At 62.1% G+C, this 55221-nt stretch carries 56 protein-coding genes and 1 riboswitch (2 of these 57 running past the window's edge); of the genes, 37 read left to right on the top strand and 19 right to left on the bottom strand.

The genetic code is table 11. The features are described from left to right. Nucleotides 1-507, bottom strand: partial view of a YVTN family beta-propeller repeat protein gene (locus RYZ20_RS02360; RefSeq protein WP_317670266.1) — the 5' portion only. It extends 453 nt beyond the left edge of the window; the window shows 507 of its 960 coding nt (coding positions 1-507); it begins with the start codon at nucleotides 505-507; its stop codon lies beyond the left edge, outside the window. A 1-nt stretch (nucleotide 508) separates the two neighbouring features. Beyond that, nucleotides 509-1678 (bottom strand): ABC transporter substrate-binding protein, encoded by a 1170-nt coding sequence (locus tag RYZ20_RS02355; protein ID WP_317670265.1) that lies wholly within the window; start codon nucleotides 1676-1678, stop codon nucleotides 509-511. A 120-nt stretch (nucleotides 1679-1798) separates the two neighbouring features. On the opposite strand from RYZ20_RS02355, the gene RYZ20_RS02350 reads away from it, so the two are divergent. From RYZ20_RS02350 to RYZ20_RS02315, 8 genes are all read left to right on the top strand, one after another. Beyond that, on the top strand, nucleotides 1799-2338 hold the full coding sequence (locus RYZ20_RS02350; protein ID WP_317670264.1) for a tetratricopeptide repeat protein: 540 nt from the start codon (nucleotides 1799-1801) through the stop codon (nucleotides 2336-2338). Nucleotides 2339-2446: 108 nt separating this feature from the next. After that, nucleotides 2447-2830 (top strand): c-type cytochrome, encoded by a 384-nt coding sequence (locus tag RYZ20_RS02345; protein ID WP_317670263.1) that lies wholly within the window; start codon nucleotides 2447-2449, stop codon nucleotides 2828-2830. 160 nt (nucleotides 2831-2990) lie between these two features. After that, nucleotides 2991-4754 (top strand): PQQ-dependent methanol/ethanol family dehydrogenase, encoded by a 1764-nt coding sequence (locus RYZ20_RS02340; RefSeq protein WP_317670262.1) that lies wholly within the window; start codon nucleotides 2991-2993, stop codon nucleotides 4752-4754. 173 nt (nucleotides 4755-4927) lie between these two features. Continuing rightward, complete coding sequence (locus RYZ20_RS02335; protein WP_317670261.1) at nucleotides 4928-5638, top strand: response regulator; 711 nt, start codon at nucleotides 4928-4930, stop codon at nucleotides 5636-5638. Nucleotides 5639-5662: 24 nt separating this feature from the next. Continuing rightward, nucleotides 5663-6835, top strand: coding sequence for an FIST signal transduction protein (locus RYZ20_RS02330; protein ID WP_317670260.1), 1173 nt, complete (start codon nucleotides 5663-5665; stop codon nucleotides 6833-6835). Continuing rightward, nucleotides 6835-9078, top strand: a complete 2244-nt coding sequence (locus tag RYZ20_RS02325; RefSeq protein ID WP_317670259.1) for a PAS-domain containing protein — start codon at nucleotides 6835-6837, stop codon at nucleotides 9076-9078. Before RYZ20_RS02330 ends, RYZ20_RS02325 begins: the two co-directional genes overlap by 1 nt. Nucleotides 9079-9165: 87 nt before the next feature. Continuing rightward, complete coding sequence (gene cobO, locus RYZ20_RS02320) at nucleotides 9166-9774, top strand: cob(I)yrinic acid a,c-diamide adenosyltransferase (RefSeq protein ID WP_317670258.1); 609 nt, start codon at nucleotides 9166-9168, stop codon at nucleotides 9772-9774. Then, a complete protein-coding gene (locus RYZ20_RS02315) occupies nucleotides 9774-11219 on the top strand; it encodes a cobyric acid synthase (protein WP_317670257.1) in 1446 nt (481 codons plus the stop codon). Before cobO ends, RYZ20_RS02315 begins: the two co-directional genes overlap by 1 nt. Here the strand turns inward: RYZ20_RS02315 and cobD are convergent. From cobD to RYZ20_RS02295, 4 genes are read right to left on the bottom strand one after another with little or no spacing between them, the layout of a single operon-like run. Further along, entirely contained in the window at nucleotides 11208-12197 is a 990-nt protein-coding gene (gene cobD, locus RYZ20_RS02310) for a threonine-phosphate decarboxylase CobD (protein ID WP_317670256.1), read from the bottom strand. The genes RYZ20_RS02315 and cobD overlap by 12 nt on opposite strands. A gap of 8 nt (nucleotides 12198-12205) precedes the next feature. Continuing rightward, nucleotides 12206-13144 carry an adenosylcobinamide-phosphate synthase CbiB gene (cbiB, locus tag RYZ20_RS02305; RefSeq protein WP_317670255.1) on the bottom strand — a complete coding sequence of 313 codons (939 nt, stop codon included), beginning with the start codon at nucleotides 13142-13144 and terminating at the stop codon, nucleotides 12206-12208. Further along, complete coding sequence (locus RYZ20_RS02300; RefSeq protein WP_317670254.1) at nucleotides 13141-13905, bottom strand: propanediol utilization protein; 765 nt, start codon at nucleotides 13903-13905, stop codon at nucleotides 13141-13143. The genes cbiB and RYZ20_RS02300 overlap by 4 nt, the downstream gene beginning before the upstream one ends. Continuing rightward, nucleotides 13902-14492 (bottom strand): histidine phosphatase family protein, encoded by a 591-nt coding sequence (locus RYZ20_RS02295; RefSeq protein ID WP_317670253.1) that lies wholly within the window; start codon nucleotides 14490-14492, stop codon nucleotides 13902-13904. Before RYZ20_RS02295 ends, RYZ20_RS02300 begins: the two co-directional genes overlap by 4 nt. Before the next feature lie 60 nt (nucleotides 14493-14552). On the opposite strand from RYZ20_RS02295, the gene cobU reads away from it, so the two are divergent. The 8 genes from cobU (at nucleotide 14553) to RYZ20_RS02255 (ending at nucleotide 22248) form a co-directional block, all read left to right on the top strand. Further along, the gene (gene cobU, locus RYZ20_RS02290; protein WP_317670252.1) at nucleotides 14553-15065 is read left to right on the top strand and encodes a bifunctional adenosylcobinamide kinase/adenosylcobinamide-phosphate guanylyltransferase; all 513 of its coding nucleotides are present in this window, start codon (nucleotides 14553-14555) and stop codon (nucleotides 15063-15065) included. Next, nucleotides 15062-16078 (top strand): nicotinate-nucleotide--dimethylbenzimidazole phosphoribosyltransferase, encoded by a 1017-nt coding sequence (gene cobT, locus RYZ20_RS02285; protein ID WP_317670251.1) that lies wholly within the window; start codon nucleotides 15062-15064, stop codon nucleotides 16076-16078. Before cobU ends, cobT begins: the two co-directional genes overlap by 4 nt. Then, nucleotides 16075-16818, top strand: a complete 744-nt coding sequence (cobS, locus tag RYZ20_RS02280; RefSeq protein ID WP_317670250.1) for an adenosylcobinamide-GDP ribazoletransferase — start codon at nucleotides 16075-16077, stop codon at nucleotides 16816-16818. The genes cobT and cobS overlap by 4 nt, the downstream gene beginning before the upstream one ends. Before the next feature lie 57 nt (nucleotides 16819-16875). After that, a riboswitch (cobalamin riboswitch) is annotated at nucleotides 16876-17074 on the top strand. 124 nt (nucleotides 17075-17198) lie between these two features. Next, a complete protein-coding gene (locus RYZ20_RS02275) occupies nucleotides 17199-19013 on the top strand; it encodes a TonB-dependent receptor plug domain-containing protein (protein ID WP_317670249.1) in 1815 nt (604 codons plus the stop codon). Beyond that, nucleotides 19000-19842 carry an ABC transporter substrate-binding protein gene (locus tag RYZ20_RS02270; RefSeq protein WP_317670248.1) on the top strand — a complete coding sequence of 281 codons (843 nt, stop codon included), beginning with the start codon at nucleotides 19000-19002 and terminating at the stop codon, nucleotides 19840-19842. The genes RYZ20_RS02275 and RYZ20_RS02270 overlap by 14 nt, the downstream gene beginning before the upstream one ends. 5 nt (nucleotides 19843-19847) lie before the next feature. Next, on the top strand, nucleotides 19848-20837 hold the full coding sequence (locus tag RYZ20_RS02265; RefSeq protein ID WP_317670247.1) for a FecCD family ABC transporter permease: 990 nt from the start codon (nucleotides 19848-19850) through the stop codon (nucleotides 20835-20837). Beyond that, on the top strand, nucleotides 20834-21589 hold the full coding sequence (locus RYZ20_RS02260) for an ABC transporter ATP-binding protein (RefSeq protein WP_317670246.1): 756 nt from the start codon (nucleotides 20834-20836) through the stop codon (nucleotides 21587-21589). The genes RYZ20_RS02265 and RYZ20_RS02260 overlap by 4 nt, the downstream gene beginning before the upstream one ends. Beyond that, nucleotides 21586-22248, top strand: a complete 663-nt coding sequence (locus RYZ20_RS02255) for an adenosylcobinamide amidohydrolase (RefSeq protein ID WP_317670245.1) — start codon at nucleotides 21586-21588, stop codon at nucleotides 22246-22248. The genes RYZ20_RS02260 and RYZ20_RS02255 overlap by 4 nt, the downstream gene beginning before the upstream one ends. 180 nt (nucleotides 22249-22428) lie before the next feature. On the opposite strand, the gene RYZ20_RS02250 is transcribed toward RYZ20_RS02255, so the two are convergent. Together RYZ20_RS02250 and RYZ20_RS02245 are read right to left on the bottom strand one after the other, a co-directional pair. Beyond that, a complete protein-coding gene (locus RYZ20_RS02250) occupies nucleotides 22429-23400 on the bottom strand; it encodes a quinone oxidoreductase family protein (protein ID WP_317670244.1) in 972 nt (323 codons plus the stop codon). 4 nt (nucleotides 23401-23404) lie between these two features. Further along, nucleotides 23405-23812, bottom strand: coding sequence for a carboxymuconolactone decarboxylase family protein (locus RYZ20_RS02245; RefSeq protein WP_317670243.1), 408 nt, complete (start codon nucleotides 23810-23812; stop codon nucleotides 23405-23407). Between the two features lie 126 nt (nucleotides 23813-23938). Between RYZ20_RS02245 and rpe the strand changes: the two genes are divergently transcribed. The 8 genes from rpe (at nucleotide 23939) to RYZ20_RS02205 (ending at nucleotide 31027) form a co-directional block, all read left to right on the top strand. Continuing rightward, the gene (gene rpe / locus RYZ20_RS02240; RefSeq protein WP_317670242.1) at nucleotides 23939-24634 is read left to right on the top strand and encodes a ribulose-phosphate 3-epimerase; all 696 of its coding nucleotides are present in this window, start codon (nucleotides 23939-23941) and stop codon (nucleotides 24632-24634) included. Nucleotides 24635-24723: 89 nt separating this feature from the next. Further along, entirely contained in the window at nucleotides 24724-25632 is a 909-nt protein-coding gene (locus RYZ20_RS02235) for an MBL fold metallo-hydrolase (RefSeq protein WP_317670241.1), read from the top strand. Nucleotides 25633-25765: 133 nt separating this feature from the next. Further along, on the top strand, nucleotides 25766-26320 hold the full coding sequence (locus tag RYZ20_RS02230) for a thioredoxin family protein (protein WP_317670240.1): 555 nt from the start codon (nucleotides 25766-25768) through the stop codon (nucleotides 26318-26320). Continuing rightward, nucleotides 26317-26982 carry a phosphoglycolate phosphatase gene (gene gph, locus RYZ20_RS02225; protein ID WP_317670239.1) on the top strand — a complete coding sequence of 222 codons (666 nt, stop codon included), beginning with the start codon at nucleotides 26317-26319 and terminating at the stop codon, nucleotides 26980-26982. The genes RYZ20_RS02230 and gph overlap by 4 nt, the downstream gene beginning before the upstream one ends. Before the next feature lie 17 nt (nucleotides 26983-26999). Next, the gene (locus RYZ20_RS02220) at nucleotides 27000-27866 is read left to right on the top strand and encodes an MBL fold metallo-hydrolase (protein ID WP_317670238.1); all 867 of its coding nucleotides are present in this window, start codon (nucleotides 27000-27002) and stop codon (nucleotides 27864-27866) included. A 110-nt stretch (nucleotides 27867-27976) separates the two neighbouring features. Next, on the top strand, nucleotides 27977-28402 hold the full coding sequence (locus RYZ20_RS02215) for a TIGR01244 family sulfur transferase (protein ID WP_317670237.1): 426 nt from the start codon (nucleotides 27977-27979) through the stop codon (nucleotides 28400-28402). A 22-nt stretch (nucleotides 28403-28424) separates the two neighbouring features. After that, the gene (locus RYZ20_RS02210; protein WP_317670236.1) at nucleotides 28425-30173 is read left to right on the top strand and encodes a SulP family inorganic anion transporter; all 1749 of its coding nucleotides are present in this window, start codon (nucleotides 28425-28427) and stop codon (nucleotides 30171-30173) included. 122 nt (nucleotides 30174-30295) lie between these two features. Then, nucleotides 30296-31027: a helix-turn-helix transcriptional regulator gene (locus tag RYZ20_RS02205; RefSeq protein WP_317671310.1), complete on the top strand. Its 732-nt coding sequence runs from the start codon at nucleotides 30296-30298 to the stop codon at nucleotides 31025-31027. A 61-nt stretch (nucleotides 31028-31088) separates the two neighbouring features. Here RYZ20_RS02205 and tsf read toward each other — a convergent pair whose 3' ends face one another. Both tsf and rpsB read right to left on the bottom strand, forming a co-directional pair. Next, nucleotides 31089-31967, bottom strand: a complete 879-nt coding sequence (gene tsf / locus RYZ20_RS02200) for a translation elongation factor Ts (RefSeq protein WP_317670235.1) — start codon at nucleotides 31965-31967, stop codon at nucleotides 31089-31091. 86 nt (nucleotides 31968-32053) lie between these two features. After that, nucleotides 32054-32809, bottom strand: coding sequence for a 30S ribosomal protein S2 (rpsB, locus tag RYZ20_RS02195; RefSeq protein ID WP_317670234.1), 756 nt, complete (start codon nucleotides 32807-32809; stop codon nucleotides 32054-32056). Between the two features lie 253 nt (nucleotides 32810-33062). Here rpsB and RYZ20_RS02190 point away from each other — a divergent pair, with 253 nt between their 5' ends. From RYZ20_RS02190 to RYZ20_RS02180, 3 genes are read left to right on the top strand one after another with little or no spacing between them, the layout of a single operon-like run. Beyond that, entirely contained in the window at nucleotides 33063-33962 is a 900-nt protein-coding gene (locus tag RYZ20_RS02190) for a PfkB family carbohydrate kinase (protein ID WP_317670233.1), read from the top strand. After that, nucleotides 33959-34888 carry a pseudouridine-5'-phosphate glycosidase gene (locus RYZ20_RS02185; RefSeq protein ID WP_317670232.1) on the top strand — a complete coding sequence of 310 codons (930 nt, stop codon included), beginning with the start codon at nucleotides 33959-33961 and terminating at the stop codon, nucleotides 34886-34888. The genes RYZ20_RS02190 and RYZ20_RS02185 overlap by 4 nt, the downstream gene beginning before the upstream one ends. A 29-nt stretch (nucleotides 34889-34917) precedes the next feature. Continuing rightward, nucleotides 34918-35610 carry a DUF502 domain-containing protein gene (locus RYZ20_RS02180; protein WP_317670231.1) on the top strand — a complete coding sequence of 231 codons (693 nt, stop codon included), beginning with the start codon at nucleotides 34918-34920 and terminating at the stop codon, nucleotides 35608-35610. A 21-nt stretch (nucleotides 35611-35631) separates the two neighbouring features. On the opposite strand, the gene RYZ20_RS02175 is transcribed toward RYZ20_RS02180, so the two are convergent. Then, the gene (locus tag RYZ20_RS02175; RefSeq protein WP_317670230.1) at nucleotides 35632-36405 is read right to left on the bottom strand and encodes a 3-hydroxybutyrate dehydrogenase; all 774 of its coding nucleotides are present in this window, start codon (nucleotides 36403-36405) and stop codon (nucleotides 35632-35634) included. Nucleotides 36406-36688: 283 nt separating this feature from the next. Here RYZ20_RS02175 and RYZ20_RS02170 point away from each other — a divergent pair, with 283 nt between their 5' ends. From RYZ20_RS02170 to RYZ20_RS02145, 6 genes are all read left to right on the top strand, one after another. Further along, complete coding sequence (locus RYZ20_RS02170; RefSeq protein WP_411572306.1) at nucleotides 36689-38509, top strand: extracellular solute-binding protein; 1821 nt, start codon at nucleotides 36689-36691, stop codon at nucleotides 38507-38509. Nucleotide 38510: 1 nt separating this feature from the next. Further along, nucleotides 38511-38627 (top strand): entericidin EcnA/B family protein, encoded by a 117-nt coding sequence (locus RYZ20_RS02165; RefSeq protein ID WP_317670229.1) that lies wholly within the window; start codon nucleotides 38511-38513, stop codon nucleotides 38625-38627. A gap of 103 nt (nucleotides 38628-38730) precedes the next feature. Continuing rightward, a complete protein-coding gene (locus RYZ20_RS02160; protein WP_317670228.1) occupies nucleotides 38731-39048 on the top strand; it encodes a hypothetical protein in 318 nt (105 codons plus the stop codon). A 36-nt stretch (nucleotides 39049-39084) separates the two neighbouring features. Continuing rightward, nucleotides 39085-40602 carry a class I adenylate-forming enzyme family protein gene (locus RYZ20_RS02155; protein ID WP_317670227.1) on the top strand — a complete coding sequence of 506 codons (1518 nt, stop codon included), beginning with the start codon at nucleotides 39085-39087 and terminating at the stop codon, nucleotides 40600-40602. Between the two features lie 3 nt (nucleotides 40603-40605). Next, nucleotides 40606-41253, top strand: a complete 648-nt coding sequence (locus RYZ20_RS02150) for a DsbA family oxidoreductase (protein ID WP_317670226.1) — start codon at nucleotides 40606-40608, stop codon at nucleotides 41251-41253. Between the two features lie 85 nt (nucleotides 41254-41338). After that, on the top strand, nucleotides 41339-42568 hold the full coding sequence (locus tag RYZ20_RS02145; RefSeq protein ID WP_317670225.1) for a multidrug effflux MFS transporter: 1230 nt from the start codon (nucleotides 41339-41341) through the stop codon (nucleotides 42566-42568). On the opposite strand, the gene mfd is transcribed toward RYZ20_RS02145, so the two are convergent. Together mfd and RYZ20_RS02135 are read right to left on the bottom strand one after the other, a co-directional pair. Next, on the bottom strand, nucleotides 42565-45996 hold the full coding sequence (gene mfd / locus RYZ20_RS02140; RefSeq protein WP_317670224.1) for a transcription-repair coupling factor: 3432 nt from the start codon (nucleotides 45994-45996) through the stop codon (nucleotides 42565-42567). The two genes, RYZ20_RS02145 and mfd, sit on opposite strands and share 4 nt — an antisense overlap. 38 nt (nucleotides 45997-46034) lie before the next feature. Then, nucleotides 46035-46589 carry a component of SufBCD complex gene (locus tag RYZ20_RS02135; protein ID WP_317670223.1) on the bottom strand — a complete coding sequence of 185 codons (555 nt, stop codon included), beginning with the start codon at nucleotides 46587-46589 and terminating at the stop codon, nucleotides 46035-46037. Between the two features lie 109 nt (nucleotides 46590-46698). Between RYZ20_RS02135 and hemB the strand changes: the two genes are divergently transcribed. Further along, a complete protein-coding gene (gene hemB, locus RYZ20_RS02130; RefSeq protein WP_317670222.1) occupies nucleotides 46699-47706 on the top strand; it encodes a porphobilinogen synthase in 1008 nt (335 codons plus the stop codon). Nucleotides 47707-47830: 124 nt separating this feature from the next. Then, complete coding sequence (locus tag RYZ20_RS02125; protein WP_317670221.1) at nucleotides 47831-48388, top strand: lipid-binding SYLF domain-containing protein; 558 nt, start codon at nucleotides 47831-47833, stop codon at nucleotides 48386-48388. Nucleotides 48389-48435: 47 nt separating this feature from the next. On the opposite strand, the gene RYZ20_RS02120 is transcribed toward RYZ20_RS02125, so the two are convergent. Beyond that, nucleotides 48436-49053 (bottom strand): lytic transglycosylase domain-containing protein, encoded by a 618-nt coding sequence (locus tag RYZ20_RS02120; RefSeq protein WP_317670220.1) that lies wholly within the window; start codon nucleotides 49051-49053, stop codon nucleotides 48436-48438. 202 nt (nucleotides 49054-49255) lie between these two features. On the opposite strand from RYZ20_RS02120, the gene ssb reads away from it, so the two are divergent. Then, the gene (ssb, locus tag RYZ20_RS02115; RefSeq protein ID WP_317670219.1) at nucleotides 49256-49768 is read left to right on the top strand and encodes a single-stranded DNA-binding protein; all 513 of its coding nucleotides are present in this window, start codon (nucleotides 49256-49258) and stop codon (nucleotides 49766-49768) included. A gap of 33 nt (nucleotides 49769-49801) precedes the next feature. On the opposite strand, the gene RYZ20_RS02110 is transcribed toward ssb, so the two are convergent. Further along, on the bottom strand, nucleotides 49802-50845 hold the full coding sequence (locus tag RYZ20_RS02110; RefSeq protein WP_317670218.1) for a putative sugar O-methyltransferase: 1044 nt from the start codon (nucleotides 50843-50845) through the stop codon (nucleotides 49802-49804). A gap of 129 nt (nucleotides 50846-50974) precedes the next feature. Between RYZ20_RS02110 and rsmA the strand changes: the two genes are divergently transcribed. Then, the gene (rsmA, locus tag RYZ20_RS02105) at nucleotides 50975-51826 is read left to right on the top strand and encodes a 16S rRNA (adenine(1518)-N(6)/adenine(1519)-N(6))-dimethyltransferase RsmA (protein ID WP_317670217.1); all 852 of its coding nucleotides are present in this window, start codon (nucleotides 50975-50977) and stop codon (nucleotides 51824-51826) included. A 43-nt stretch (nucleotides 51827-51869) separates the two neighbouring features. Here the strand turns inward: rsmA and RYZ20_RS02100 are convergent, their stop codons facing one another. The 4 genes from RYZ20_RS02100 to RYZ20_RS02085 all read right to left on the bottom strand — a co-directional run. Next, a complete protein-coding gene (locus RYZ20_RS02100) occupies nucleotides 51870-52466 on the bottom strand; it encodes a DUF4167 domain-containing protein (RefSeq protein WP_317670216.1) in 597 nt (198 codons plus the stop codon). A gap of 249 nt (nucleotides 52467-52715) precedes the next feature. Then, the gene (gene prmC, locus RYZ20_RS02095) at nucleotides 52716-53573 is read right to left on the bottom strand and encodes a peptide chain release factor N(5)-glutamine methyltransferase (protein WP_317670215.1); all 858 of its coding nucleotides are present in this window, start codon (nucleotides 53571-53573) and stop codon (nucleotides 52716-52718) included. Then, nucleotides 53570-54625, bottom strand: coding sequence for a peptide chain release factor 1 (gene prfA / locus RYZ20_RS02090; RefSeq protein WP_317670214.1), 1056 nt, complete (start codon nucleotides 54623-54625; stop codon nucleotides 53570-53572). The genes prmC and prfA overlap by 4 nt, the downstream gene beginning before the upstream one ends. 63 nt (nucleotides 54626-54688) lie before the next feature. Then, a protein-coding gene (locus RYZ20_RS02085) for an NAD(P)-dependent oxidoreductase (RefSeq protein WP_317670213.1) crosses the window boundary here: on the bottom strand, nucleotides 54689-55221 show its 3' portion. It continues 340 nt past the right edge of the window; 533 of the gene's 873 nt are visible here — the last part of the coding sequence; its start codon lies beyond the right edge, outside the window; it ends in the stop codon at nucleotides 54689-54691.

Here is a 55221-nt window from a genome sequence, read left to right as displayed (position 1 = left end):
ATTTGCCACAACCTGATGGGTCGAGGTGTCGATCCAATGCGCCATATTCGTGGTTTCCGAGGTCGTGACCTGAAGCGTGCCATCGGGCGAAATGCCCATCCCTTCAGGCTCGACGCCGACGTCGATCTGGGCGACCACCTTCCGGGTTTGCGTATCGACGACAGTGGTGATCGCGTCATCCTCGTTCGCGATGTAAAGGTGGCGGTCATCGGGGGCGAGGACGAATTGCTCGGGGTCTTCGCCAGACGGCAGGTCATGCAGGATTGTGCCTGTGTCGGGGTCGATCACCTGCACCGCGTCGCTATCCGAGGCGCAGACATACAAGCGGCTGAAATCACGCGAGAAAATCACGCCGCGCGGACGTTCGCCGGTCGGGTAGGTCGCGATCACCTCAAGCGAGGCCACGTCGATCACGCTCACGGTGTCGTCCATCTCGTTGGAGACCCAAATCTCGTCCGCCTGCGCGGGCAGGGCAAGGGCAGTGGTCAGCAAAAGGGCGCGTATCATGTCAGTCTCCGAAGGCGGCGCAGGTGGTTTCGGGGGCGTCCTGACCAAGCGTGTCCAGCTCGGAGCGCGCGTGCAGGAAGCCTTCGATCGGGGCGAGCGCAACAACCGCGCGCTCTGTCACAAGGGGGATCGGTTGACGCAGCTGGCCGTTCCAGGGGCGAAACGACAAGGGCGTGCCCAGAAATCCGCCCAGACGGAATTCATCAGACAGAAGATAGCTGCGTAGCGAGGCCGGATCGGTCGAGGCAGTGCGGGTCGCGGCCTCGCCAAGGGCGGCAATCGCGACCCAGGCACTGAAATCCTCGGGGCGCATTTCGCGGCCAGTTGTGGCGCGGAACCGGTTCTGGAGCTGCGCGGCCCCATGCTGTTCGACAACGCCCGACCAGCCGCGCGGGCTTAGCCCCTCGCTGCCGGCAAGAGGGCGCGGCGCCCATGTATTATAGGCGATGTAGCGGGCGAAATCGCCGCGCTCGTCCGCCACAAGCAACAGGTCATGCGCGGGCAGATCCTGCGTGAACAGAGGCACCTCGGCAGCGGCCGCGCGACGCATATTCGCGTCAAACGCCCATGTTTTTTCGGCACTGAGCGTCAGCCCGAACTTCGCCAGCGACGCCCTGAGCGCAGTGGCAAAGGCCGTATCTTCCGGCGTGCTGCCCGCAATCAGCGCCAGATCGTCCCAGCGTTTTTTCAAGATGAACTGCGCCAGCGCGTCGGTTCGCATCGCAAGGCTTGGCACGGTATGAAGCAGGTTCGCGCGGCAGTTCTCCCCGCGCAGATCCGTTTCGGCGGCAGAGATATTCACGATCAGCGCGCCTTGCGCCTCGGGCAGATCGGCCAGCGCCAGCAGATCGTCATGCGGCGCTTTGACCAGCACGACCTTGACGCCGCTTTTCAGCAGCGCCGAGGCCGCCGGCAGGAACTCCGCATCGGGCGGCACAATGGTTTCATGCAGATCATAGCTTTGGCCCGTGAACTTGCCGGTGGTTCGCACGTCGGCAAGCCCAAGCCCGGCCCCTGCGCGACCCAGATCATCGGGCAGCGCTTGCATGTTCGAGAGGATCGGCGGCGGCACGGTCTGGCGTTCCAGCCAGTCGATGCGCAGCCCTTCGGCACCGGCCGTTTGCGCAAGGCAGGCTATCCCCCAGATGATGCAGACTACCCGACCGAACATGCGTTTCTCCCCTGAGTCGGATGAGACCGGAGGAGGGTCTTAGTCGCAATACGACCAAGGTCTAGGGCAGGGAACCAATGCCCGGGTGTTACCTTTTGGGTGGTTGCAAAGGAGAGGGAGATGAAACGGTTCTGGTTGCTGGCTACCCTGATATTCGGCGCGCCTGCCTGGGCCGAGGATCTGTCGCGATATGGCGATACGAATCCCGAAGAGCTGTCGATCGGGCGGGTGATGCGCGATGTCGAGCGGGGAGCGACCTCGATGACAGTTTGCGCGACAGGCTATTTCATCACGAAATCGGGGCGCCACGTCGAGGCAAGGCGCCTGTTTGAGCGCTGCGCGGAAGATGGCTGGACCGGGGCGATGACATGGATGAGCCAGCTTGATGAAAACGGTCTGGGCACGCGTCGGGATTCGACCGCTGCCGCCAATTGGGACCGGATGGCCGCCGAGGCGGGCGATCCGGTCGGCAAGTTCAACCTTGGGCTTGACCTGCTGCGCGGGCATGGTGTGGGGTATGATCGTGATGCCGGACGCGCCCTGATCGACGAGGCCGCGCGTGACGGGTTAGAGGTTGCGCGGCGATTGCAAAGCGCGGGTTATGACCCCGCCGAAGTCACGCCGGACGCCGACGAATGGCGCTATCAGCCGATGTTCTGAGCCCCGTCTACGACCAATGTCCAATACCGCGTTTGATGCAGGTCAACACCTTCGCAAACCCGCTGCGGCATGGCTGGGGCAGATCGGATTGCGACAGGAGACCGAGCGATGAACAAGATGATTATGGCGATTGCACTGGGGTTTGTGCTGGCGGGGACGGCCTCGGCCAATGTGTTTGACCGTGTAAAGGTCGAGGCGGGGGAGACCCTGTTTCGCACAGAATGCCACCGCTGCCACGCAGTCGACGCGACCGACCCGAGCTATGGCCCGCTGCTGGACGGCATTCTCGGGCGCAAGGCGGGCACCTATGAGGGATACGAGTTCTCGGAGGCGCTGAAGGGTGCGGGCTTTGTCTGGACCGCGGGGGCGCTGCGCGCCTGGATGGAGGAAAACGACGCTTTCGTGCCGGGCACAAAAATGCGCCATGTCGGCATCACCGACCCGACGGTGCAGGACTTCATTATCGAATATCTCTCAACGCTGGCAAAGTAACTTATTGGGCGGGCGCGGTTTTTCGCGCCCGTTCTTTTTGCGGCAGGGTCGTAAGACCAATGGACAATATACGCCGCAACTTCCCCGTCGATACTTGTTCGTGACGCCCCGCAGGCCGATGCGCGATGCGAAGGGCGGCAGTTAAGGGGAGGACTAACTGATGAACCGATTCATCCTTGCCACCGTGGTGGCGCTGACTTGTCTGGGCTCGGCTCAGGCGGGTGTGACCGAGCAGGATCTGCTCAACGATCAGCAAAGCACCGACAATATTCTGACCAACGGCATGGGCCGCAATTTGCAGCGTTTCAGCCCGCTGGACATCCTGAACAAGGACAACGTCGAGAACCTCGTGCCGGCATGGGCCTTCTCGCTTGGGGGCGAAAAGCAGCGCGGGCAGGAAAGCCAGCCGCTCGTCTATGATGGCGTGATGTATATCACCGGTTCTTATTCGCGCCTGTTCGCGATCGACCTGAAAACCGGCAAAGAGCTGTGGCAGTACGACGCGCGTCTGCCCGAAGGCATCCTGCCGTGCTGTGACGTGATCAACCGCGGCGGCGCGATCTATGGCGACAACATCTATTTCGGCACGCTGGACGCGCGTATCGTCGCGCTCGACCTGAAGACTGGCGACGTAAAATGGAACAAGAAGATCGCCAATTACAAAGAGGGCTATTCCTACACGGCGGCGCCTTTGATCGTGAACGGGCTTGTCATCACCGGCAACTCGGGTGGTGAATTCGGCATCGTGGGCGAGGTTCAGGCGCGCAACGCGGAAACCGGCGATCTGGTCTGGACGCGTCCGGTGATCGAGGGCCACATGGGCACGCTCAACGGTCAGGAAAGCACAATGACCGGCACGCTGAACGCGACCTGGCCGGGGGATTTGTGGAAGACGGGCGGCGGGGCGACCTGGCTTGGTGGCTCCTATGACGCCGACACCGATACGCTGGTCTTTGGCGCGGGCAACCCGGCACCGTGGAACAGCCACCTGCGCAACGCAGGCACGCCGGTCGAAGGCAACAAAGGCGACAACCTTTATGCCGCCTCGCGCCTTGGCATCGACCCAGCCACCGGCGAGATCAAATGGCATTTCCAGACCACGCCCCGCGAAGGCTGGGACTTTGACGGCGTGAACGAGGTTGTGGCCTACGTCGACAAAGACGGCAACAAGCGTTTCGCCACCGCCGACCGCAACGGCTTCTTCTATGTTCTCAACCGCGAGGACGGCAAATTTGTCACCGCCCATCCTTTCGTGAAGAACATCAGCTGGGCCTCGGGCATCGACGAAAACGGCCGCCCGATCTATAACGAGGACAACCGTCCCGGCGCGCCCGACGCAGCGGCCGAAGGCGGCAAAGGCCAGCAGGTCTTTGCGGTGCCCTCGTTCCTTGGTGGCAAGAACTGGATGCCGATGGCGCATAGCCAGAAGACCGGCCTTTTCTATGTGCCTTCGAACGAATGGGGCATGGACATCTGGAACGAGCCGATCAGCTACAAGAAGGGCGCGGCCTACCTTGGCGCGGGCTTTACCATCAAGCCGCTGTTCGAAGATTACATTGGCTCTCTGAAGGCGATCGAACCCACCACCGGCGAGGTGAAATGGGAGTTCAAGAACGAAGCACCGCTCTGGGGCGGCGTGATGAGCACCGCGGGCGGTCTGGTCTTCACCGGCACCCCCGAGGGCGAATTCATCGCCTTTGACGACGAAACGGGCGAAAAGCTCTGGTCGTTCCAGACCGGCTCGGGGATCGTCGGCCAGCCCGTCACCTGGGAACAGGACGGCGAGCAATATGTCTCGGTGATTTCGGGCTGGGGCGGCGCGGTTCCGCTTTGGGGTGGCGAAGTGGCCAAAAAGGTCAACTACCTCAATCAGGGCGCGACCGTCTGGACCTTCCGCCTGCCGCGCAAGCTGGCCTCGAACTAAGCAATCGACACAACGCACAAAAGGCGCGGGGGGAAACCCTCGCGCCTTTCGCATTTCTTGATCGGCACGCGTTTTCGCGTCAGACTTGCCCGCAAGGGGATTAGACCTTTGGACAGTTACCCAACCCGCCCGCGCTTGATAGGTTTGGGATAAGGTCGAACAGGAGGGAAACCATGCAGGATCATTTCCCCGTCAAGGGCGCGAAAGCGGAATTCAACCGGGCGATGATCGTCGAGGATCACCCGCTGTTTTGTGACGCGTTGGCGATGACGCTTCAGGTGGTCGCAGGGATCGAGCAGGTGGATCATGCCGACCGTCTGGGCCGCGCGATCGAGCTGATCGAAGAGGGCGCAGCACCAGATGTGATTATTCTCGATCTGAACCTGCCCGATGTGAACGGGCTGGAGGGGCTGATCCGGCTGAAACAGACCGCGCCCGCGCTGCCGATCGTCGTGGTCTCCTCGATCGACGAGCCGCGCGTGATCCGCTCGGCCATTCTTGCGGGTGCCGCCGGTTTCGTGCCCAAACATTCGCGCCGCGAGCTGTTCCGCACCGCATTCGCCGCCATCGCGCGCGGCGAGATTTTCGTGCCTGAATCCAATGGCGATACGCTGGCCGAGGGCAACGGCATGACGCCGCAGGACGAGGCGATCCGGCGCCTGTCGCAACTGACCCGCCAGCAGGCAAAAATCCTTGAGCAGATCTGCGAAGGCAAGATGAACAAGCAGATCGCCTATGACCTGTCGATTGCCGAGACCACGGTCAAAGCCCATGTCACCGCGATCATGCGCAAGCTCGGCGTCTATTCGCGCACGCAGGCCGTTCTGATCGCGCGCGAGGCGCAGGCGATGGGGCCATTGCCAGAAAGCTGGCGGGACGGCTAACCTCTGGCAAAGGGGGAGGCGCGCATGACACAGACAGACCAAACAGGTATGGCAAGCAACGGGCGCACACAAGGGTGCCCTGTGTCAGCTTCGGTTTCGGCCCATGTGACCGCGCCCGCGGAAGCGCTGGCCAAGGCCTTGGGGCAGGGGCCGCACGCGCTGATCCTTGTATTTGCCAGCCTCGAGGCCGATCTGCCCGCGCTTGTCGCGACACTCGGGCAGGCCTTCCCGCGCACGCCGATCTGCGGCTGTTCGACCGCCGGAGAGATCACCGCGACCGGCTATGACATGGGAAAGGTCGTCGCTTTTGCTTTTCCAAACCGTGGCTTCGATGCCGAAGTTCTGGTCTTCGAACATATCGACCAGCTTGATACCCGCAGCGTGATTGGCGAGTTGCTGCGCGCGCGCCAGTCTCTGTCGCGGCGTGCCGAAGCGCGCATCAACGAACTTGCGGTGCTGATGGTCGACGGGCTGTCAGGGCAAGAGGACGCGCTGGTCGCGGCGCTTTCGGGCGGGCTTGGTGCCGTGCCGATAGTCGGGGGCTCGGCGGGCGTGGTGACGGGCGCCACCGAAACCGTTCTCTTTGCCGAAGGGCGCTTGCTGGAAAAGGCCGCCGTTTTATGCCTTTTACGCGGGGTATGCGAGTTTCGCACCTTCTCGCTTGATCACAGCCGCCCGACCGAGGCCCGCATGGTTGTCACGCGTGCCGACCCCGAACACCGGATGGTGCTTGAGATCAACGACGAACCGGCAGCCGTGGAATACGCGCGCCTTCTGGGGCTGACGCCCGATGACCTCTCGCCCTATGTCTTTGCCGCGCATCCTGTGCTGGTGCGGGTGGGCGGGCGCTATTATGTGCGCGCGATTCAGGGCGTCGGACCGGACAATTCGCTCGTGTTCTTTGGCGCGATCACCGAGGGGCTGGTGCTGACGCTTGGCGCGACCGAGGACATCGCGGGGCATCTGGAACAGGAACTGGCCGAGCTGGCTCGCCGCCGCAACCCGAGCGCCATTCTGGGGTTTGACTGCTTCTTCCGCCGGATCGAGGCCGAGGGTCGCCAGAAGGTATCTGAAGTCTCGCGCATCCTTGCCCGCCACAACGTTGCCGGTTTCTCGACCTTTGGCGAGCAGATCGGCGCGATGCATGTAAACCAGACGATGACCGGCGTCGCCTTCTTCCCGCCGGAGGGCAATTGATGGAGCCAGATCGCCCGAACACCCTGCCGCCAAGCCTGCAAGCGCTGATTGGTCGCGAGGACACGCTGGAGCGCCAGAACGCCAAGTTGTTGCGCATCGCCGAGGTGCTGATCCGCCACTCCGAGGAAACCACCGAGGATCGTGGCGCGGCCTATGCCCAATTCCAGCGCGCCGCGATGCTGGAAGATCAGGTCCGCGCCCGCACCCGCGATCTGGAACGCGCGCTGGACCTGCTGAACATCTCGAACGCGCGGCTGGCGGATGCCAACCGCGAGATCGAGACCGCACGGCAAAACCTCGCCTCCGCCATCGAGACCGTGCAAGAGGGGTTTGCGCTTTTTGACGCCAACGACGTGCTGGTGATGTGCAATTCGCGCTTCAACGCGCTGTTGCCCGACATTCGCAGCCACCTCCAGCCGGGCCTCGAATTCGTGGACTATCTGAAACTCGCCAGCCATTCGGCCTATCTGGGGATGGCGCAGGGGATGGCTCCGGCGGACTGGATGGAGATGCGTCTGCGCCGCCACAAAGAGCACCATTTCATCCTGACGCAACGCATGGGCGAGGATCGCTGGGTTCAGGTCTCTGAACACCGCACCCGCGACGGCGGCACGGTGATCTTGCAAACCGAGGTCACCGATCTGATCCGCGCCGAACGCGAGGAACGCGGGCGGATGTTGCACGATCAGGCGCAGATATTGCGCGCGACGCTGGAACATCTGCGCCTTGGGGTCTGCATCTTTGACGCGCGATTGCAGCTCTTGGGCTGGAACGAACGGTTGGGGGAGTTTCTGACGCTTCCACGCACGCGCCTGCGCCACGGGATGCATTTCGATCACCTGCTCGAACAGATCCGCGACCAGTTCGTCTTTCCCCACGGGCTGAGCGCCTATCGGCTGGCCGATTGGGTGCGCTCGGTCCGGCGTGTCGACAGCTTCACGATGGAGGTGACGCGCGAGGGCGGCGCACAGATCATCGAACTTTTTGCGCAGGAATTGCCCGACGGGGGCTTCGTGATGTCGCTTGATGATGTCTCGGCCGAGCGCCAGATGCTGGCGGAACTCAGCCGCACGAACGAAACGCTGGAAGCGCGGGTGATGGAGCGCACGCTGGAGCTTGAGGACGCGCTGACTCGGGCCGAACGTGCGAATGCGTCTCGCTCGCGCTTTGTCGCGGCGGCGAGCCACGACCTGCTGCAACCGCTGTCTGCGGCAAAGCTCTATCTCGCCTCGCTGTTTGACGAGAGCCAGAGCGATCTGGCACTGCGCACGCTTGACAAGGTGCAAAGCGCGCTTGGCTCGGTCGAGGGCATCCTTGGCGCGCTTCTGGATATTTCGCGCCTCGAATCCGGCAATGCGACGGTGAATATGGGGCCGGTTCCGCTTGGCCCGTTGTTCGAGCGGCTGCGCGACGAGTTCAGCCCAATGGCCAACCGCAAGGGGATCGAGCTGATTATCCGGCCCGTTTCGGCGGTGGTGTTTTCCGATAGTGCCTATCTGCGACGGATCTTGCAAAACCTGATCTCGAACGCGATCCGCTACACTGATACGGGCCGCGTTTTCGTGGGGTTACGGCGGCGCGGTGCGCTTTGGGTGGTCGAGGTGCGCGACTCGGGTCCGGGGATTGCCGAAGACGACCAGGAGGCAATCTTCCGCGAGTTTCACCGGCTGCACGCGAAGGCTTCGGCCTCGGAGGGGATGGGGCTGGGGCTGGCGATTGTGGAACGCGCGGCCTCGCTTCTGGGACATCCGCTTGAGCTGCGTTCCAAACCGGGGAGGGGCACGACCTTTGCCGTCGGGCTGCGACCTGCGATCGAGGCCACCAGCAGCGCCGAGGACATCCAAAGCGGCGAACGCCATTATATCGACACAGCGCGCGACCTGCTTGTGCTGCTGGTCGAAAACGACGCCGAACTGTCCCGAGCCATGACACAACTTCTTGAAAAATGGGGGGTGACGGTGCTCGATGTCGGCTCGGGCGAAGAAGCGATCGAGTTGCTGGAGGCGACCGGCGTCGAACCCGACATCTGCCTGATCGACTATCAACTGGGCGAAGGGATGGACGGGCTTGACCTGATTTATGCGCTGCGCGAGCGGCTTGGCGCCGATCTGCCGCTGCGTCTGGTCACGGCGGATCGCTCCGAGGAAACCGGCATCCGCGCCAAGGCCGCCAAGGTCGAGATCATGGCCAAACCGATCCCGCCCGCCGCCCTTGCCGCCTTTCTGTTCGGCCCGCGCCGCTGATTGTGCGCAATCTGTCGCGCCAAGCGTTTACAGCCCGCAGAACCCGTGCCAAATCTCTGCGGGAAACCGCAGAACAGGAATGTCCAGATGACCGACATCAACGAGCGCCACCGCGAAAAGATGAAGAAGATCAAAGCGGCGCGCGACAAGATCATGGCCACCAAGACCGAGGAAAAAGGCCTGATTATGGTCCATACCGGCAACGGTAAGGGCAAATCCTCGTCGGGCTTTGGCATGGTGATGCGCTGCATCGGGCACGGGATGCCCTGCGCGGTTGTGCAGTTCATCAAGGGCAACTGGATCACCGGCGAGGCGCGCTTTTTGAAAGAGCGGTTTGCCGAGGAGTGCCGCTTTGTGATTTCGGGCGAAGGCTTCACCTGGGAGACGCAGGACCGCGAGCGCGACATCGCTGCCGCCCGCGCCGGATGGGAGCAGGCGAAAGTGATCATCCGTGATCCGAAATACCAGTTTGTGCTGCTGGACGAGATCAATATCGCGCTGCGCTACGACTATCTGGATATTGACGAGGTGGTCGGCTTCCTGCTGGCCGAGAAACCCTACATGACCCATGTCTGCCTGACCGGGCGCAACGCCAAGCCGGAACTGCTTGAGGCGGCCGATCTGGTCACCGAGATGACGCTGGTCAAGCATCCGTTCAGCGATGGCGTCAAGGCGCAGCGCGGGGTCGAATTCTGATGCCAGCGATCATGCTGCAAGGGACGGGCTCGAATGTCGGCAAGTCGATGCTGGTGGCGGGCCTGTGCCGTGCAGCACTCCGGCGCGGGTTAAAGGTCGCGCCGTTCAAGCCGCAGAATATGTCGAATAACGCAGCCGTCACCGAAGACGGGGGCGAGATTGGCCGCGCGCAGGCCTTGCAGGCTTGGGCCTGTGGCCTGCGCCCGCACACGGATATGAACCCCGTTCTTCTAAAGCCCGAAACAGACATCGGCGCGCAGGTCGTGGTGCAGGGGCGGCGGCTGACCTCGACCGCGGCGGCAGATTATGCCGCGCTGAAGCCGCGTCTGATGGAGGCGGTTCTGGAAAGCTATCACCGGCTGGCTTCGACCTATGATCTGGTGATTGTCGAGGGCGCCGGAAGCCCCGCCGAGGTCAACCTGCGCAAGAACGATATTGCCAATATGGGCTTTGCCCGTGCGGTTGATTGCCCCGTTATTCTGGTGGGCGATATTGATCGGGGTGGCGTGATTGCGCAGATTGTCGGCTCGCAGGCAGTGCTCGACCATGACGACACCGAAATGATAAAAGGGTTCTTGGTCAATAAGTTCCGAGGCGATGTTCGTCTGTTCGAAGACGGTTATCAGATGATCGCGGATCACACGGGCTGGCAGGGTTTCGGGATTGCGCCTTGGTTTCGCGATGCATGGAAACTGCCCGCCGAGGATGCCGTCGATCTGGGCACGCCGCGCAAGGAGGCGGGGTTCCATATCGTGTGCCTGTGCCTGTCGCGGATTGCGAATTTCGACGATCTGGACCCGCTTGGCCAAGAGCCGGACGTGCGCGTGACCATGCTCGGGCCGGGGCGAGCGATCCCGGCGGATGCTGACCTTGTGGTAATCCCTGGCACCAAATCCACGCGTGGCGATCTGGCGTTCCTGCGCGAACAGGGCTGGGACATCGACCTTTTGTCACATCATCGGCGCGGCGGGCGGATCTTGGGGATTTGCGGTGGTTATCAAATGCTTGGCACCCGTATTTCCGACCCGGACGGGATTGAAGGGCCGGCCGGAACGACCGAGGGCCTAGGGCTTTTGCAGGTTGAAACCGTGATGACCGGCGACAAGCGCCTGACCGAGGTGCGCGCGACCCATGCCGCCACAGGCGCGGGGTTTTCGGGCTATGAGATTCACATCGGACGTTCGGAAGGGGCTGACCGCGCGCGCCCCTTTGCCTTTATCAAGGGCGAGGCCGAAGGTGCGATCTCGGGTGACGGGCGCGTCGCGGGCAGCTATCTGCACGGGATGTTCGCGGATGACAGCTTCCGCCGCGCCTGGCTGAATGGGCTTGGTGTTGAAAGTTCCGGCACCAGCTATGAGGCGGGCGTTGACGAGACGCTGGATGCGCTCGCCGCACATCTTGAGACGCATTGCGACGTCGCGGGGATGCTGGGGCTAGCGCGCTAGCGCGGCCTCCAGCCGCGCCCAAGCCTCAGACGTGCCGGGCAGACCAAGCCGTATCCACTTGGCCGAATAGGGAAAAATCCGCGTCCAGATATGCGCGCGGGCGAGTTGGTTTTGCGCCTCCGTCGCGTCCGGCGCGGCATAGGTGCGAAACAGAACCGTGCCGCCAACCAACTGCCACCCCGCGCGGGCAGCAAGAGCATCAAGTCGCGCGGCCTCGGCGCTCAGTCGGGCTATCGTTTCCGTCTGCCAATCCTGATCATTTAACGCGGCAATCGCGATCTCGATCGCGGGGCCACAGACGGGCCACGGTCCCGCCATCGCCGCAATCCGCGCGGCCAGTGCAGGATGAGCAAGCGCAAAGCCAAGGCGTAGCCCCGCCAGCCCGTAGAACTTGCCAAAGGAGCGCAGCAAAAGGACATTCTCGGGCAGGCGGTCCAATCGCGGCGCAAGCGAAAGCTCGGGCGTCGGGTCGCCAAAGCTCTCATCCACGACCAATAGACCAACGTCTTGCGCCAGATCCGCCAGGAAATCAGGCGGATAGCTGGCGCCGTCGGGGTTGTTCGGGTTCACCACAATCGCGACATCCGCGCCGCGCAGGGCATCGGGATGCGAGACCTCGGTCACGCGCCAGCCAGCCGCGCGCAGTGCGCCTGCGTGCTCGTTATAGGTCGGGGTCAGAACGCGCGCCTCACCAAGCGGGCGCAGGTAGGGGACGATCTGGATTGCGCCTTGCGCTCCCGCAAGCGCAACTACCGGTGCATTCGTGCGATAAGCCACCTGCGCCGCCTGACACAGCGCCGCCATATCCGATTTTCGAGGCAGGGCGTTCCAGCGGTCGGCGGGAATGTCCGGCACGGGGTAGGGCTGCGCATTGATCCCCGTGGACAGGTCCACCCAATCTTCGGGCGCACCGCCAAAGCGAAGGATTGCGGCATCCAGATTGCCGCCGTGGTCACGAGGGGAAGACGCGTTTGTCATGGGATGGGTTAAACCAGTGCAAGCCCCGCCAAGGCAAGGGCAGTTATCGCCAGTGCACGCAAATACAGGCGCAGCGCGGCGGTCAGGGTTTCGGGCGTGGGATCGGGTGCGCCTTCGTTCAGCCAAGGTTCGGGCGAAATGCCGGTGTCGTAGATGCGCGGGCCGGAAAGACGGATATTCAGCGCCCCCGCCATCGCGCCTTCGGGCCATCCCGCATTGGGCGAGCGATGCGCGCGCGCGTCGCGCAAAATCGTGCGAACCGCGCGGCGCAGGCCCACGCCAGAAGCCAGCGCGAAAAGCAGCCCGCTTGCCCGCGCGGGCAGCAGGTTTACCAGATCGTCCAGTCGCGCAGCCGCTTTGCCGAATGCCTCGTATCGGTCGTTCCGGTGGCCGATCATCGAATCCATCGTGTTGATCGCCTTATAGGCCGCGATTCCCGGAAGCCCCGCGACGCCCCCCCAGAACAGGGGTGCAATAATCCCGTCCGAAGTGTTCTCGGCAAGGCTCTCGATCGCGGCGCGCGCTACGCCCGGCTCTTGTAAATGCTGCGGATCGCGCCCGACGATCATCGAGACCGCAAGCCGCGCGCTCTCCAGATCGCCCTGCGAGAGCGGGCGGGCGACGGCGGCGACATGGGTATACATCGCGCGCGCGGCAATCAGTGGCCACGCCAGAATAGAGGCCAGCACAAGGCCCGCCCAACCGTCAGGCAAAAGCGACTGGATCGCCCACGCGGGTAAGGCGGCGGCCAGAACGACAATGGCAACCGTCGCAGCGCCAGAGATCAGGCGACGCGCGCGGGTGCCTTTGTTCAGCCTGCGCTCGCACGCCGAAATCAGTCGGCCAAGCCATGTCACCGGATGCCCGATCCGCGCGAAAACCGCGTCCGGCCAGCCGATTGCGGCGTCGATCAGCAACCCGCCCAACATGATCGCGGCGAAACTCATGGGGAAACTCCGGTCTTAAATTGCAGGACGCCGGTCAGCCCCGCGTCGGTCAGCGCGGCGATGGCGCGCGGGGGCGCGGCGCCTTTGGCAAAGACAAGCCCGCGCGCCGATCCGGTATGGGCGCGCACGATGCCAAGGGCACCAAGATCAGCGCAGAGTGCCGCCATCGGATCAGGCGCGTGATCGCGGCGCGCCGCGCGAGATGCGGATTCGGTGGCGACCCGCGCGCAACTCACCAGATCATGCGCCGCAACGGCAGTTTTCCACGCGGCCGCGAGATCGGAAATGTCGTCGAAATCGGTATTGCGCGGGTCAGTCGGGACAGGCGACCCCCAATAGCCACCGACGATTTCGCAGGCAGGCGGCGGCAAGAGGTGGTCCAGAATACGCCCCTCGCGCGAGGCCCACAAAAGGCTATCGGGCGCGTCGAACATCAGCGGGTCGCTCGCCCCTTCAGTCGCCAGACATGCGCGCGCCAATCGCTCGGGCGGGCCAGCGTATCCGGCCAGACGCGCCAGCGCGACCAGCGTCGCGGTCGAGGCTCCGGCACCTGCGCCAAGCGGCATATCAAGGGTGATGCACGCGGTGACAGGAGCGACCCCTAATGCGGCAAAGAACGGGTCAAGATCCGGCGACTCGTCCCCGGCCGTCGCGTGCGCGCAAAGGGCAGGGCAGGCGAGCGTGACAAGCGCTACCGGCCCCGATGGCCCCATACGCCCCTGAAGCCACTCGCCGAAATGGCCTGCCACGCGGACCGTCACGCGAAGCCCCTGTTCGTGCAGATGATGCTGAACCCGCCCGTGGGCAAAACGCGCAGGCGGGTCATGGAAAACGGCGCGACCTCGAAGGCGAGGCCCGCCGCGACATCGCCCAAAGCCAGCGCGAGGGCCGCGCGGATGACGCCTGCGTGCACGACCAGACAAACGGGGCTATTCTCGGCCAGAGAGCGGGCTGCGTAATCAGCCAAAGCAGGGTGGGTTCGGGCGCAAAGATCGGCGAAACTTTCGCCTTCGGGCGGGCGAACCGATGCCAGTTCGGCATTGGTCAAAAGCCCCAAATCGGGGAGATCGCGAAAAAACATCCCCTCCTGCGCGCCAAAATCCTGCTCCCACAGGCGCGCATCATGCGGCATTTCGCCCCTCGCGGGCCAAATCGCGGCGGCGGTTTGGCGGCAGCGCAGGGCGGGGCTTGTGGTGATTGAAGAAACGACCGTAAGCCATTCTTGTGCAGCAGAAATACCGCATCCATCCAGCAGCGCGCCCACATCCGTGCGCCCGCACAAACGACCGCCATGATCGGCAGGCGCATGGCGGATCAGCACAAGCTCCGGCCCTTCGAAAACTGGCATTTGCGCATTTGGCATTTAGGCGCTTCCCTTCGCGAACGGATTTTGCTTTGTCACGGGGTTATGAAAAAGTCGATACTCATCACAGGTGGCGCGCGCTCGGGGAAATCCACGCTTGCCGAACGTCTGGCGCTGCAAGGCGGGCAGGGCGCGGTCTATATCGCGACCGCTCAGGCCTTTGACGACGAGATGGAACAGCGCATCGCCGAGCATCAGGCGCGGCGAGGTCCGGAATGGCGCACGATCCAGGAACCCTTCGATCTTGTGGGTGCCTTGTCGGAAAGTGACGGGAATTTGCCGCGTCTTGTGGATTGCCTGACCCTCTGGCTGACTAATCTGATGCTTGCAGAAAACGACTGGCGCGCCGAGGCCGCACGGCTGACAGCGGCACTCAAGGTGCAAAAAGCGCCGGTGATTTTTGTTACGAATGAAGTGGGTGCAGGTATCGTTCCCGAAAACAGGCTGGCCCGCGATTTCCGCGACGCGGCAGGCTGGCTCAATCAGGCCGTCGCGGAGGCCTGTGACGAGGTTTACCTTTGTGTCGCGGGCTACCCAATCAAGGTGAAACCACAATGAGCATTCTCGTCGATCTGAAATCCCTCTCCGATCTTTTGCCGCTGGCCAAGCTGTTGCCGGTGGCGGATGCCGCCGCGATCGAAGGCGCGAAAGAGCGTCAAAACACGCTGACCAAGCCGCCGGGGTCGCTGGGGCGGCTGGAGGATCTGGCTGTGTTCATGGCGGGCTGGCAGGGCGTGGAAAAGCCGCAGATCACCAAGGCGCAAGCCGTTGTTTTCGCCGGAAACCACGGGATTTGCGCGCAAGGTGTGAATCCTTATCCGCAAGAAGTCACCGTGCAGATGGTCGCGAATTTCAGCGCAGGCGGGGCGGCGATCAACCAGCTTTGCCGCGCATCGGGAGCTGATCTTTCGGTCGTGGCGCTTGATCTGGACACCCCCACCGCCGATTTCACAACCGCGCCCGCGATGACCGAGGCAGAGACGCTGGACGCGATGCGCCGCGGCGCCGAAGCCGTGCAGCACGACGCGCAGGTTCTGGTTCTGGGCGAGATGGGCATCGGCAATTCGACCGTGGCTGCCGCCTTGGCGCTGGCGTGCTTTGGTGGCGAGGCCGCTGAATGGGTTGGCCGTGGCACCGGATCGGATGCGGCGGGCAAGGCGCTGAAAGCGCAGGTGATCGCGAAAGGCGTGGCGCTTCACGCAGGCGCAAAGGGCGGCGCGATTCTGGCGACTCTTGGCGGGCGCGAGCAGGCGGCGATTTGTGGCGCGGTGCTTGAGGCGCGCGCGAACCGTATTCCGGTGATCCTTGACGGGTTCATCTGCACCGCCGCCGTGGCGCCGCTTTATGCCATCGACCCGGCGCTTCTGGACCACTGCGTCGTGGGCCATGTCAGCACCGAACCGGGGCACGCGAAGCTGCTGTCGGCGATGGAGAAAGAGCCGATCCTGTCGATGCGCATGGCGCTTGGTGAAGGGTCTGGCGCAGCGCTCGCACTTGGTGTGCTGCGCGCGGCTTTGGAATGTCACAACGGCATGGCGACCTTTGCCGAAGCCGGAGTGTCCGACGCATGAGCCTGCCCCGCGCCCGTTTCGATCAGTTTCGACTGGCGATGATGCTGCTGACGCGGCTGCCGGTCGGGCGGATTTCGGGCGCGGTGCCTGCGATGGATAAGGCGCGATGGGCCTTTCCGCTGGTCGGGCTTGTGATCGGGGGCATTGGCTGGGGCGTTTTCGCGGCTGCGGTCACGTTCGGCCTCTCGTCAGTGATCGCGGCGATTCTGGCGCTGTTGGCCACGGCTCTGGCCACCGGCGGGATGCATTTCGACGGGCTGGCGGATTTCGCCGATGGCTGGGGTGGCGGCTCTGACCGCGCCCGCACGCTAGAGATCATGCGCGACAGCCGGATCGGCAGCTATGGCGTGCTGGCGCTGATTCTGTTTTCGGCGCTTTTGGCGGCTGGCATCTCCGAGGTCGCCAGCGCCACTGCATTTCTGCTTGCGGGCGTCGGCAGTCGCCTTGCGATGCTTTTGGCGCTGGTCTTTATGCCGCCCGCGCGCGCCGACGGGCTTGGCCGGATGGCGGCCGGGAAGGGCGAGGCCAGCCTGATCGCAGGCACCCTTGTCTGCGCCGTTCTGGTCATATTGGCAGGCACCACAGGCGCATTTGCCCTGATCGGTGCGGGGCTTGCGATGATCGTGATCGGCCACAGCGCCACCCGCCGGATTGGCGGGCAAACGGGCGATGTTCTGGGCGCGATCCAGCTTGCAAGCGAAACCGCGATCTGGATTTTCCTCGCCACCAGCGCGCACTGACGTTTTCTGCGCGACTTGTGTCGCCCTTCGCGCTTGACGCTTCGCCCCCCGTAACGGTATTCACAGCCCAGCTTCGGTTCCGGCGGCTTCGCCGGTTCAAGGGAACTCCGGTGCACCCCCAAGGGTAATTCCGGGACTGCCCCCGCAACTGTAAGCGGCGAGAGATGGCGTTTTTGGCCACTGGGTTTCGGCCCGGGAAGGCGCGCCAGATCGACGACCCGCGAGTCAGGAGACCTACCGCAGCGATCACCCTTGTCCGGCGCGGGGCGCGCATGGGCAGCGGTTCGTCCGCAGTGGTGACAGCCACCATCTGCGGGGGATTTCCCTCTCGGATTTTCTGTTACTTCGGGCCTTGTTCGGCCCATCCTGAGGGAAGACAAATGAAAACCCTGACCGCCGCCCTTCTGGCGACCACCGGCCTTGTGATGGCCGCACCCGCCTTCGCGCAAGAGGTCTATAACCTCGACGAAATCACTGTTTCCGCGAACCTTGAAGAGACCGCGAAAGCACGTTCCGGCGCGACCGTGACTGTCGTGACCGAGCAGGATCTGCAAGAGGCGGGCGATACCCGCGTGGCCGATTACCTGTCGCGCATTCCCGGTGTGTCGATGGCAAGCTCGGGCCCGATCGGCACCACCGGGTCGCTTTATGTGCGCGGCACGCCAAGCCAATACGTCGCAGTTCTTGTCGATGGGATCGACGTAGGCGACGCGGCTGCGGGGCAGGGGTCGTTCGACTTCGGTGGGTTGACCACCGCTGACATCAGCCGGATCGAGGTCCTCAAGGGTTCGAACGCGGCCCTTTATGGCTCGCAGGCTGTCGCCGGTGTGATCAACATCACCACCAAGCGCGCCAAAGACATCGGCACCGAACAATCCGTCGCCGCCGAGCTTGGCAGCTACCGCACCCGCAAGCTCAGCTATTCGCTCGCCACCAAAACCGAAACCGGCGAGGTGGCACTGACCTATTCGCATATGATGACCGACGGATTCTCGGCTGCGGATGAAAACGACGGCAACTTTGAGGCCGATGGCTACCGCGCCAACCGCCTGAGCTTCTACGGCGAACATTCTATCGCACCGGGCGTAACGCTAGGTCTGACCGGCTTTGTCGAGGATAGCCGCGGTGCGTTTGACGAATCTGCTTATGATTCTGTTAAAGGTTCTTATGTTCCCGTCGATGGCACCACGGGCGACGATTACACCATCCGCGACAGCAACGGCCTGCGCGCATTTGCCGACATTTCGGCGGGCGGGATCGACCACAAGATCGAACTGAGCCGCTATCAGATGAACCGCGACAGCTGCTCGAACGGCTGGTGCGACGATTTCCACTCGACCCGCGGCAAGCTACGCTATCAAGGTGCAACCGATCTGGGCGCGAACGGGCGTCTGGTCTTCGGTGCCGAGACAGAGCGCGAAAAGGCGCATGGAGCCTCGACGCAGCTGAACAGCCTGTTTAGTGAACTGACCTATGCGATCACGCCGCAGTTCGACGTGACCGCCTCGGCCCGCTATGACCACCACAGCGATTTCGGCGCCTTCAACTCGGGCCGTCTCGCGGCAGTATACCGCTTCTCGGATGACCTCTTGGTGCGCGCCTCCGCTGGCAACGGCTTCCGTGCCCCCTCGCTTTATGAGCTTTACGGCCCCTATGGCGACACGAGCCTCGCCCCCGAAGAATCGAAAACGGCCGATCTGGGCATCGAAAAGAGCTTTGGCGACAAGGGCAGCATCAGCGCCACGGCCTTCTGGCTGGAAGCAACCAACCTGATCGGCTGGAACCGCTCTTCCGGCAGCTATGGTCAAATCTCGGGCAAATCGCGGCGCAGCGGGCTGGAACTTGCGGGCAGCTACGCGCTAAGCCAGCGGATCGAACTGGGCGGCAACTACACCTACACCGACAGCTCGGTCTCGACCGGCTGGTCGGCGGTTGAACGCCACAACCTGTCGGTTTACGCGAAGGCGCAGATGTCCGATGATGTGTCGGGTATGCTTTCGGTGCAATATGTTGCGGATCGACCTGATGCTCTTAGGGAATTCGCCGTGGCGAATGCGATGCTGACCTATGCGATCGACGCCGACAAAGAGGCCTATCTGCGCGTCGAAAACCTGTTCGATACCGAATATCAACTCAACGACAGCTACGGCACCTCGGACCGCGCCTTCTATGTTGGGGTTCGTGCGTCGTTCTAAGCGCATAATCGCGGGGCTGGCGCTTGTCGCGGGCCTCGCTTTGCCTGCTGCGGCCGATCAGCCGCAGCGGGTGGTTTCGATCAACCTGTGCACCGATTTGCTGGCGATGCAGCTTGCGGCGCCGGGGCAGTTGGTGTCGGTGTCGAACCTCGCTGCCGATCCGCATAGCTCTGTTATGGCCGAGGAGGCCGCCGCTTATCGGGCGAATTACGGGTTGGCGGAAGAGGTGTTTTTGCTCAAACCCGATCTGGTTCTGGCAGGCGAATATACCGCGCGCGCAACCACCAGCCTGCTGGAGCGGCTTGGCGTTCCGGTGGTCAAATTCGCGCCTGCGACCTCGCTGGACGATATTCCCGCACATCTGGAGCGGATGGGCGCGGCGCTTGGCCGTGAGGCCGAGGCGCAAGCGATGATCGAGGCGTTCAACGCGGATCGCGCGGCTTTGGCTCCTACGGGCGACGAGTTGCGCCCGCTGGCAGCAATGTATTACGCGAATGGCTATAGCACGGGGCTGAATACGCTCTCTGGCAAGGTTCTGGATGCGGCGGGGTTTCGCAATGTTGCCGCCGAGGCAGGGCTGTTGCGCGGTGGCAACCTGCCGCTTGAGGTGCTGATTATGGCCGCGCCCGATATGGTGATCCGCGGCAACCGCTATCCGGGGCAGTCACGCTCTGAGGATATTCTGGACCATCCGGCGCTGGCGCGTTTGGGGGCGTCGCCCGCAGCGCCCATTCTGGCAGACCGCGACTGGATTTGCGGCACACCGCGCATTCTTGAGGTGGTCTCAAGGCTGACAGAGGCCCGCAGCGCCTTGGAGAAAATCAGATGAACTCTATGCGCTATAGCATTCTGATTGCATTGCTTTTTATATTGGTGGCCTGCCTTTTCGCAGGATCGCTGCTGATTGGTCCCGCTGCGATTGGCCTGAATGCCTCGATTGCGGCGCTGTTTCATGGCGAGGGCGAAATGGTTACGCTGGTTATGCGCGAAGTGCGCCTGCCGCGTGCAATCCTGGGCGCACTGGTTGGCGGCGCGCTTGGGTTGTCCGGCGCCGCGTTGCAGGGGCTTTTGCGCAACCCTCTGGCCGAGCCGGGACTGATCGGCACCTCGTCGGCAGCGGCGCTTGGCGCGGTGATCACGATCCAGACGGGGCTGTCTGCGGCCTTCGCTTTGGCGCTGCCACTGGCGGCGCTGGCGGGCGCACTGATTTCCGTCGGGCTGATCCTGTTGCTCGCGGGACCGCGCGGCACGATCCTGACGCTTATTCTGGCGGGGATCGGGCTTTCGGCGCTGGCTACTGCGTTCACCTCTCTGGTTCTGAACCTCTCTCCGAACCCCTTTGCGGCCAGTGAAATCATGTTCTGGATGATGGGGTCTCTGGCGGATCGCTCGATGCTGCATGTGCAACTGGCGCTGCCTTTCATGGTGCTTGGCGCGGCCATCATGGCGCGCGCGGGCGGCGGGCTGAAGGCGCTGACACTGGGCGAGGATGCCGCTACCTCGATGGGGGTGAATGTGACGCGGCTGCGCATCTTGCTGGTCGTGGCGACGGCCTCGCTGGTGGGGGCGGCTACGGCGGTGGCGGGCGCCATCGGCTTTGTCGGGCTGATTGTGCCGCATCTGCTGCGCCGCGCGGTCGGCGCGAACCCGACACGGCTGCTATGGGCCTCGGCACTTGGCGGCGCGGCGGTGATATTGGCCGCCGATATAGCGGTGCGGATCATAGCGCCCGATCGTGACCTGAAGCTGGGTGTGCTGACCGCGCTTGTCGGGGCGCCATTCTTCCTGAACCTGATCCTGCGGACACGGAGGGAAACTGCATGAACGCGCTTCTGGCTCTGGAAAACATTAGTATTTTTCGTGGCCCGTGTCCTGTCGTCAGCGGTGTCACGCTGCAGGTCGGGGCAGGGGAGTTCGTTGGCCTTCTGGGGCCGAATGGTGCGGGAAAAACAACCTTGATGCGCGGCGTGCTTGGGCTGGTGCCGGCATCGGGGCGAAATTCGCTGATGGAGCATACCCCTGAAGCGCGCGCCCGCATGGCCGCCTTTCTGCCGCAGGAGCGCGAGATCGCCTGGCCAATGCCTGCGCAGGACGTTGTCGCGCTCGGGCGCATGGCTCATCCGCAGGCTTCAGCCCGGAAGAACCGGCAAGCGATTGAAAATGCAATAGAACGGATGGGGCTTGGTGCGCTGCGTGAGCGTGCGGCAACCCAGCTTTCGGGGGGAGAAAAAGCGCGGGTGCTGATCGCGCGCGCGCTTGCTCAGGAAGCGCCTTTATTGATCGCAGACGAGCCGACGGCGGGGCTTGATCCGGCGGCGCAAATCGCTGTTATGGATGTGTTTCGCGCGCATGCCGGAGAGGGTGGCGCGGTTCTGGCCTCGCTGCATGATCTTGGGTTGGCGGCGCGCCATTGCACGCGGCTCGTCCTGCTGCTCAAGGGGCAGATCGTCGCGAATGGCACCCCTCAAGAGGTGTTGACCGAAGAAAATCTTGCGCGTGTTTTCCATCTTCGCGCGCATGTAGAATGGCATGCGAGCGGAGTGATTTTCCAACCTTTATCGGTGATTGATGCATGAAGTTCATCTGTGATAAACCGTGGCTGAAAGCCGATTTGGGAGGGCTGTTCGAGGTCTTGTCATGGGCGCCATATCGTCCCGGTTTTGTTCAGGCGTCTGAAATCTGGTGGCGCGAAGTGCGCAACGAGGATCTGACCGAAAATTTCGATGCAATCCATTGGTTAAAAACAGAAATTACATCTTGCGACCCCGTGGATTGCGTGTGTTTCCTGACGTCGAGGGATGTGTTACTCCATCATTTTTCCAGCGCAACAGTCGAGGGAATACGCGTCGACACTCTGGCTACCGTCGGGTTGGGGAACGTTGAGGCCGTAGGTTCAAGACGCGGCAAGAGCAGCGGCTTCGGGACCATCAATATCGCCACGCAAGTGCATGTTAACATGAGTGAAATGGCAAAGATTGAGGCGCTTACGATTATTGCGGAGGCCAGAACCGCTGCTATAATGGAAACGGAAATCACACTGCCTGAAGGGCGAGCGACCGGCACTGGAACAGACTGTATAGCGCTCGCATCTGCTATCGACGGCGAGCGGCACGACTACGCGGGATTACACACGGCACTGGGCGAGGCAATCGGGAAATCTGTGCGCGAGACGGTTCTTGCAGGCGCCAAATCCTACCAGCCAAATTTGCCGCGCTTAAAATCCCGCAGGGACTGATGGCCCAAGACCCGTAGCGACGTTTTCCGCTATCTCAGTTTCATCATTTGCCGTTTCTTGCGCCAACTGGGTAATGGCGCGACCGCCAACATAAGTCCGATAATCAATATTATGTCACCGTCACGTGCTATCGAGCTTAATTTTCACCGCATAAGCAACTGATAATACGCACGAATACATTCACGGAACCAGAACCGTGCTTCCTGTCGATGCGCGCCCCTCTAGAGCAACATGCGCCGAAGCAACGTCTTCGAGCGCAAAACGTGCCCCGAGTTCGATCTTCACTTCGCCAGATGAAATGACCTTGAACAGATCCGAGGATGCCTGCTGCAACCACCCCGGTCGCGCGATGTGCTGAAAAACCGTCGGCCGCGTCAGGCGCAACGAACCAATGGCGAGATCGTTGATTTTGAAATCATCCGCCGGGCCGGAACTTTGGCCGAAGCACACAATCGTTCCAAATCTTTCCAGAACCTTCAAAGACTTGGAGACTGTATCTTTCCCAACTGAATCATAGACAGCGGCCACTCCGGCACCGTTTGTTATTTCCATTACGCGCGCGACGAAATCCTCGTTACGGTAATCAATCGCGTGCTCGTAGCCGTGATCCTTGGCGAGCGCGCATTTCTGCGGGCCTCCAGCCGTGCCGATGGTATGCACGCCGCGCGCCTTGAGCCATTGCCCCGCGATCAGCCCGACGCCTCCCGCGGCAGCATGGAAAAGAACTGTTTCTCCGACACTTGCGGGATAAGAGTGATGTATCAGATAATGCGCGGTCAGACCCTTTAGCATAGAGCCTGCTGCAAGCTCATCTGGAATATCATCAGGCAATTCCACCACGAGCGAAGCAGAAATCACGCGGTGCGTTGCATAGGCTCCGTTCGGCGTGACATAGGCGACGCGCTGACCAACGCGCAGCGAAACCCCCTCGCCCACGGCTTCGATCACGCCAGCCGCCTCGGAGCCGGTGATCAGATCGCGCTCGACGGGCCACGGATAGGCACCGGTGCGGAAGTAAACATCAATGAAATTCAAACCGATAGCGGTGTGACGGATCAGAACTTCACCTACTTTTGGTTCGGGCGGATCAATCGTTATCCGGTGCAGTTTCTCGACGCCGCCGGGCTGGGAAATCACGATTGCATAGGCCATTGGATCAGTCCTTTTCACGGCGGAACGCATCATCGACGGGGATGCGCAGCGCATTAAGCAGATGGTTGGTTTTTCCCGCCGAGGCCACGACGCGCAGAAGATCGGCGTATTCCGCCTCGGTCATGCCTTTGGCGCGTGCGGCGGCAGTATGGGAATGGGTGCAATATTCGCAGGAATTTGCAACGGAAACAGCAACATAAATCATTTCCTTGATCTTGGGATCAAGGGCTGACGGTGTTGCCATGATCTCTTTGACCTCGCGCCATGTGCTTTCCAGAAGCGCCGCGTCAAAGGCCAGATAGCGCCAGATATTGTTGATGAAATCGCTGCCTCGGGTCGCTCGTATGTCATCGAAAACCGCTTTGACACGCGGATCGGATTCAGGATCGGGATGCGGTGAAACGGTCGCCATGGTGCCCTCCTTCGGCGCGGTCAGGATGTCAGGGCGCCCTGCCCTCGTCAATCGTCCGGCTTGCGTAGCGCGGCACAATGAGGGAAAGAAGGAAAAAGCCCACCTCCAGCGCCCGGACACTACGCCATGACTGACTTTAACCGCTCCATCAAAATTGCCCCGTCGATCCTGAGCGCCGACTTCGCCAACTTTGGCCAGGAAATTCAGGCGATCGAGGCGCAGGGTGCGGACTGGGTTCATGTCGATGTGATGGACGGGCATTTCGTGCCGAACCTGACCTTCGGGCCGCCTGCGGTCAAAGCCTTCCGCCCGCACGTCAAAACCTTCATGGACGTGCACCTGATGATCGCGCCGGTCGACCCCTATATCGAGGCTTACGCCGAGGCTGGCGCCGATATGATCACCGCCCATGTCGAGGCTGGCCCGCATATCCACCGCACGCTTCAGGCGATCAAGGCGCAAGGCGTGAAGGCGGGTGTTTCGCTTAACCCCGGCACACCGCTTGAGGCGATCGAGCATGTGATGGACCTGGTGGATATGGTTCTGATCATGACGGTGAACCCCGGGTTTGGCGGGCAGAAGTTCATCCACTCGGGCGTTCAGAAAACCCGCCGCTGCCGTGAAATGATCGGTGACCGTCCGATTCATATCCAGATCGACGGCGGCGTGACGGTCGAGACCGCGCCCTTGGTTGCGGCTGCTGGCGCTGATGTGCTTGTGGCGGGTTCTGCGGTCTTCAAAGGCGGCTCGGTCTCCTCTCCCGAGGTTTATGGCGCCAATATCCGTGCGATCCGCGAGGCGGCCACGGCGGCGCAGCGCTGAAATCTTTCGGGCAAGCGGAACCATCGCTTGCCCATCCCGGAACCGTCGTTCATATTCGCATGATTGAATGCTTGTAGGGAGGACAGGCCATGCACTTCACGCGACGGACGATTCTGCGCAATTCTCTGGCATTGGGGGCGGCAAGCCTGCTGCCGCTGCGCAGCTTTGCGGCGCAATCGCTCGAAACGGCCACTGCGCGTCTTGATACGCTGTCGGATGGCAACCTTGTTCTGCCGCTGGCCTTTGTCTCGCCCGAGGCAGGTGTCGAAGCGAAGCTGGCGGAACTTGGCATCACCGGCCCGCAAGTAGAGCCGCCCTGCAACGTCACGCTCTATCGCGACGGCACGAACACGGTTCTGTTCGACGTTGGCGCCGGTCCCGATTTCATGCCGAGCGCAGGCAAGTTGCATGAGGCGCTCGATACGATCGGGGTTGCTCCCGAAGAGATTACCCACGTCGTCTTTACCCATGCTCATCCCGATCACCTTTGGGGCGTGCTGGATGATTTCGACGAGCCGCTGTTTGCCAATGCGACCCATTTGATTGGCCGCGCCGAACTTGACTATTGGGCAAACCCCGAGACCGCGAACACCATAGGCGAGGCCCGCAAAACCTTTGCCGCCGGAGCCTTCCGCCGCCTTGAAACCCTTGCCGACATGCTCGTAACTTTCGAGGACGGCGAAGAGATCATTCCGGGCGTCGGTGCGCGCGCAAGCCACGGCCATACGCCCGGACATATGGCGTTTGAAATCCGTCAGGGCGGCCTTGCGGCGATGGTGGTTGGCGACGCGATTGGCAACGACCATCTGGCCTTCGCCGTGCCCGGATGGATTTCCGGCTCGGATCAGGACGCCGAGATGGGGATTTCGACGCGCAAGGGGCTTTTGGCCGAACTCGCTACCTCGGGTATGCCTCTGATCGGCTATCACCTGCGCGAGGGCGGTATCGGGCGTGTTGATACTGCGAACGGCGCTTACCGGTTCATCCCCGAAGCGTAACCCCCGCCCTGCTCTCTCCGGTAAAAATTGCCGCGAGCGTATCGACATTTGTGCCAAACTGGCCGAGGTTCGGAATGCTCGCGGACGATCCTTGACCCTTGGATCGCCACCGGAACAAAAAAGGGAAACGCCTATGGCTGTCTCGCCGCCCGTATGTGATTTTGGCTGGAAAGCCCCTGATTTCAGGCTCGGGGCGACGGATGGCAATATCTATAGCCTGAACGACATTCAGGGACCAAAAGGCACCCTGATCATGTTCATCTGCAACCATTGTCCCTATGTCCTCTCGATCCTCGACCGGATATTGCGCGACGCAGAGGCGCTTCAGGCTGCAGGCATCGGGGTGGCAGCGATCTGTTCGAACGATGCCCAAAGCTACCCCGAGGACGGCTTTATGAATATGGTGCGGATCGCGCGCGAAAAGCGGTTTTCCTTCCCCTATCTGTGCGACGACACCCAAGAGGTCGCGCGCGCCTATGACGCGATTTGCACGCCAGATTTTTACGGCTTCAACGCCAAAGGTGAGCTACAATACCGTGGGCGTCTGGATGCCTCGGCGCGGCAAGCCGGACCTGAGGACGCCAGGCGCGAGCTGTATGAGGCGATGATACAAGTCGCCGAAACCGGCGAAGGCCCACGCGAACAGATCGCCTCGATGGGCTGTTCGATCAAATGGAAAGACGCATGAGCCAACCTGCCATTATCTTTGACCTGGACGGCACGCTGATCGACAGCGCGCCTGCGATCCACGCGGTCAGCAACCTTGAACTTGGTGTGCGCGGGCTGCCGCTTTTGCCGCTAGAACGTGTGCGCGGGTTTGTCGGGCGCGGGGTGCCGCATCTGGTGCGCTGTTTGCTCGAAGCCTCGGGGCAAGACCCTGACGGTCCGCTGCATGCCGAGGTGTGCGAGAGCCTTTTGGCGCGCTACGAACACCAGCTTGAGGGCAACACGCTTTACCCCCGCGCGCTGGATGCGCTGCACGCGCTGAAAGAGGCTGGCCACCGCCTTGGGCTTTGCACCAACAAGCCTCTGGCGCCCACGCGCGCCGTGCTGGAGCATCTGGATATTGCGCCCTTGTTTTCTTCGGTCATCGCGGGTGACAGCCTCGCGACACGTAAACCGAACCCCGAAATGCTGCACCAATCTATCCGCCAACTTGGTGGCACGCGGGCAATCTATGTCGGCGATTCCGAGGTCGATGCCGAAACCGCGAAAACCGCTGGCGCGCCCTTCGCACTTTATACCGAGGGCTATCGCAAGACCGATGTCCACGCCCTATATCACGATGTGGCGTTCTCGAATTTCGCTATGCTGCCGGGGATCGTCTCCCGTTGGCACTGGCACGAGTGATTGAAACGGAGGTTCCGATGTCCCGACCCGATGTGAAAGCCTTTTTCGACGAGGCGACTTTCACCGTGACCTTTGTTGTCACCGATCCGGGTTCGACTGCCTGCGCGATTGTCGATAGCGTGCTGGATTTCGATTATGCCTCGGGGCGCACGGATACCCGCTCGGCTGATGCGGTGATCGCCTATGTGCAGGAAAACGCGCTTGAGGTCGCATGGATTTTGGAAACCCATGTCCACGCCGATCACCTCTCGGCCGCCCCCTATCTGCAAGAGCGGGTCGGCGGCAAGATCGGCATCGGCGACCGGATCAAGGTCGTGCAGGATACCTTCGGCAAGATTTTCAACGAGGGGACCGAGTTCCAGCGTGACGGCTCACAATTCGACAGGCTTTTCGTCGAGGGCGACCGTTTTCAGGTCGGCGCCCTGCAAGGCCGTGTGCTGCATACCCCAGGCCATACCCCCGCTTGCCTGACCTATGTCATTGAAGATGCGGCTTTTGTTGGCGACACGCTCTTCATGCCCGACTACGGCACGGCGCGGTGTGATTTCCCTGGCGGCTCTGCCGAGGTGCTTTACGATTCAATCCAGAAAATCCTTTCCCTGCCCGACGAGACCCGCATTTTCGTGGCGCATGATTACAAGGCACCGGGGCGCGAGGAGTTTGCATGGGAAACCACCGTCGCCGAGGAAAAATCCCGCAACATCCATATCGGCGGCGGCACTTCGAAAGAGGATTTCGTCAAGATGCGCACCGCGCGCGACGCGACCCTCGATATGCCCAAGCTGATTATTCCTTCGCTTCAGGTGAATATGCGTGCTGGCCAGATGCCACCGCCCGAGGATGACGGCAAAACCTACCTGAAAATTCCCGTGAACGGGATTTGAGGCGTTTTTCGCTCTTGCGCGCTCACGCGGCGCAGGGTTTTCTGTGTCTCTGTTGCCCGATGGTGGCAGGGAATGACGCGCCGGAACAGGCCGCGTGAGGAGAGAGCAGTATGGACCTTCGGCACCTGACGCCAGAGATGGCGGTCGCGCCCCAGATCACCCCCGAGGACGTGGCCGAGGCTGCGGCGATGGGCTTCAAAACCCTGATCGACAACCGGCCCGACGAAGAGATCACGCCTGATCTTTCGGCTGATGCGATGCGCGCGGCCTGTGAGGCGGCGGGAATGGCCTTTTACCACCTGCCCTATTATCCGGGCGAAATGACTGCTGAACTGATCGCGGATTTTGAGGCGGCTGTCGGAGAATGTCCCGCCCCCGTTCTGGCCTATTGCCGCTCTGGCACGCGCAGCTCGCACCTTTGGGCGATGAGTCAGGCGGGCAAGATGCCGATCGAGGAAATTGTGCAGCGCGCGGCGAAATGGGGCTATGACCATGCGCCGCTGGTGCCGCTTTTGATCCATCACGGACAACATTAACAACAGCATACAGGCGCCTGATTTGAAAAAGTATTTCCCGATACTGACATGGGCGCCTAACTATAGCCGCACGACATTCGAGGCCGATCTCGTGGCGGCTGTGATTGTGACGATCATGCTGATCCCGCAGTCCTTGGCCTATGCGCTTTTGGCCGGATTGCCGCCCGAGGTCGGGCTTTACGCCTCAATCATCCCGCTTGTCGCCTATGCTGTCTTTGGCACCTCACGCGCTTTGGCGGTTGGCCCCGTGGCGGTGGTCTCGCTGATGACAGCCGCGAGTGTGGGCGAACTGGCCGCCAAAGGCACGCCCGAGTATCTGGGCGCGGCAATTGTACTGGCGTTCCTGTCGGGGATTTTTCTTTTGGCGATGGGGGTGTTACGGCTCGGGTTTATTTCGTCGTTTCTTAGCCATCCGGTCATTTCAGGCTTTATTTCGGCGTCGGGCATCCTGATTGCGGCGAGCCAGATCAAGCATCTCCTGGGTGTGCAGGCGAATGGTAAGACCCTGCCCGACATTGTCGCCAGCCTGATTGCCTCACTCGATCAGATCAATCTGTTGACGCTGATGACTGGCATCGGCGCGACAGCATTTTTGTTCTGGTCACGCAAAGGCTTAAAGCCGCTTCTTAAAGCAAAAGGTGTGTCGGATCGGCTTTCCGGTCTTGCGCTGCGGGCCGCGCCCGTGACGGCGGTTGTCGCGACGATCCTGCTGAGCTGGGGGTTTGATTTCGCGGGGCTTGGCGTGCGGATCGTGGGAGAAGTGCCGCGCGGGCTGCCAGTGCCCTCGCTCCCGCCCTTCGATCTTCGGCTCTGGCATGAACTTGCCCTGCCCGCCTTGCTGATTTCCGTCGTGGGGTATGTCGAGACGATCTCGGTCGCGCAGACACTTGCCGCGAAGCGCCGCCAGCGCATCGACCCAGATCAGGAGCTGGTCGCGCTTGGTGCCTCGAATATCGGCTCGGCACTGTCGGGCGGGTTTCCGGTGACGGGCGGGTTTGCGCGCTCGGTGGTGAATTTCGATGCCGGCGCCGAGACCCCCGCGGCAGGCGCGTTCACCGCGATCGGCATGGCGACAGCAACGCTCGTTCTGACCCCCGCGCTTTACTTCCTGCCGCAAGCGACCCTCGCCGCGACCATCGTTGTGGCGGTGCTCTCGCTTGTTGATCTGCGTGCGATCCGGCGGACCTATGTCTATTCCCCCTCGGATGCGGCCGCGATGATCGCGACGATTGTCGTGACCCTTCTTTTCGGCGTCGAGACCGGCATTTCGGCGGGGGTTGGGCTGTCGATCCTGCTCCATCTTTGGCGTTCATCGCGCCCGCATTACGCGATTATGGGGCAAGTTCCGGGGACCGAGCATTTCCGAAATATCCTGCGCCACCGCGTCGTGACCACGCCCGAAGTCCTGTCTATACGGGTGGATGAAAGCCTCTGGTTTCCGAACGCGCGGTTTTTGGAGGATACAATCTCCGATCAGGTCGCGGCCAATCCCGATCTGCGCCATGTCGTGCTGAATTGCCCCGCGATCAACTTTATCGACGCCTCTGCGCTTGAGGCGCTTGAGGCGATCAACGAGCGCTTACGCGACGCTGGCGTCTACCTGCACCTCTCCGAGGTCAAAGGGCCGGTGATGGATCGCCTTGTCCGCTCGGATCTGATTACGCATATGACCGGCAATGTCTATCTGACGCATGTCGATGCCCTGGCACGGCTCGCCCCTGAACTGACGTCCCAAACCCTGCGTCAAAACAGGACAGAAACCGCTCGTTAAGGTTTCCCCTTGCGTAACTCTTTCCAATCAGGCCATGTCTGACCTAAGGTTAATGCACACGGGCAGAGTTTTTGTTCCTCCGCGCGTGCTTAGGGTGTGCGATGATTAGATATTTAGAATAGATTGTTCAGCAAAAAGAGGTCGAGAGCGCATGGAAACTGCATTGCGCGCGGATGGACCATTATGGCTTTGATCGTCTTTTATACGCCTTCACCCGCTTCCACCGCCTGGCCGCCTTCGGGCATTTGGATGATATGCTTATACTAAGCAACCATGATCCTGACTATCTGGAGCACTATATCAGCGACGGAATTTTCGAAGACGCCCCGATGGTCAAATGGGCTGCGGCCCATGAGGGTGCCTGCTCCTGGAACTGGGTCGAAGAGCGGCGCCAGAGCGGGCAGCTGACCCCGCGCGAGGTGGAGTCTATCCGGTTCAACCTCGACCATGATGTTCGTGCGGGCTATTCCATCGCCTTTCCCGACACCACCACGCGCAAGGGTGGTATCGGACTTTGCGCGAGAAAAGGTATAAGCCAGCGTGACGTCGAAGAAATCTGGGCGGAATACGGGCGCGAGATCATCTTGCAGAACACCGTTTTTCACCTTCAGGTCTCGTCGATGCCGCATGTGAAGAACACGCTTTCGGCCCGCCAGCGCGAGGCGCTTGAAGGGGTGGCCAATGGCAAGACGCTGGTTGAAATTGCCGAATTGATGGGGCTTTCGGTGCCGACGATCGAGAAGCACCTGCGCCGCGCGCGCGAGGTTCTGGATGTCGAAACCACGGCTCAGGCAGTGCTGAAAGCCTCGGTTCAGCAGCAGATTTTCAACCGCCGCCCGACCGAGACAACCTGACCTACCCAAACGAAAACGCCGCCCAAAGGGGCGGCGTTCCGTTCGTCTGATCGAAGAAAGATCAGGCGCCAGCCATGGTCTTGGCGACCTCGGCGGCGAAATCTTCTTCTTTCTTCTCGATGCCTTCGCCGACTTCCATACGGATAAAGCCGGTGATCTCGGCGCCAGCGTCTTTCGCGGCCTGACCGACGGTGATGTCGGGGTTCATGACGAACTGCTGGTTCAGCAGGGTCACTTCGGCAACGAATTTCTTCATGCGGCCTTCGATCATTTTCTCGATCACAGCTTCGGGCTTGCCCGACTCGCGTGCGATGTCGATCTGGATCTGGCGCTCTTTCTCGACCACGGACGGGTCAAGATCGGCTTCCGACAGCGCAGCCGGGTTGGTCGCAGCAATGTGCATCGCGACTTGCTTGCCGATACCGTTGTCAGCGCCTTTGACCGCGACGAGAACGCCGATTTTGCCCATGTCGGTTGCAGCAGCGTTATGGACGTAGGAAACGACAACGTCGCCTTCCACACGAGCCATGCGGCGCAGCGTCATGTTTTCACCGATCACGGCGATAGCGTCGGTGATAACCTCAGCAACCGATTTGCCATTCAGAGCAGCCGCAGCCAGCTCTTCGGTGGTGTTCGCGCCAAGCGCGGTGGTTGCGATGCTCGAAACCATCTTCTGGAAGTCGGCGTTTTTGCCAACGAAGTCGGTTTCCGAGTTCACTTCAACCGCGACGCCAACGCCACCGTTCACTGCGACGGCAACAAGGCCTTCAGCAGCAACGCGGCCAGCTTTTTTCGCAGCTTTCGCGAGGCCTTTGGTGCGCAGCCAGTCAACCGCGGCGTCCATGTCGCCATCGGTCTCGGTCAGCGCTTTTTTTGCGTCCATCATGCCTGCGCCAGTCGACTCGCGCAGTTCTTTCACCATTGCAGCGGTAATCGCCATTGGGAAACTCCTCGAATTTGTCAGTGTCGGAGGCGGATTTCACCGCCTCCTCATGTCATCCGTGTGACGCCAGAGCGTCGGTCCGATTACTCGGCGATCTCTTCTTCGACCGGAGCTTCTTCAAGAGCACCGAGGTCAACGCCAGCTGCGCCCATCTGGGCTTCCATGCCCGAGAGAGCCGCGCGAGCGACGAGGTCGCAGTAGAGGCCGATTGCACGAGCTGCGTCGTCGTTGCCCGGGATGACGTAGTCAACGCCAGCCGGCGAGCAGTTGGTATCGACAACAGCCACAACCGGGATACCAAGCTTCTTGGCTTCCGCGATGGCGAGGTCTTCTTTGTTCACGTCGATGACGAACAGCAGGTCCGGCAGGCCGCCCATTTCGCGGATGCCGCCGAGCGAGGCTTGCAGTTTGATCTGCTCGCGTTCCATGTGGAGACGCTCTTTCTTGGTCAGGCCTTCAGCGCCCGAAGCCATGCGCTCGTCGATTTCTTTCAGACGGTTGATCGACTGCGAAACGGTTTTCCAGTTGGTCAGCGTGCCGCCGAGCCAGCGGTGGTTCATGTAGAACTGCGCGCATTTTTCAGCAGCGTCAGCGATCGGCTGTGCAGCCTGACGCTTGGTGCCGACGAACAGAACGCGGCCGCCTTTGGCAACGGTTTCACGCACGACGTTCAGAGCCGCGTCCAGCATCGGGACGGTCTGGGTCAGGTCGAGAATGTGGATGCCGTTACGCTCACCGTAGATGAACTCGCCCATGCGGGGGTTCCAACGCTGAGTCTGGTGACCAAAGTGAACGCCAGCTTCGAGCAGCTGACGCATGGAGAAATCGGGAAGCGCCATGTCCATTTCCTTTCCGGTTTGCGCCTGAGCGGAGGATTTGAGAGCAATGCCCCAACCGGTGGACCTGACGGGGATGTCTCCCCCGAAGGCCCGCCTCCGCCTGTGAAGTGCGCGCCCTTTAGCCCGTATCTGTGCCCCTTGCAACCCCAAGATACGGCAAATTCGCCTGTATTTAAGGGAAAGCTGCCCGCAATCGCAAATTGGTGCGACGAAAGGGCTTGCGCAGGGCAATCCGCGCAGGCACTGAAAGGCTATGACACCGCTAACACCCGATATTCTCTGCATTGGTTCGGTCCTTTGGGACATCATCGGGCGCGCGCCTGTGCATATGCGGGCGGGCTCGGATGTGCCGGGGCGGATTTCGCGGGTTCCGGGCGGCGTAGCGATGAATATCGCGATGACGCTGGTGCGGCTGGGGATGCGTCCGGCGATCCTGACCGCGATCGGGCGCGACCGTCAGGGCGACGACCTGATCGAGACCGCGCAGATGCTCGGGATCGGGTGCGACTATCTTTACAAATCCGACGATCTGCCGACCGACCGCTATATGGCGATCGAGGGCGCGAACGGGCTGATCGCGGCGGTGGCGGATGCGCATTCGCTGGAACATGCGGGCGACAAGATCCTGCGACCCTTGGCCGATGGTCGCTTGGGCAGCACGGATGCGCCCTGGCGCGGCCTTGTGGCGCTGGACGGCAATCTGACCGAGGCGCTTTTGGGGGAAATCGCGCGCTCGCCCCTTTTTGCCGCCGCCGATCTGCGCGTGGCGCCCGCCAGCCCCGGCAAAGCCGAGCGCCTGACGCCCCTTTTGCGTGCTCCGAATGCGACGCTTTATGTCAACCTCGAAGAGGCGTCGCTTTTGGCCCATACCGAGTTTGCCACCGCGACCGAGGCCGCCGAGGGGCTTCTGACCCAAGGCGCGCGCCGCGTGCTGGTAACCGATGGCGGGCGCGCGGCGGCTGATGGTGTTGCGGGCGCGGGCGTTGTGACGCAAGCCCCGCCTTCGGTGATGGTGACGCGCGTGACCGGCGCGGGCGATACGTTTATGGCCGCGCATATCGTGGCAGAGTCGCGTGGCACCCCGCGCGATGCGGCCCTTGCCAAAGCCTTGTCCGCTGCTGCCCTTTATGTTTCCGGAGAGCTTGTTTCATGATCCCCCTGCCCCTGCGTTTCTCTGCCGAAGTCACCCGCGCCAGGGCCGATGGCCGCCCCATTGTCGCGCTGGAATCCACCATCATCACGCATGGGATGCCCTATCCGCAGAACCTTGAAACCGCCCGCGCGGTCGAGGCCGAAGTGCGCGCCGCAGGTGCCGTTCCCGCGACAATCGCGGTGATGGGCGGGCATATCCATATCGGTCTGGATGACGCCGAGCTGGAAACGCTTGCGCAGGCTACAGGCGTGATGAAGCTCTCGCGCGCCGATCTGGCCGTGTGTCTTGCCACGGGGCGCACCGGGGCGACCACGGTTGCCGCGACGATGATCTGCGCGCATCTGGCGGGGATTGCGGTTTTCGCAACGGGCGGCATTGGTGGCGTGCATCGCGGCGCGGAAACCAGCTTTGACATATCGGCCGATCTGGCGGAACTGGGCAAGACGCCCGTGACCGTCGTCGCTGCCGGCGCCAAGGCCATTCTGGATCTGCCCAAAACCCTTGAGGTGCTTGAGACCGAGGGCGTGCCGGTCATCGCCTACGGGCAGGACGAGTTTCCCGCCTTCTGGTCGCGCTCCTCGGGGCTGGCGGCGCCCTTGCGCGCCGATAGTGCCGCTCAGATCGCGCAGGCCCATCTTATGCGCGCGCGCCTTGGTCTGGCGGGCGGGCAGCTTGTCGCGAACCCGATCCCGCCTGAGGCCGAGATCCCCCGCGCCGAGATCACCCCCGTCATCGAACAGGCACTGGCAGAGGCCGAGGCTGCGGGCATCGCCGCCAAGGCCGTGACGCCCTTCCTGTTGCAGCGGATTTTCGAACTGACCGAGGGGCGCTCGCTGGCGTCGAATATCGCGCTTGTTCTGAATAACGCGCGCCTTGCCGCCGAAATCGCGGCGCGGATCGTTGAACAGCCCCGCCGCTGTGCCTAAATAATCCGCACCCAAGCCCCGAGCCCAAAATGACCGACTCCCCCGAAGACCACCCGCCCCGCAAGAAAAACCGCCTTGGCGGGCTGCGATCGTCCTTTTTGACGGGGCTTGTCGTTGTGGCCCCCGTCGGGCTGACGCTGTGGCTGATGTGGACGGTCGCGGGCTGGGTCGATGGCTGGGTGCTGCCGCTGGTGCCGGCCGAATTCCGCCCCGAGCGTTATATCGGTGTGAACCTGCGCGGCATCGGAGTGGTGATCTTCCTGATCTTCACCGTGATTGTGGGCTGGTCGGCCAAAGGTCTTTTCGGACGCGCGCTGATCCGTCTGGGCGAAAGCATCGTCGACCGGATGCCCGTCGTGCGCACCGTCTATTCCGGCCTCAAGCAGATCGCGGAGACGGTGTTCAATCAGGGCGAAGAGAAATTCGACAAGGCCTGCATCATCGAATACCCGCGCCCCGGCCTGAAGGCGATTGCCTTTGTGTCGTCCTCGGCCAAGGGTGAGGTGGCGGCATTGGCCGAAAATGGCGACCCGCTGATCTCGGTATTTTTGCCGACGACGCCGAACCCGACCTCGGGGTTCCTGCTGTTCGTGCCAAAATCGCAGATCACCTATCTGGAGATGTCAGTCGAAGATGCGGCCAAGCTGATTATTTCGGCCGGGTTGGTCTATCCTAACGAGAAACACGCCGCCGAAGCTATTGCTTCTACTGTGAAAAAGTAAAGGGGCCGAAGCTCCCTTTTCTTACAGCGCGGTCCAGCCGCCATCGACGGAAATCGTCGTGCCGGTGATTTGCGCCGCCGCTTCCGAGCACAGGAACACCGTGGTGCCGCCCAGTTGCTCGACGGTCGCGAATTGCTTCGACGGCTGGCGCGTCAGCATGACCTCGCGGATCACGGTCTCGCGGTCCATGCCATGCACCTTCATCTGGTCGGGGATCTGCGCCTCGACGAGGGGTGTCAGCACATAGCCCGGACAAATCGCGTTGCAGGTGATCGGCTCTTCGGCGGTCTCCAGCGCGACCGTTTTCGAGAACCCCACAACCCCGTGCTTGGCCGCGATATAGGCCGATTTGAAGGGCGACGCGGTCAGCCCGTGCGCGGAGGCTATATTCACGATCCGCCCCCAGCCCGCCTTGCGCATCATCGGCAGCGCGGCGGCAGTGGTATGAAACGCGGACGAGAGGTTGATCGCAATGATCGCATCCCATTTCTCGGGCGGAAATTCATCGATTGGCGCCACATGCTGGATGCCCGCGTTATTCACCAGAATATCGCAGCGCCCCGCTTGCTCGACCAGCGCGCGGCATTCGTCGCCCTTCGACATATCCGCCTTGATATAGCGCGCGCTCACGCCGAATTCCGCGCCCAGATCGGCGGCCAGCTTGTGATCCTCGTCGCGATCGGTGAAGGAATTGAGAACCACATTGGCCCCTGCCCGCGCCAGCTCGCGCGCGACACCAAGACCGATTCCCGAGTTCGAGCCGGTGATAACAGCGGTCTTTCCGTTGAGTGACATAGGTGGGCCTCCCGTAAATCCTTGATCCGGGGGCGACTGTAGATGCTGCACGCGCAAAATAAAGGAAAATCGGGACGCGCCCACATTCGCGCTTCGCGAAAAAAAACGCCCGCACGAAGCGGGCGTTAAGTCATGAGGCAGGTTTCATACAGGCAAGAAACCTATCGAGCAGTGAGTTAGTTATAAGCCCTTCCTCGTCATGGTGAAAGGGAAAAGTTTGCACCCCGCCGCCGCTGGCGCTAGCTTGAAGCCTGAATTTACAGGCAAACAGGGGATTGTTTCCATGGGCGGATCGGTGTTTTTCAGGGCTTTCGCGCCTGTTGCATTGGCTTTGACACCGGTTTTTGCGGGCAGTGGAGCCATCGCGGAACCCTCTTATGGAATCGCGATGTATGGGGCGCCTGCCCTGCCCGAAAACTTTGCCCACCTGCCCTATGCCAACCCCGACGCACCCAAAGGCGGGCGGATTCGCATGGGCGAATCGGGTAGCTTCGATTCGCTCAACCCGTGGATCCTGAAAGGTCGCGCCGCGCAGGGGATCGCCTCGTTCACCGCCGAGACGCTTCTGGGCCGATCCTATGACGAGCCATTCACGCTTTACGGCCTTCTGGCCGAAAGCGTCGAGACCGATGAGGCGCGCAGTTGGGTGGAATTCACGCTGCGCGAAGCAGCGCGGTTTTCGGACGGTAATCCGGTTACGGTTGAAGACGTGATCTGGTCTTATGAAACCCTCGGAACCCAGGGCCACCCGCGCTATCAGAACGCCTGGCGCAAGGTCGCGAAGATCGAGAAAACCGGCCCGCGCAGCCTGCGCATCACATTTAACACGCCTGACCGCGAGCTGGCGTTGATCATGGGGATGCGCCCGATCCTTGAGAAAGCGCAATGGCAGGGCAAGGATTTTGCCGAAGAGACCCAGACCGCCCCTATCGGCTCTGGCCCCTATAAGATCGGCACGGTCGAGCAGGGCAAATATATCAGCCTCGAGCGCGACCCGAACTGGTGGGGCAAAGACCTTGGCTTCAACACGGGGCGCCATAACTTCGACGAGATGCGCTACGACTATTTCGGCGATGGCGGCGTGGTGTTCGAAGCCTTTAAAGGCGGCGAACTGGACACCTGGCGCGAGGGCAACTCGGCCAAATGGGCGCGCGACTATGTTTTTCCCTCGATCCAGTCGGGCGATGTGGTGAAATCCGAGATCGCGCACCAACGCCCCTCGGGGATTTCGGGGCTGGTGTTCAACACGCGGCGCGAACAGTTCAAGGACTGGCGCGTGCGCGAGGCTCTGACGCTGGCCTTCAACTTTGAATTCATCAACAAAACGCTGAATGACGGGACCGAGCCGCGGATCACCTCGTTCTTCTCGAACTCGGTTCTGGGGATGCGCGCGGGTGCCGCCGAAGGCAAGGTGGCCGAGCTTTTGGCTCCCTTCGCCGATCAGCTTGTCCCCGGTGTCATTGAAGGCTACGCCCTGCCGGTTTCGGATGGATCGGAACTGAACCGCCAGAACACCCGCAAGGCCATGAAATTGCTTGAGGATGCTGGCTGGACGGTTGCCGGTGACGGGGTGTTGAAAAACGCCAGCGGCGCGCCTTTCACCTTTGAGATCGTGCTGCAACAGGGCGCCTCCGAAACCCAGTCGGTCGTCGATATTTACGTCGAGGCACTTAGCCGCCTTGGGATTTTCCCGACAGTCACCACCGTTGACGACGCGCAATATCAGGCGCGCACGAACGAATACGATTTCGACATGGCGTGGTATCTGCGCGCGCTCAGCCTTAGCCCCGGGAACGAGCAATACCTTTACTGGTCCAAGCGCGGCGTGACCGAGCCGGGTTCGCGCAACTGGATGGGAATGGATGTGCCCGCCGCCGAAGCGATGATCGACGCGATGCTGAACGCGCGCGATCAGGACGATTTCATCGCCGCAACCCGCGCGCTGGACCGCATCCTGACGGCGGGGCGCTATGTCATTCCCGGCTGGTATTCGCAAGTCTCGCGGCTGGCGCATGACAAGCGGCTTCACTATCCGGCGGCACTTCCGCTATACGGGGACTGGCCGGGCTTTCAGCCGGATGTCTGGTGGTTTGAGGAAAACTGATATGAAGAAACTCATCCTAATTGGCGCGCTCACCCTTGCGCTGGCGGGCTGCAACACGGTCGCGGGGATCGGTGACGACATCTCGGGCGGCGCGCGCACGATGCAGGAATGGTTCTAAGCGTTAAGCCCTCGCAAACCATAGCGAAAAAATCCTTTGCCAAGCGCCCTGTCGCGGCGCACACTTGACCTTGCGGGACGCATATCCCCGCAAGGAGGCGCAGATGAAATGGCATCACATCGAGGAAAACTGGCACGCCTTTTACGAAGCGATCATGGACCGCTGGGAAGACGCCGACGAGGACTCTCTGGATGAAATCGACGGCGAGCAACGCGCGTTCATCGCCTATATCGCCGAAATAACCGATCAGACTCCGGCAGACGCGCGCGAGGAAATCCGCAACTGGATCATGGGAGAATTGCCCGCCGATGTGGTGATGGACCCCGCGCATGACAACCACTCGATCACCAATTCGGCCAAGTATATTCCCGATGGCGAGGACGAATATGCCGACGATGCGCGTTTCGGGGATGACGCCTAGTCTTGAAAGCGCGCGCCAGCGGGCGTAGCTAGCCTCATGCGCGCTGAATATATTTCTGACCCGATCCCCGCCCCGCCCTCCGCCTTCAACATGGCGGCGCATGTGTTGCGCCATGCCGAAAGGCTGCAAGAAAAGATGGCGCTGCAAATCGTGCGCCCGACGGGGGCTGAACGGTGGTCCTATGGGCGGCTGGAAAAGGCTGTGCGCGGCGCGGGCAGCGGCTTTCGCGCCTTGGGGCTGCAGCCGGGGGACCGGATTTTGCTGCGCCTGGGGAATACGCCTGAATTTCCGGTGGCGTTTCTGGGGGCTATCGCAGCGGGCTTTGTGCCTGTGCCGACCTCGTCGCAGCTAACCGTCGAAGAGATTACCAAGATGGCGGCGCAGGTCTCGCCCGCGCTGGTGGTGGCGGGGCACGGTATTGCCCTGCCCGACAACGTGACGCAGGTCATTACCGAAGACGAGTTACGCGGCTTCGAAGACCTGCCGCCTTGCGATTACGACATGGGTGCGCCGGACCGGCTTGGTTATCTGATTTTCACCTCCGGCACCTCGGGAAATCCGCGCGCGGTCGCCCATGCCCACCGTGCGATCTGGGCGCGCCAGATGATGCATGAGGGCTGGTATGGTCTGACCGAGGCCGACCGCCTTTTGCACGCGGGCGCCTTTAACTGGACCTATACTCTGGGAACCGGCCTGATGGACCCGTGGAGCGTGGGCGCCTCGGCCTTGATCCCCGGCGCGGGTGTCCTGCCGGAACAGATCCCGTTGCTTCTGAAGCGCTTTGATGCGACGATTTTTGCAGCGGCACCAGGGGTTTACCGGCAAATCCTGAAGCACCACCAGAAGCTTGATTTGCCGAAGCTCCGCCACGGGCTGACCGCCGGAGAGGCGATGCCTGCGCTGACCCTCCAGCACTGGCGCGATGCCGCCGGAACCGAGGTTTACGAAGCGCTTGGCATGTCCGAATGTTCGACCTTTATCTCGGGATCGCCCGCGCGCCCTGCCCCCGAAGGCACAGCAGGCTACCCGCAAGCGGGCCGCCGCATTGCAGTGCTGGATGACGCAGGCGCAGTGGTTGCCGCCAATGCCCCCGGCACGCTGGCGGTGCATCGTTCGGACCCCGGTCTGTTTCTGGAATACTGGGGCGCGCCCGAAGAAACCGCCGCGCGCTTTACGGGCGAGTGGTTCGTCACCGGCGACACGGTGTCGATGGCCGAGGATGGCGCGATTACCTATCTGGGGCGCGACGACGATATGATGAACGCGGGTGGGTTTCGGGTCTCGCCGCTTGAGGTTGAAGCCGCGCTGACCCGTTGCGCGGACGCGGGCGATGTTGCCGCCGTTGAAATCAGCGTCTCTGCCGAAGCCTCAGTCATCGCACTAGCCTACACGGGCGAGGCCACGCAAGACACGCTTGCCGCCTTTGCAACAGAACACCTTGCGCGCTACAAGCAGCCGCGGATCTACGCCCGCGTGCCCGCCATCCCGCGCAACCCGAATGGCAAGATCAACCGCCGCGCGCTGCGCGAGAACTGGCCGCAGACCAAGGACTGACCGATGACAACGCTCGACATTTTCTCTGATCCCGTTTGCCCGTTTTGCCTGATTGGCAAATCGCGGCTGGAGCGCGCGATGGCGGTGCGGCCCGATCACGGGTTTTCGGTCGTCTGGCATCCGTTCCAGCTTAACCCGACCATGCCGAAAGCGGGGCTAAGCCGTGCCGATTACCTTGAGGCGAAATTCGGTCAGGCGGGTGCGGTGAAGATGACGCAGCAGATCATGGACATCTGCAAGGCCGAAGGGGTCGAGCTGAATATCCTTGGTGTGCTCCGCCAGCCCAATACGCTGGACGCGCATCGCCTGATCCATTGGGCGGGGCTGGAGGAGCGTCAGGGTCCGGTTGTGGATGCGATCATGCGTGCGTTTTGGGTCGAGGGCCGCGATATTGGCAACGCAACGGTGCTGGCGGAAATCGCGCAAAGCTGCGGCATGGAGCGCGCGATGGTCGAGCGGCTTTTGGCCTCGGACTCGGACATCGACGAGATCACCGCGCGCGACCAATACGCCCGCCAGCGCGGCATCAAGGCGGTGCCGACCTTCGTGATCGGCAACCAGCACGCGGTCGAGGGCGCGCAGCCTGCCGAACTGTGGCTGAAGGTCATCGAAGACCTGCAAGGCGTGGCGCCCTCGCTTTCGAAGCAGTAGACACCCGCGCAAATTTGCACAGAGCACTGCGCTTTCGGGGTGCTGGCCTTCACATATCCACAGGTCTAATCTGGCGCGGAAGTCCATGAAAAGTAGTCCCCCCGTGAAAGATACCCAAGCTCAAGCACCCGAGCGGCGCCTCTCCCGCACCGAATTTACCGTCATGCTTGCACTTTTGATGGCGACGGTTGCCTATTCGATCGACGCGATGCTGCCCGCCTTCCCACAGATCGCGGCGACATTCGCGCTGGATGATCCGAACCGCGCGCAGCTTGTGTTGACGGCGTTCATGCTGGGCCTCGGGGCGGGGACGTTTTTCGTCGGGCCGCTGTCGGATGCGTTCGGGCGCAAGCGGGTGATTTTGGCTGGAACGGCGGTTTATCTTGTCGGAGCCATGCTGGCTGCTCAGGCGCAAAGCCTTGAGGCGTTGCTGGTTGCGCGCGTGGTTCAGGGACTTGGCGCCTCGGCTGCGCGGATTGTCTCGATGGCGCTGGTGCGTGACCTTTACGCGGGGCGAGAGATGGCCCGCGTTACCTCGTTCATCATGATGCTGTTTATTCTTGTGCCGGCGGTGGCGCCTTCGATCGGGGCGCTGGTGATTTCGTTTGCGGGCTGGCGCGGGGTGTTCTGGTCGTTTGCGGTTTTCGGGCTGATCGGCGCGGGGTGGCTGATGATCCGCCAGCCCGAGACCCTGCCCCCCGAGCGTCGCCGCCCGCTGCATCTGGCGACGCTCTGGAGCGCGATCAAGGAAATCCTCTCGCACCGTGATGTGCGGATTTACGTTGTGGTTCTGTCCCTTGGCTTCGGACAGATGTTCGCGATGATCTCGTCCTCGCAGCAGCTTTTCGCCGCGCATGGCGTGACCGACACATTCGCGCTCTGGTTTGCCGCAATGGCGCTTGTCGCGGGCACTGGCACCATTTTCAACGCGAAATTCGTGATGAGCCTCGGGATGCGCAAGATCGCTTCGGGGTCGTATCTGATGCAGATTATCGCCTCGGGGTTTATGGGCATTCTGGCGTTTTCGGGCTTAAGCGAGGGACCCGAAGGCTTTATCTTTGTCTGGGCTTGGGCGGTGAGCGTGTTCTTTATGGCGGGCGTCACCTTCGGCAATATCAACGCGCTCGCGATGGAGAAGATGGGCCACATCGCGGGCATCGCGGCCTCGGTTATTACGGCGATTTCAACTCTTTGCGCGGTGCTGATCGCTGGCCCCGTTGGCTTGATGTTCGACGGCACCGCCCGCCCGCTGGTGGCGGCGACATTCCTGTGTTCGGGGTCGGCATGGCTCCTGATGAAGCGCGTGGCGCCTTAAGAAACCTTCGCCACCTGCGCCGCCAGATCGCGGGCAATCGAAAACGCGCCTTTGATCTTGTCCGCATCTTTCGTCCAGTCGCGGCGGATCGAGACTTTGTTGCCGGTGATCTTGGCCAACCCGCGCTCGGCGGTGAGGAATTCGACCAGCCCTTCGGGGTTCGGGAATTTGTCTTTGTGGAACTGCACCGTGCAGCCTTTCGGCCCCGCATCCATTCGCGCGATATGGGCGCGTTTGCACATCGCCTTGATCCGAACGACCAGCAAGAGCGTGTTGACCTCTTTCGGCAGCGGGCCGAAGCGGTCGATCAGTTCGGCGGCAAAGCCTTCGAACTCGACCTTTTTCGATAGACCCGACAGGCGCCGATACAGCCCCAGTCGCACATCCAGATCCGGCACATAGTTTTCGGGGATCATCACCGGCACGCCCAGATTGATCTGCGGCGCCCATTGGCCATCGCTTTCGACCTCGCCCAACTCGCCCGACTTCAGCTTGGCAATCGTCTCTTCCAGCATCGACTGGTAAAGCTCGTAGCCGACCTCTTTGATATGGCCGGACTGCTCTTCACCCAAAAGGTTGCCTGCGCCCCTAAGATCAAGGTCTTGCGAGGCGAGGTTAAAGCCCGCACCAAGGCTGTCGAGGCTGCCCAAGAGCCGTAGACGCTTGGTTGCTTGCGGCGTCAACGGCAGGCGCGGCTTGGTCGTCAAATAGCAATAGGCCCGCGCTTTCGACCGCCCCACGCGCCCGCGGATCTGGTATAGCTGCGACAGGCCAAACATATCGGCGCGGTGGATAACCATCGTGTTCGCGGTCGGAATATCCAGCCCGCTTTCAACGATGGTCGTGGCCAAAAGCACGTCATATTTCCCATCGTAAAACGCATTCATCCGGTCATCCAGATCGCCCGCCGCCATCTGCCCGTGCGCCACCAGATAGCTGACTTCCGGGACATGGGTTTTCAGGAACTCCTCGACCTCGGGCAGATCCTTGATGCGCGGCACAACGTAGAAGCTCTGGCCACCGCGATAATGTTCGCGCAACAGCGCCTCGCGCACGGTGACGGCATCGAACTCGGAGACATAGGTGCGGATCGCCAGACGGTCCACCGGCGGTGTGCCGATGATCGAGAGATCCCGCACCCCCGTCAGCGACAGCTGCAAGGTGCGCGGGATCGGCGTCGCGGTCAGCGTCAGCACATGGATTTCCGAGCGCATCTCTTTCAGCCGCTCTTTGTGGTTCACGCCGAAATGCTGTTCCTCATCAATCACCAAAAGCCCGAGATTGGCGAATTTCACTGCCTTCGCCAGCACCGCATGGGTGCCGATCACAACATCGACCGTGCCATCGGCAAGCCCCTCGCGGGTCTTTGCGGCCTCCTTGGCCGAGACAAAGCGCGACAGGGGCCGCACGTTGATCGCCGTTCCCCGGAAACGTTCGGCGAAGGTCTTGTAATGCTGGCGCGCAAGCAGCGTCGTGGGCGCAATCACGGCGACCTGCATCCCCGCTGTCGCGGCAACAAAGGCCGCGCGCATCGCGACCTCGGTCTTGCCAAAGCCCACATCGCCCACCACCAGACGGTCCATCGGCGTGCCGGACGAAAGGTCGTTCACAACGTCCTCGATCGCGGTCATCTGGTCGTCGGTCTCGGTATAGGGGAAACGCGCGGCAAAGGCCTCCCATTCGTGATGCGGCGCCTCCAGAATGGACGCGCTGCGCAGGTGGCGCTCGGCCGCGATCCGCATCAGCTTATCGGCAATCTGGCGGATCCGCTCTTTCAGCTTGGCCTTCTTGGCCTGCCACGCGCCGCCGCCGAGCTTGTCCAGAAGCCCCTCGTCATGGCCGTAGCGTGAGAGCAGTTCGATATTCTCGACCGGCAGATAAAGCCTGTCCCCGCCCGCATATTCCAGTGCGACGCAATCATGCGGCGCGCCAAGCGCGGTGATGGTTTCCAGCCCCGTATAGCGCCCGACACCGTGATCGACATGAACCACCAGATCACCGGGGCTAAGCGTGGTATGCTCTGTCAGGAAATTGTCGGCCTTGCGCTTTTTGCGCGGGCGCGACACGAGCCGTTCGCCCAGAACGTCCTGTTCCGAGATCACGGTGAGCGGTTCTTTGCCCGCCACCTCGAAGCCCTGATCCAGCGCCCAGATTGCCAGATTGACCCCCGGCTTGATGTCGCGCGCATCTCGGATCTGGGTGGCACCGTCCAGCCCTTCGTCCTCTAGCAGCCCCTTAAGGCGCTCGCGCGCGCCTTCGGACCACGAGGCCACAACCACAGGCCCAACCGCCTGACGCGCTTGAATATGATCCTTCAAAGCGCTGAAAAGGCTGACATCTTCGACTTTGCGCTCGGGCGCGAAATTGCGCCCCAAACGCCCGCTGGCATCCAGAACATTCGGTCCGGGTGGCGCATTGAGCACCTGAAACCGCACCACGCGTTTGGGCGCCAGAACTGCCTTCCACGCGGCCTCATCCAGATACAGCAGATCGGGCGCGGCAGGTTTATAAACGCTGTCCACGCGGTCGCGGCGTTTCATCGCCTCAAGTCGGGTATCGTATTGATCAGCAATCGAAACCCACCGCGCATCCCGCTGCGTCTCGATCTGGTCGTCCAGCATCACGCTGGCATCGGGGAGATAGTCGAACAGGGTCTCCAGCCGCTCGTGGAAGTAACCCAGCCAGTGTTCCATCCCGGCGTGCTTACGCCCCGCCGAGACCGCCTCGTAAAGCGGGTCCTCGGCCCCGCCCGCACCAAACTCGACGCGGTAATTCTGCCGGAAGCGCGTGATCGAGGCATCATCCAGAATGACCTCGGACACGGGCGCCAGCTCGATCGCCTTAAGCTTTTCGGTCGTGCGCTGCGTCACCGGATCAAAGCGGCGCGCCCCGTCCAGCACATCGCCAAACAGGTCAAGCCGCACCGGCCCGCCCTCACCCGGCGGATAGATGTCGATGATGCCGCCACGGATTGCGTAATCGCCCGGCTCGGACACCGTTGAGGCCATCGAAAAGCCCATCCGCACCAGAAAATCGCGCAGCTTTGCCTCGTCGATCCGCCCGCTCACGCGCGCCGAAAACGAAGACCGCGCCAGAACCTCGCGCGCGGGCACCCGCTGCATCGCAGCCGCAAGCGTCGTCAGAATAACCACCGGCCCCGGAATACCGCCCTGAAGCGCGGCCAGCGTCGCCATCCGCGTGGCGGAAATATCGGCGTTCGGCGAAACGCGGTCATAGGGCAGACAATCCCACGCCGGAAAAGACAGAACCACCGCCTCGGGCGCGAAAAACCCAAGTGCCGCCCGCATCGCCTCAAGCCGGCGATCATCGCGCGCGACATGAATAACCGGCTGTCCCTTGGCAAGTTCCTTCGCCAAAAGACGCGCGTCAAACCCTTCCGGGGCACCCGAGAGCAGATAATGTTCCATGGCACCCGAGGTATCGAAGCGCGCGCCGGTGTCAAGCGTCAGAGCACAGAATACCGCAGGTTCATATACATCCCCCAGAAGGCCGCCAGCGTGATCGCAAGAATGCCGATCGCCTGCACGGTGATGCGATGCTTGGTCAGTTGCGCGATGATAAACCCGACCGGCACCTCGTCACGCAACGCCTGCTCCAGAAAAGCCGCGCGCCGCAACCCGAGCGCCCAGACAAGCGTCAGCGGAAACAGGATCAGAAACACCGCCTGCGCCAGCTCCGAGCCATAGAAAAAGCCGGTAATCAGCAGAAAGCTATGCAGCGCGGGCACCATGATCGCCAGCACCAGCCCCGCTTCGCGCACAATCGTCATCAGCCGCGCGACATTGATCCGCGTCAGCGCCAAAAGGTCGGCCTCTGCTTGCCCGCCTTTGCGGTTTGCGCGCAACACCATGTCGAAGGGAATTCCCAGCACCCAATGCGAGGCCGAGGACCACGTCACCGCCAGAGCGATCCAATACCACAGGTTTGAAAAAGACCGCATCGCGATCAGGTCAAGGATGGTGTTGAAGATGCTCACGTTGCCCCCGCGGATCGTTTCCATAGGGTTTCGCCCGTTCGCGCCCGCGTTGCAAGCCACTTTGAGGGCAAGCTGCTACTTGAAGCAGCGCGCGATCCGTGGCACCGAAAGGACAAGCCTAAAGGAGACCGCCATGACCCCGATCCTGCCCCCCTTCCCCCGCACCCGTATGCGCCGTATGCGCTCGTCGGCCGCGTTGCGAGATCTGGCGCAGGAACATCGCCTTAGCACCAAAGACCTTATCTGGCCGATTTTCGTGACCGATGTTGCGGGCGCGAATGTCGAGGTGTCTTCGATGCCGGGCGTGGTGCGGCGCGATTTTGACGGCGCACTTCGGGCAGCGGAAGAGGCCGCCGAGCTGGGTATTCCCGCGATCTGCCTGTTTCCCTACACCGATCCGGCGGTCAAAACCGAAAGCTGCGAGGCCGCCTGGGACCCCGAGAATTTCACCAACAAGGTGATCCGCGCGATCAAGGAACGCACCCCCGAGGTCGCGATCATGACTGACATCGCGCTTGATCCCTATAACGCGAATGGCCACGACGGGCTGGTGCGTGACGGGATTATCCTGAACGACGAAACCGTTGAATGTCTTGTAAAAATGGGTCTGGCGCAGGCCGAGGCAGGCGCCGACATCCTTGGGCCGTCCGATATGATGGACGGGCGGATCGGCGCGCTGCGTGACGCGATGGAGGCGGCTGGCCACCAGAACGTGACGATCCTGTCTTATGCGGCCAAATACGCCTCGGCCTTTTATGGTCCGTTCCGCGATGCGGTGGGGGCGACAGGCGCGCTCAAGGGCGACAAAAAGACCTACCAGATGAACCCTGCCAACGCGAACGAGGCGCTGCGCCTGATCGCGCGCGACCTGACCGAGGGCGCGGATATGGTCATGGTGAAACCCGGTATGCCCTATCTCGACATTTGCACGCGGGTGAAGGCCGAGTTCGGCGTGCCGACCTATGCCTATCAGGTGTCGGGCGAATACGCGATGCTGATGGCGGCGGTGCAGAACGGCTGGCTTGACCACGACAAGGTGATGCTGGAAAGCCTGATGGCGTTCCGCCGCGCGGGCTGCGACGGGGTGCTGAGCTATTTCGCGCCCGCAGCAGCGCGGCTCTTGCGGGCGGATGGGCTGTAACCCCGCGGTCAAAGGCGTTTTTTCGCCGACGTAGCCACAAGATAAAGTGACAAACGCAGGCGTTTGACCTATAAATTCTGAAAACGGGCCAGCATAAGGCCCGACCATATGAGCGGAGCATCTTATGACCCATTTTTCCAGACGAACCCTTCTGGCGCTTGGCGGTGCGGGGCTTGGCCTTGCGGCTTGTGGCAACGGTGTCGGCAGCAATGGCGCGAACAAGCTTGACGGGCGCGTCGATGCGGCGCGCAACTTCCTGCTGACGAAATACCCCGGCACGCGCGACCTTGAGCAAAAGGCCGTTGGCGTTCTTTACATGCCCTTGATGACTGAGGCTGGCTTTGGCATCGGTGGCAGCTATGGTCGCGGCGCGCTGCGGATCAACAATGTCTCGGTCGATTACTATTCGGCAGCGTCGGCTTCGGTCGGGTTCCAGATCGGTGTGCAGCAGTTTGCCCATGCGCTGTTCTTCATGACGCAAGAGGCGCTGGCCAACTTCCGTTCGGCAGAGGGCTGGGAGCTTGGGGCCGATGCCCGCTATGCACTGCCCGATCGTGGCGGCGCATTGGGGGCGGACACCACCAGCACGCAAAAGCCGATCGTCGCGCTTGTCTATGGCCAGGCGGGTCTGATCGCGGGCGCCTCGCTGGCCGGCACCAAATACACGCGCATTATTCCGTGATAAAACAATCCACTGGCGCATAAACTTCATGCGTCAGGTTTGGGATTTTAGCTACCCAGAATGGCGCGGACGTAGTTTTTCGTCTCGCGGTAAGGCGGAATGCCGCCGTGTTTCTCGACCGCCTCCGGCCCCGCGTTATAGGCCGCCAGCGCCAGCCGCCAGCTGCGGAAGCGATTATACATCATCCGCAGGTAGCGCGCGCCGCCATCAAGGTTCTGATGCGGATCGCGCGGGTTCACGCCAAGCCGCGCCGCCGTTCCGGGCATCAGCTGCGCCAGCCCCATCGCTCCTGCGTGAGACTTCGCATTCGGGTTCCAGCCGCTTTCCTGCTGCACGAGGCGCAAGAACAGATCCTCGGGCACGCCGTGGCGCGCGGCTGCCGCCTTAGCCGCCGACAGGTATTGGCCCTTGTATTTGCCGCTATAACTCGGGATCGCACTGGCGTAATCGGTGCTGCCCGCCTTGGCACCCGGACGCAGGCGCGAGGAAAACCCGTATTGCTCGGAGGCGCGGCCATCAAGCACACGCATCTTGTTTTGCAACAGCACGGCGCTCGATTTGGTGGACGACCCCGAAAGGCGCAGCCCCTCGGCCATGACCGAACCGGCCCCGCCAGCCATTAAAATCGCAACCAGTGCTCCCGTAAGGGCGCGTTTAACCTGCATGAATGACCTGTTCTTCGGTTATCTCGCGCGCCAAACCTATATCGAAAACCCGAGCCGCAAAACCCTCTTTTCCAGCGGATGGCAATATCCTGCCCGTCGGGCGCGGAGTTGTTCGCTTCCGAAGCCAGCGCCCATGCTCTATACATTCGGGACATTGACAGATTCGCCGCATCAACCTGCGGCAGGCTTCGCGGAGGGATATATGGCAGGCTCGGTAAACAAGGTCATTCTGGTCGGCAATCTGGGGCGCGACCCCGAGGTTCGGACCTTCTCGAATGGCGGCAAGGTCTGCAACCTGCGCATCGCGACCTCGGAAACCTGGCGCGACCGTAACTCGGGCGAGCGTAAGGAGCGCACGGAATGGCATTCGGTCGCGATTTTTCAGGAAGGTCTCGTGAAAATCGCGGAACAATACCTGCGCAAAGGCTCGAAAGTGTATATCGAGGGCAAACTGCAAACGCGCAAATGGCAGGACCAATCCGGCCAGGACCGCTACACGACCGAGATCGTGCTGCAGGGCTTTGACGGGACGCTGACAATGCTTGATGGCCCGCAAGGCGGTGGTCAGGGTGGCGGCAACTATGGTGGCGGCCAATCCTCGGGCGGCGGCTACGGTGGCGGCTATGATGATCCCGGCTACGGCGGCCCGCAAGGCGGCGGCCAGCCCTCCTCGGGTGGTGGTCGGTCGGACTTCGACGACGAAATCCCGTTCTGATCCTAAAGGGGCCGCGATGGCCCCTTTTTCATTTCAGGATATACGCGCCATCACCGAGACCTCGGACTGGTAGCTCCCGCTCTCGTTTGTTTCGCCATAGACAAAGGCGTCGGTGGCAAGGGTCTCGAACTGATCAAAGCACTCGCGGACAAATCCGGATTTCACCTGATCTATCACGCCGACCTCCCCCGATTTCTGCGCGACCTTCTTGCCCACCGCGCTATTGCGCATCAGCACGTTCTTGCCGATCAGCGGTTGCACAAGGCGGACGTAGTTGCGCACGACATCCGGCTCCATCTCCTGGAAGGACATGAAGTTCACAAACAGATCGACCTGCCCTTTCACGCGCGGCAACTGCCACGGGCAAAGCACTGCAGCCTTGTAGCGGGTCGCGATCTCGGTCAGGTCGATCTCAGACATCTGGCGGCTTTGCGCGTAATCGAGCACATTTTCCGCCCCGAACACCTGCTGCAGATACCAAGTCGAAACGGCTGCGACCGGCGGAATATCGACGTTCACATAAAGCCCCTCGGGCTGCGCTTTGAGCAATATCTCGCCAAGCGTGCCGTATCCGCCGCCGATTTCCAGACAGCTTTGCCAAGCCGCGCTGTCCGCATGGCGCTTATACAGGTTCAGCCCGCGCAGGTAGTTCAGCATCGAGCGGCTGTAGCGGCGCGCGTCAAATATGAACCGCTCGCCCGCGCCGACTTCGCTTTCGCTGACTACATCCAGCGCCAGCCCACCCTCAACCTCGGTCGCGCGGAACAGCCGGTAATCAAGCGCCGCGCGGTCCGAATGCGTCAGGCGTTTCATCATGCGGGCACGCTTGCGCGCGGGCAGTTTATCGACCAGCGGCAGCAGCCACGACCCATAGCGGCGCAGCGTTTTCGAGCCGTAAACCGGCACATAAAAGAACGTCGCAGACGGGTGCGTGCGAAACCCCTCGATCCCCAGTTTCTCGATGTCATGGATGATCGCAGGCAGCCCCGTTGACCAGAAATTCGTCGGGCGAAACTCGGGCGGAGCCTCCTCCAAATCGTCCAGCATTAATTGCAGGGTCTCGGAAAAGCCTGTCATCGTTTCTGCTCCTTATAGTCCGCTCTGGTGTAGCAAGGCCGGAGGCGCGTGCAAAGCGCTCAAATGCCAAGCCTTGAACCGCGAAGGGGGCTGTGCGATCAACGCGCGGAAATGACAGGAGTTCGACCCATGGCCGCAATCGACGGGCTTCCGCCCCTGCGCGAGGTAATCCGCGAGCATGAACTGGTCGCGAAAAAGCAGCTTGGCCAGAACTTCCTGCTGGATCTGAACCTGACCGCCAAGATCGCGCGCTCGGCCGGTGATCTGACTAATTGCGATGTGTTCGAGGTTGGCCCCGGCCCCGGCGGTCTGACGCGCGGGCTTTTGGCCGAGGGGGCGCGCCGCGTGCTGGCGGTGGAAAAGGATGCGCGCTGCATCCCCGCGCTGGCCGAGATTGCCGCGCATTACCCCGGTCGGCTTGAGGTCATTAACGGTGACGCGCTGGATGTCGATGTGCTGAGCCACCTGACGCCGCCGATCAAGATTGCCGCGAACCTGCCCTATAATGTGGGGACCGAGCTTCTGGTGCGCTGGTTAACGCCCGCGCAATGGCCGCCGGTGTGGGACAGCCTGACGCTGATGTTCCAACGCGAGGTGGCCGAACGGATCGTGGCGCAGCCGGGCGACAACCATTACGGGCGCCTTGCGATCCTTGCGCAATGGCGCACAACCGCGCGTATCGTGATGAGCCTGCCACCCGAGGCCTTCACCCCTGCCCCCAAGGTTCATTCGGCGGTTGTGCATCTGAAGGCGCTGCCCGAACCGCGCTATCCGGCGAATGCAAAAATCTTGTCCGAGGTTGTCGCGGCAGGCTTCAACCAGCGGCGCAAGATGCTGCGGGCCTCGCTTAAAGGCGTGCATCCGCAAATCGAGACGCTTTTGGAAGAAGCTGGCATCAAACCGACCGAGCGCGCCGAGCGCGTGACGATCGAGGCGTTCTGCCGGCTGGCCCGCATCGTCGAGGCCGCCCGCCAGAACTGAAAAACCGCGCCGTTTCGGGCGCGGCTTCCTGATTTCATCCACCTTACGCGGCGTCGTCGGATTTGGGCGCTTCGCCCTCGCCCTTTTGCGCGCGGGGTTTGCGTGGCGCGCGCGGACGGCGCGGCTTTTTCGCGGGTGCTTCGTCCTCTGCCGCGGGGGCTTGGGGAGCGGAGCCTTCCTCGGTTGCCGGAGCTTCGGCTGCGGGGGCTGCCGCAACGGGTTCGACCGCCTGACGGGGCGCACGCGATTCCGGCGTCTCGACCAGACCAGCGCTGTCATCCTCGCCTTGGCGCGCATCGTCGCGCTGGTTGTTCACGTCACCATTATCACCGTTCTGGCGCTGATCGCGCTGGAACTGCTGCTGGCGCTGACGCTCTTCTTGCTGCTGCGCCATCTCGCGCTGCGCAGCCCCCAGCATCCGCGTGTAATGCTCGGCGTGTTGCAAGAAGTTCTGCTCGGCCACGCGGTCGTTGCCAAGTTGGGCATCACGGGCAAGCTGAAGATATTTGTCGATGATCTGCTGCGGCGTGCCGCGGACCTTGCCTTCGGGACCGTTGGAATCGAAGACGCGGTTGACGACGTTGCCCATCGACCGTTGGCGGTTCGATTTGTTACGCGAGCGGGATTTCGAAGATCTCATGTGCGTTTGTTCATTCTGCCCGATTGCGGGCCTTGGATCTGGCTGCGAGAGCCCTTGCAGAGCCGGTCTTTGCGGGATGCGCGATCTCGCGCAGATCAGGAACGGCTATGTGAAGCTGAGCCGCGCGGGGGAGCAAGCTTCCACCCTGCGCAAATCCTGATAAGCATGATGTGCGCGCAGTTACAAGCTAAAATCTTGCTTATGCGACCAGTTTAGCGCCGCTTTGTGTCAAATACGCCTGTGTGCGGGCTACGCACAGCCGCAGCCGGTGTCATCTTGCGGTTTTTGCGCCAGAACCACGCGGTCGCGCCCGTCAAGGTCCTGGCGCACCTCGATATGCGTGAACCCTTCGGCGTGCAGCATGTGCGAAACGGCTTCTGCCTGTGTCGGCCCGATTTCCAGCACGATCCGCCCGCCCGACATCAGCCGCGCCCCTGCGCCGCGCGTAATCTGGCGGTAGGCCTCTAGCCCGTCCCCGCCCGGCGTCAGCGCCAGATGCGGCTCCCAGTCGTGGACATCGCGCGACAGGCCCGCCATTTCATCCGCCCCGATATAGGGCGGGTTGGAGACAATCAGATCGAAGCGCCCGTCGATCCGCGAATACCAATCCGAACATACGACCCCTGCGCGGGTATCGACACCGTGCCGCGCTGCGTTTTCGCGCGCGATGGCCAACGCCGCCTCGGACAGATCGGCGGCAGTTCCGGCTGCAAAGGGCATGTCTTTGAGCAGCGAAATCAGGATGCAGCCCGTGCCTGTGCCCAGATCAAGCACCTTGGTGAACGGGTGTTCCAGCGCGGCGGCAACCAGAATTTCGGTCTCGGGGCGCGGGTCGAGCGTATCTTGCGTGACCCGAAACTCGCGCCCCCAGAACAGGCGGCTTCCGGTGATCTGGCTGACAGGCTGATGCGCCAGACGCGCGGTGATTGCGGCTTCGAACGCAACCTCGACCTCGGGCGGAAGATCATCTTGCAGCGCGAGCGTCAGGCGATCAGGCGCAAGCCCCATCGCAAAGGCCAGCAAGCGCCGCGCATCCCCTGCCGCGCCCGCCTGCCCCGCCTCGGCCAACCGACGCGAGGCCAGAACAAGCGCTGCCTGCGCCTTCATTGCGACATCTCCGCCAGCTTGGCTGCCTGATCGTCGGCAATCAGCGCATTGATTACCGCGTCCAGATCGCCCTCGATAATCTGCCCCAGCGAATAGAGCGTCAGGTTGATCCGGTGATCGGTCATCCGGCCTTGCGGGAAATTATAGGTGCGGATGCGTTCCGAGCGGTCGCCCGACCCGACCTGAGCCTTCCGGCTATCGGCGCGTTCCTTGGCGGCGCGGTCGCGCTCCATTTCATACAGCCGCGCGCGCAGAACAGCCATCGCATTGGCGCGGTTCTGGTGCTGCGACTTTTCAGAGCTTGTCACCACCAGCCCCGTCGGCAAGTGGGTTATCCGCACGGCGGAATCGGTCGTGTTGACGTGCTGACCGCCAGCGCCCGAAGAGCGCATCGTGTCGATACGGATGTCGCCTGCCGGAATGTCGATGTCGACCTCTTCGGCCTCGGGCAGAACCGCCACGGTCGCCGCCGAGGTATGGATGCGCCCGCCCGCTTCGGTCTCGGGGACGCGCTGGACGCGGTGCACACCGGATTCGAACTTGAGGCGCGCAAAGACCCCCTCGCCCTCGATCCGCGCGACGGCCTCTTTCACGCCGCCAAGTTCGGTCGCGGAAAACTCCATCAACTCGAACCGCCAGCCTTTGGTTTCGGCATAGCGCTGATACATCCGCAGCAAATCACCGGCAAAAAGCGCGGCCTCCTCGCCGCCCGTGCCGGGACGGATTTCCAGAATTGCGGGGCGCGCATCGGCGGCGTCTTTCGGCAACAGAGCAAGGCGCAGCGCGTGCTCCATTTCGGGAATGCGGGCCTTGAGGCGCGGAAGCTCCTCCTCGGCAAGGTCGCGCATCTCGGGGTCGGCCAGCCAGCCTTCGGCCTCGCGCAGGTCATCGCGGGCCTGATTATAGGCCTGAATTTCACCGACGACAGGCTTTAGCTCGGAATACTCGCGCGAGATACGCGCGATTTCCGCAGGCTCCGCGCCCGCAGACAAACGCGCCTCGAGATATTCGAAACGCTCTAGAATCTGGGCAAGTTTTTCAGTGGGTAACATGGGGGATGGGTTTGGCGCGGCGCGCGTCCCCCGTCAAGCAGGTTCGGCGCGCCGCAGCCCCGATCAGTCGAACTTGCGCAGACGCGCGATCAGCGACGAGGTATCCCAACGCCCGCCGCCCATCTTTTGCACGTCCTTGTAGAACTGGTCGATGAGGGCCGTCGCCGGCAGGCTCGCGCCGTTTTCATTGGCCGTGCGCAGGCAAATATCCAGATCCTTGCGCATCCAGTCGACCGCGAAACCGAAATCGAACGTGTCGGCCTCCATCGTCTTGTAGCGGTTCGACATCTGCCAGCTTCCGGCGGCACCCTGAGAAATAACCTCGACCACATCCGAGATCGACAGACCGGCTTTTTCCGCGAAATGCAGGCTCTCGGAAAGCCCCTGCACCAGCCCCGCAATCGCGATCTGGTTACACATCTTGGTCAACTGCCCTGCCCCGCTTTCACCCAGACGGCGGCAGATTTTCGAATAGGCGGCGATCACCGGTTCGGCGCGGGCGTAATCATCTGCGTCGCCGCCACACATGACAGACAGCACACCGTTTTCGGCCCCCGCCTGCCCGCCCGAGATCGGCGCATCGACGAAGCCAAGCC

Source organism: Pseudothioclava alba (assembly GCF_033100795.1).
GTDB lineage: Bacteria > Pseudomonadota > Alphaproteobacteria > Rhodobacterales > Rhodobacteraceae > Pseudothioclava.
Note: the sequence above shows the minus strand (reverse complement) of the source record. Positions and strands in the feature narration are given on the sequence as shown.

Coding starts and splice junctions, on each gene's coding strand:
- RYZ20_RS02230 (WP_317670240.1), top strand. CDS start 25,766: ATGGCTGTCTCGCCGCCCGTATGTGATTTTGGCTGGAAAGCCCCTGAT.
- tsf (WP_317670235.1), bottom strand. CDS start 31,967: ATGGCGATTACCGCTGCAATGGTGAAAGAACTGCGCGAGTCGACTGGC.
- hemB (WP_317670222.1), top strand. CDS start 46,699: ATGACCCCGATCCTGCCCCCCTTCCCCCGCACCCGTATGCGCCGTATG.
- RYZ20_RS02185 (WP_317670232.1), top strand. CDS start 33,959: ATGATCCCCCTGCCCCTGCGTTTCTCTGCCGAAGTCACCCGCGCCAGG.
- RYZ20_RS02175 (WP_317670230.1), bottom strand. CDS start 36,405: ATGTCACTCAACGGAAAGACCGCTGTTATCACCGGCTCGAACTCGGGA.
- RYZ20_RS02100 (WP_317670216.1), bottom strand. CDS start 52,466: ATGAGATCTTCGAAATCCCGCTCGCGTAACAAATCGAACCGCCAACGG.
- RYZ20_RS02110 (WP_317670218.1), bottom strand. CDS start 50,845: ATGACAGGCTTTTCCGAGACCCTGCAATTAATGCTGGACGATTTGGAG.
- RYZ20_RS02355 (WP_317670265.1), bottom strand. CDS start 1,678: ATGTTCGGTCGGGTAGTCTGCATCATCTGGGGGATAGCCTGCCTTGCG.
- RYZ20_RS02345 (WP_317670263.1), top strand. CDS start 2,447: ATGAACAAGATGATTATGGCGATTGCACTGGGGTTTGTGCTGGCGGGG.
- RYZ20_RS02160 (WP_317670228.1), top strand. CDS start 38,731: ATGAAATGGCATCACATCGAGGAAAACTGGCACGCCTTTTACGAAGCG.
- RYZ20_RS02260 (WP_317670246.1), top strand. CDS start 20,834: ATGAACGCGCTTCTGGCTCTGGAAAACATTAGTATTTTTCGTGGCCCG.
- cobT (WP_317670251.1), top strand. CDS start 15,062: ATGAGCATTCTCGTCGATCTGAAATCCCTCTCCGATCTTTTGCCGCTG.
- cbiB (WP_317670255.1), bottom strand. CDS start 13,144: ATGAGTTTCGCCGCGATCATGTTGGGCGGGTTGCTGATCGACGCCGCA.
- RYZ20_RS02170 (WP_411572306.1), top strand. CDS start 36,689: ATGGGCGGATCGGTGTTTTTCAGGGCTTTCGCGCCTGTTGCATTGGCT.
- RYZ20_RS02125 (WP_317670221.1), top strand. CDS start 47,831: ATGACCCATTTTTCCAGACGAACCCTTCTGGCGCTTGGCGGTGCGGGG.
- RYZ20_RS02180 (WP_317670231.1), top strand. CDS start 34,918: ATGACCGACTCCCCCGAAGACCACCCGCCCCGCAAGAAAAACCGCCTT.
- ssb (WP_317670219.1), top strand. CDS start 49,256: ATGGCAGGCTCGGTAAACAAGGTCATTCTGGTCGGCAATCTGGGGCGC.
- RYZ20_RS02190 (WP_317670233.1), top strand. CDS start 33,063: ATGACACCGCTAACACCCGATATTCTCTGCATTGGTTCGGTCCTTTGG.
- RYZ20_RS02275 (WP_317670249.1), top strand. CDS start 17,199: ATGAAAACCCTGACCGCCGCCCTTCTGGCGACCACCGGCCTTGTGATG.
- RYZ20_RS02295 (WP_317670253.1), bottom strand. CDS start 14,492: ATGCCAGTTTTCGAAGGGCCGGAGCTTGTGCTGATCCGCCATGCGCCT.
- RYZ20_RS02250 (WP_317670244.1), bottom strand. CDS start 23,400: ATGGCCTATGCAATCGTGATTTCCCAGCCCGGCGGCGTCGAGAAACTG.
- RYZ20_RS02245 (WP_317670243.1), bottom strand. CDS start 23,812: ATGGCGACCGTTTCACCGCATCCCGATCCTGAATCCGATCCGCGTGTC.
- prmC (WP_317670215.1), bottom strand. CDS start 53,573: ATGAAGGCGCAGGCAGCGCTTGTTCTGGCCTCGCGTCGGTTGGCCGAG.
- RYZ20_RS02340 (WP_317670262.1), top strand. CDS start 2,991: ATGAACCGATTCATCCTTGCCACCGTGGTGGCGCTGACTTGTCTGGGC.
- RYZ20_RS02255 (WP_317670245.1), top strand. CDS start 21,586: ATGAAGTTCATCTGTGATAAACCGTGGCTGAAAGCCGATTTGGGAGGG.
- RYZ20_RS02145 (WP_317670225.1), top strand. CDS start 41,339: ATGAAAAGTAGTCCCCCCGTGAAAGATACCCAAGCTCAAGCACCCGAG.
- cobU (WP_317670252.1), top strand. CDS start 14,553: ATGAAAAAGTCGATACTCATCACAGGTGGCGCGCGCTCGGGGAAATCC.
- rpsB (WP_317670234.1), bottom strand. CDS start 32,809: ATGGCGCTTCCCGATTTCTCCATGCGTCAGCTGCTCGAAGCTGGCGTT.
- RYZ20_RS02120 (WP_317670220.1), bottom strand. CDS start 49,053: ATGCAGGTTAAACGCGCCCTTACGGGAGCACTGGTTGCGATTTTAATG.
- cobD (WP_317670256.1), bottom strand. CDS start 12,197: ATGACAAACGCGTCTTCCCCTCGTGACCACGGCGGCAATCTGGATGCC.
- mfd (WP_317670224.1), bottom strand. CDS start 45,996: ATGGAACATTATCTGCTCTCGGGTGCCCCGGAAGGGTTTGACGCGCGT.
- rsmA (WP_317670217.1), top strand. CDS start 50,975: ATGGCCGCAATCGACGGGCTTCCGCCCCTGCGCGAGGTAATCCGCGAG.
- RYZ20_RS02215 (WP_317670237.1), top strand. CDS start 27,977: ATGGACCTTCGGCACCTGACGCCAGAGATGGCGGTCGCGCCCCAGATC.
- RYZ20_RS02135 (WP_317670223.1), bottom strand. CDS start 46,589: ATGGAAACGATCCGCGGGGGCAACGTGAGCATCTTCAACACCATCCTT.
- RYZ20_RS02150 (WP_317670226.1), top strand. CDS start 40,606: ATGACAACGCTCGACATTTTCTCTGATCCCGTTTGCCCGTTTTGCCTG.
- RYZ20_RS02330 (WP_317670260.1), top strand. CDS start 5,663: ATGACACAGACAGACCAAACAGGTATGGCAAGCAACGGGCGCACACAA.
- RYZ20_RS02335 (WP_317670261.1), top strand. CDS start 4,928: ATGCAGGATCATTTCCCCGTCAAGGGCGCGAAAGCGGAATTCAACCGG.
- RYZ20_RS02315 (WP_317670257.1), top strand. CDS start 9,774: ATGCCAGCGATCATGCTGCAAGGGACGGGCTCGAATGTCGGCAAGTCG.
- RYZ20_RS02220 (WP_317670238.1), top strand. CDS start 27,000: ATGTCCCGACCCGATGTGAAAGCCTTTTTCGACGAGGCGACTTTCACC.
- RYZ20_RS02265 (WP_317670247.1), top strand. CDS start 19,848: ATGCGCTATAGCATTCTGATTGCATTGCTTTTTATATTGGTGGCCTGC.
- prfA (WP_317670214.1), bottom strand. CDS start 54,625: ATGTTACCCACTGAAAAACTTGCCCAGATTCTAGAGCGTTTCGAATAT.
- RYZ20_RS02350 (WP_317670264.1), top strand. CDS start 1,799: ATGAAACGGTTCTGGTTGCTGGCTACCCTGATATTCGGCGCGCCTGCC.
- cobO (WP_317670258.1), top strand. CDS start 9,166: ATGACCGACATCAACGAGCGCCACCGCGAAAAGATGAAGAAGATCAAA.
- RYZ20_RS02155 (WP_317670227.1), top strand. CDS start 39,085: ATGCGCGCTGAATATATTTCTGACCCGATCCCCGCCCCGCCCTCCGCC.
- RYZ20_RS02235 (WP_317670241.1), top strand. CDS start 24,724: ATGCACTTCACGCGACGGACGATTCTGCGCAATTCTCTGGCATTGGGG.
- RYZ20_RS02165 (WP_317670229.1), top strand. CDS start 38,511: ATGAAGAAACTCATCCTAATTGGCGCGCTCACCCTTGCGCTGGCGGGC.
- RYZ20_RS02325 (WP_317670259.1), top strand. CDS start 6,835: ATGGAGCCAGATCGCCCGAACACCCTGCCGCCAAGCCTGCAAGCGCTG.
- rpe (WP_317670242.1), top strand. CDS start 23,939: ATGACTGACTTTAACCGCTCCATCAAAATTGCCCCGTCGATCCTGAGC.
- cobS (WP_317670250.1), top strand. CDS start 16,075: ATGAGCCTGCCCCGCGCCCGTTTCGATCAGTTTCGACTGGCGATGATG.
- gph (WP_317670239.1), top strand. CDS start 26,317: ATGAGCCAACCTGCCATTATCTTTGACCTGGACGGCACGCTGATCGAC.